Consider the following 57,671-nt stretch of genomic DNA (forward strand, 5'->3'; position numbering starts at 1 on the left):
CACGCCCTCTTTTCTGTCATAGCCAATAATATGGGTCGTTTTTCCGTGTCCCATAACAGCGCAGGATAGATGATCAATCCACGCAGCCAAATAATCTTGAGAGCGTATTTTGCCGCTACGGAAACGCACTAGACCTGATTGATAGTTTTGAGTTAACCACCCCATCAAGCGAACAGGCTTACCTTCGCCTAACACGTCAAACTCGATATTCACTTCGAGATCTTGCTGCGGTGATCCGCTCACAAATCTAATCTCTTTGGCTAAGTCTTCCGCTTGAACACGATTGGTTTCAAATTCGATGTCACCAAAGGCGCCGACCGGTAATCGACCTTGGGCTTTTTGCTCAGAGACAAACAGTCGCACCGCTTCGTCTGCACCTTCTGGGTGGTCCAGCAACACTTGCAGCAGCGCATCTTTAAGCTGGAAGCTCTCTAGTCCATTGAGTACGAATGGCTCATCGTCTTCCATTACAGGAAGTGGCGGTTCAAACACCACTTTGAGACGGCGATTAAAGAAGTACTGCACTGGCAAACGCCAAAAACGCTGTAACTCAACCAGGTCCAATTCCAACGGGTACGTTGCCCCCAACAAATAGTCATCCAATGCACGATTGAATTCACCACTGCGCTCACCAGAACGATTTGCCGCAGGAAGCCATTCTTTGGCGTAGCTCAATACATGACCTGCATCACCTTGCGTAAAGGCTGCTGGGCTAAATGGTGTCATGGTGTGTTCAAAGCTGATTGCTTGAGTCAGTTTGATACCAGAATCATCACTTGGTAACGCTTGATCTGCACTTAGGCAGTAGTTCTGGTGGCAGTACTCAATCAACTCAGAAACCAATACCGACGGTACTCGCTCAGTATTATCTTGAATCGAGCGGCCGACATAACTGATGTATAAACACTCTTGCGCCGACAACATCGCTTCTAAGAATAGGTAACGGTCATCATCACGACGAGAACGATCTCCCGGACGAGTGCGTCCGTTCATCAAATCAAAACCTTCCGGCGGCATTGAGCGTGGGTAAACACCGTCATTCATGCCTAATAGACAAACAGTTTTGAACGGGATAGAACGCATCGGCATCAGGGTACAAAAGTTCACTTGCCCCGCTAAGAAACGCTGACTGATACGCGCACCCGACAGTTTATTGTTTAAGTACTGATAGATAATGCTTAGCGATAGTTCTTGTTCGTACAAGGCATCATCAAGCTGTTCATTCAGTTGCGAAAGTGCATCACGAATCGACTTAAGCACCACCTCGCCTTCTAGCTCAACGGCGAAGAAATCATCAATCATTTGCAGCAAGGTTTCACGCCACATATCGATGGATTGCGTCTCAGCAAGGCGTTGACGGTAATGGGCAATACGATCAATAAAGTGCGCTAACTTACCAGCAAGTTCGGCGTTAATGCCCTGAACTTCGTTATAAGCTGCAATTGGAGAGTGTCCAGTTTCAAACAAACCTGCGGAATCCGACATCGCATAACCCAGTAACATACGCTGGATACCAAATAGCCAAGTATTTTGCTCGGTGGCAGGCAAATCAAACTCTGTTGCCGTAGAAGAATCGACGCCCCAGCGGATACCCGCTTCTTCAACCCACTGCTTAGCTTGTTCAAATTGAAATTCATCAATACCGAAGCGTGCCATCATCGCTGGGATTTCTAATAGCTCTAGAAGTTCAGAAGCTAGACAACGCGTGTTCGGTAACGCGACCAACTGCATGAACGCGGTCAGAATTGGGCTCTCTTGGTCTGCCGTTCTATCCGAGATCGAGTAAGGGATATAACGCTCACCCGGAGCATTACCAAATACCGCCTGAATAGCAGGGCTGTAAGCATTGATGTCTGCCACCATCACAATGATATCGCGTGGTTTTAAGCTTGGATCAGCATCAAACATCGCTAACAACTGGTCATGGAGAACCTCCACCTCGCGCATTGGGCTGTGACAAGCGTGTACCGTCAACGAACGATCGCCCAGCTCAACCACTTGTTTGTGGTTGCTGGAGTCTAAGATGTGATCGTCTTGGTGCTCTTCTAACTCAAGAATATCGGCTTGCAGTTGATGCAGCAGGCTGTCTCTCTCGACATCAATAAAGAACTCATGCTCTTCGCTGTCTGATTGAGACAGCAAGAACAGGTTATCTCTGCCCAGTTTACCCATAGACGCCAGTAAGCTATTACCGACCGCTTGGCTGGTATGCAGTTCGTCTTCAATATTGGCTTCAATGCCATCTTTTAATGGTGAGACTTCGCCTTCTAGCTGAGGTAAACCATCAACCAAAGCAAACTGCTTACGACGCTGCGCTTCCACTCTCGCCAAGTATTTACGGTCACGAATATCGCCCCAGTAATGTTGGCAAGGGTTGGTAAACATCAGGTGGACATCAATCTGCTCGCCAAGCGCTTTCAATGCGTCCATATAACGAGGAGGCAGTGACGAAATACCAAACACAAACAGACGTTTCGGCAGGTGTTGTAACTGGCCTTGTTGATTAGCTAACGCTTCAATGAAGTCGTGATACAAGTTACCACGGTGATATTTCGATTGGCCTTGAGAGAGCGTTTGCTCGTAGAGTGCCTTCCACAAAATCGGCTGCCAAGGGTGCTCTTGTTGCCCTTCACTATCAATCAATTCTGCAACGGGTTCTCCCGCTTCCCACATCGCCATCCACTCAGGTCGATACACCAAGTAGCCATCGAAGATATCGGCAACTTTCTCGGCTAATTGATACAACTTAGAGCCGTCTTCGTCGTTTTCAAGATAGCGCTGTAGGGGTAAGAAATCAGGGTGGTCAAGCTTAGCGGGTAACAAACTCATCAGCTTCCATGTCATCGCTTCCTTGTTAAAAGCACTGCGTTTAGGTACATCAGGAAGCACTTGGGTAAACATATCCCAAATGAAGGTTGCTGGAAGAGGAAAGTCTATATTTGCTGCTACACCAAACTCTTTGGCGAGTTCCATCTTAAGCCATTGAGACATACCTGGGCTCTGAACCAAGATCTGCTCTTTTTCGAAAGGGTTGGCTAAAGGATCACTTTTGATTAAATGAACGAGAAGGATTTTTAAAGTATCGACTTTATTGGAATGGTAAACAGTAAACAAAGTGCACTCACGCTAATCTTGCCACAATATAAAGCCAGATTAGCATAAGTGCCGAGTTTGGATTAGGAATATAAGCTTATGAAATACTGAAAACTTAAGCTCCGTTTATCTTTTGAACTATTGCTTCTTACAATCTACTGCCTACCGCGCTTAGAACACGGTGAGGTTTGTAATTCATGTAATAACGAACCGCCACATAACCCACTACAAACGTTGCCACAATCAATTCTAGATACGCTAGGCCAAACACTTGATTGATGTAATGCGCTTCAATACCTTGTGCTTGCATCCACGCAGCCAGTTTGAACAAGGCTGTTGCACCAATCACGATTGGGAAGGTAAACGCTGCATAACCAGGGCTAAATGGAAGACGAAGTAGTTTGAAAAACGCCATATAGATAATGAACGTCATCAACACTGCAATACCAAATAGTAAACCAATGATCACAGGTGAAGGGTTAGCAGTAACGGTTAAGTAACCCGCCAAAGATAGGCTTGCCGGTGCTGCCATAATCGCAATCGTTGGTTTTGCAGCATCTGGCACTTCGTGAGAGAAGATCAAACGGTAAACCATGATTGGTAGCATTACTGCGTAAACCAATAAGCCGAATACCAAAGTCGCGTTAGCTACTGGCTCTAAAACTGGATTACCTGAGAAAGAGACGTCAGCGACGATAATACCGATCGGTGGCACAAACCAGCTTGGCACCATGTGGTGAATCTCAAAGTTTTTAGCTCTGTGGTACAAAAAGCTCGTTAGAAACACAACATGCAAAGCCACAGAAGCCAACCACATAGCTTCTTGTAAGAATTGAGAGATTGGCGCCAAAGACGCTGACACCACCATGCACCCCATTGCAAATGTTGGTACCACACTGCCGACAACAGGGTGAGCAAGATCTTCACGCAATAGGTGACCATGAATCAAAAATTTCACAGCTAAAACAAGAAGTAATACCGCCGCAATGCCAGCACTGATCCACTGCACCAAACCCGGTGTGTGTAAGATACCTTGTGCGACTAGAACACCATCCCAACACCAGCCTAAGCTTGCAATTGCTAGTGCTAACCCTGCCATGGGTGTTGGAGCTCCTGTTAATCTATATTTAATACGTTGAATCATGTCAGCCTCTCTTAAACCTAATTCACTAAACTTGTGAACTCATCAGCTTGTTGAAGCCATAATACGCTTGCGCTTCGTTAAACAATATCCAATTATATATAACAAGTGTTCATCAATACTGAACAGAATCCATTTTCACCAGCAGAGTAAAACTAGGAATCTGATGGCTAATATTTCAATAAAACAGCTCAAAGTGTTCGTCACTATTACTCAGCACTCGACATTGACTGCTGCCTCTGAGGCTCTGTTTCTGTCTAAAGCTGCGGTCAGCATGGCACTAGGCGAAATGGAGAAACAACTCGGCCACTCTCTATTTGACCGGGTCAACAACCGATTAATTCTCAACCAAGAGGGACATAAGTTACTTCCATTGGCGGATGAAATATTACATCGTGCTGCTGGTATTGATGTTTTGTTCCGTGATGATCAGCCTTTAAGTGGCAATCTAAAGGTCGGCGCGAGTGACACGATTGGTAATCAGGTCGCACCGTTTATTTTGTCAGGCTTTCGCGAACGAACTCAACATCAGGATCAAAGCTTGTTCATTTCAAACAGTGCACTGATCTGCCAAAAGTTGGTGGATTATGAACTTGATATCGCGCTAATTGAAGGAAAAACATTACACCCTGAACTCATTTCGAGTCAGTTTAGCAGCGATGAAATGTGCATTATTGTTAGTAATCAACATCCTCTCGTTGCCAAAGAAAAAGTGATTTTAAGCGATTTAGAAGACAGCCATTGGATTTTACGTGAATCAGGCTCAGGGACTCGCGAGTTTTTCCTTCGTGCCGTCGCACCGCGCATCGAACATTGGTATGAATCTTTTGAACTCAACACCACAGAAGCAATCATCAACTCTGTTTCTGCCGGTCTTGGCTTTGCCTGTTTGTCTCGTTTAGCTGCTCAGCGAGCGATCGATTCAGGCCGAGTAAAAGCGCTTAATGTGCCACTTGATATGAAACGCCGATTCTGGATGCTGGTCCATAAAGACAAATATCAAAGCCCACTGCTGAAATCTTTCATGAGTTATTGTGAAGACTGGGCGGCACATCAAGATTGAGGCCGCATAGTACGGGCTCCAACTGGACTTTTAACATCAGAAACTGTATAAAAAGCCAGTAAAATTTATCAAACTTAGAGGATTAACCATGGCTGTTATCGTCAAGTACGTGGTGGAACGCAACGGAGAAGAGAAAATGACTTTTACCTCTAAAGCCGAAGCTGACGCATACGACAAAATGCTGGATATGGCTGATGAGCTTTTTGAACTGTTAGGCAAAAGCGATTTAGTTGAAGATGAAGGCAAGCAAGAAGAACTTGCAATGTACCTAGCGAAGAACAAAGAAGAAGTTCTTTACGCATTAGGTGCTAAGCGTAAGCCAGCTCCGAAAAAAGCTAAGAAGCTTGAAGCTGTTGAAGACGCAGAAGAAGATGCAGCTTAACTAGCTGATACCTTTCTAAAAAACGTCAATGACGCCTCTAATCAGAGTTCGTTATTGGCGTTTTTTTATACTTATCGAAATATAATGAAGCTTGTTTATAGTCGAAATCGCTCTCAACATTCGCTTGCATGAAAGTGTGAGGAAGATCTAATCTATAGCCATCAGGTGATGGGGTTCCACCTAAGCTTTTGCTTCAACCGCCCGTTCTTTCCGAACAGTGCTAATGACTCCTACAGAATCGAAAACAGGTAATACTGTTGGACGTATCGCTATTCCTCCATTTTGAAATGGACTTAGTCTATTAAGACCAAGTTCCATGACACCTTTGGATTATCGATACTCAAGATCTGTAGTGAATTAGCCGCACCTCTTCCAACACGTCCTGTTTTCTCAACGCCCTAGGCCTTAAATGGCTCTATAAGTGAGAAAACATTATGCACTACTCTTCAGAAATTCAATCAATGTGCCCTATTCAAAGGGGTGATCTTCACAATTCAGCTCCAATTCCAGTTGAAGGCGCAATGGTTAGCCCAAAGGATGTCATCGCTATTTCTGGCTTAAGCCACGGTGTTGGCACTTGTGCACCACAACAAGGTGCTGCAAAACTGACTCTTAACGTAAAAAACGGCATCATCGAAGAAGCATTAATCGAAACGATTGGTTGTTCAGGTATGACTCAATCTGCCGCGATGGCTGCGGAAATCCTCACCGGAAAAACCATTCTAGAAGCGCTGAATACTGACTTGGTATGTGACGCGATTAACGTCGCGATGCGCGAAATCTTCCTGCAGTTTGTTTACGGTCGAACTCAGTCGGCTTTCTCTGAAGGTGGCCTAGAGATCGGCGCAGCACTAGAAGACTTAGGTCAAACACAGCGCAGCCAAGTTGGCACCAGCTACTCAACCGCAGCAAAAGGCGTTCGTTACCTAGAGCTTGCAGAAGGTTACGTAACCAAGCTTGCACTTGATGATCACAGCGAAGTGATTGGCTACGAATATCTCAACCTCGGCAAAATGATGAAGGCGATTAACCAAGGCGTGCCAGCGAATGAAGCGGCCGACCTTGCGACAGGGACCTATGGCCGCTTCGATGAAGCCGTGACCACTATTAACCCACGCCAACAGTAATTTTGCCTATTTAGAGGAAAGATATGATGAACACTCAATTTAATGAATCAGTAACTCGCGTATTGGCAGAAATGAACTTCGACTCGTTGGAGCAAGCAAACCAATACTGTTTATCACATAATGTCGACCCAAAAGCATTAGTGATGGACACCCAACCTATCGCTTTTGAAAGCGCTGCCGATGCTTATATCCTAGGCTCAGCACTGGCGCTATTTCGTAAAGCCACCAGCGCAGAACAAGCCGCTAATATTATTGGTGAAGGTCTTCAAGTATTCACCAAACCTGGCAGTGTTGCTGAGCAACGCCAAGTCGGTATCGGCCATGGCGCACTGGCTGCTCGCCTTCTCAATGAAGAGAGCCACTGCTTTGCTTTCCTTGCGGGTCACGAATCTTTTGCTGCTGCAGAAGGTGCGATCAAGATTGCACTGAACGTGAACAAATCACGCAAAACACCATTGAAAGTTATCTTGAACGGTCTAGGTAAAGATGCCGCTTACCTAATCTCTCGCATCAATGGCTTTACTTATGTTCGCACTCAATTTGATTACCAAACGGGTGAGCTAGTTGAAACAGAACGTCGCCGCTTCTCACAAGGCCCTCGTGGCGAGATCTTGTGTTACGGCGCTGATGATGTACGTGAAGGTGTAGCGATCATGCACAGAGAAGAAGTGGATGTGAGTATCACGGGTAACTCAACCAACCCAACACGCTTCCAACACCCTGTTGCTGGTATCTACAAAGCAGAACGCACTCGCCAAGGTTTGCCATACTTCTCAGTTGCTTCAGGTGGCGGTACAGGTCGAACATTGCACCCAGATAACGTAGCAGCAGGCCCAGCGTCTTACGGCATGACCGATACCATGGGCAGAATGCACGCTGATGCTCAGTTCGCAGGTAGCTCTTCAGTTCCTGCTCACGTGGCGATGATGGGCTTCATCGGCATGGGCAACAACCCAATGGTCGGAGCGACGGTTGCATTGGCTGTGGCAGTGAGTGAATCTCAACACGCATAACGACAAAGTGAGTCCCACAATCTGCCTGTTATGTAGAGTCTGTTAGTTGAGAATCAAGCAATAACGGACGACTAAAACTCTACACCTATCACTAAAACCAAACAGCCAGCCTTATGCTGGCTGTTTTTTATTCACACTTGCTCTACTATCTATTTCTAATAATTATTTGTATCTAAGATTAAATACATTCTGCTGTCGTATTTAACTACATATTTTCAAAGGAATAATATGAAAGAGCTCATCATTCATACCATTACCGTGTTCATGGGCTTTTTTGCCATCATGAACCCTATCGCCAACACACCGATCTTTCTTTGATTAACAGGTGATAATGATAGGGAAACGGTCAAGTCTATCGCTTTCCGCTCAGTGTTCATCGCCTTCATCATCGTCAGCACCTTTGCTGTCTCGGGTAAACTCATCTTCGACCTCTTTGGTATCACGCTTTACGCGCTTCGTATCACCGGCGGGATCCTCGTGTTCTTGATTGGCTTTCATATGCTGCAAGGTGACTCAACACACTCTAAAGCAAAAGAGAAGGTCAACTCAGACGCTCAACAAGATGCGGCGCTCAGTTTCGCCGTCTCGCCACTGGCAATGCCAATATTAGCCGGACCGGGCACCATTGCCACCGCGATGAACTTTGCCAGCACCGAAGGCATCTACGAAACCATCGTCGCCTTTGGCCTACTATGCGCCTTAACCTACGTATTGTTTGTATTTGGCGAGCGCTTCGTTAAAGCCGTTGGACCAAGCGCACTGAACGTGATTACTCGAATGATGGGGTTGATACTCGCGGTAATCGGTATGCAGATGTTGATTGAAGGGATTGAGCAAGCTTATAAGGCACTGTTTATCTAAAGAGGGGATTCACAGGAGAATGTTGATTAACGCACCAATCAATTTGTGTTGATCTGCAGTGTTTTCTCATTGCAGAAAACTATCTCTCAAAAGACAAGCAATATCATTTTACAGACTTTATCCCGATACGCCCTTTCATAACGAGGGCGCTCTCTTTATGATGAACGCAATTAAATTAACTTTGCTAACGGCAGCGCTTGTTATTCGAGCCGTTGTTTTGGAATAGCAAAATCAAGACTCAACACATGGAGATTCAACATGGCTTATTTTTCACTAGCCTTCGGTACGGCAACCAAAAATCGCGACAATAAAATCATTGAAGCGTTCTTCCCTAACCCGCTTCTAAACCCAAGCGACGCTCTTGTAGCAGCTGTAGCTGAAGTGTCAGGTTACGCTGAAGGCAACCAAGCTATCGAAATCTCTGCTGCACAAAGCGCAGAACTGGCGAAAGCATTCGCAGCAAACGATGATGCAGCTAACGCATCTTTCGCAGAAAAAGCGGCAGCGTCTGAACAGCCACTTGTTCTTGTTGTTCTTGCTACTGACGAGAAGCCAGCATCAGTTGCTGAAGGCTTCCTAAAGCTACAACTTATCTCTAACCGCCTAGTACAACCACACGGTACGGTACTGGACGGCATCTTCGGTCTACTGCACAACATCGCATGGACAAACGAAGGCCCTATCGACCTACCTGAGCTGGCTGAGCGTCAAATCGAAGCTCGCCTTGCAGGTCGTGCTCTGTCTGTAGATTGCGTAGACAAGTTCCCTAAAATGGTGGACTACGCAGTACCAACAGGTATCCGTATTGCTGACACTTCTCGTGTTCGTCTTGGCGCACACGTAGGCGAAGGCACAACAGTAATGCACGAAGGTTTCATCAACTTCAATGCTGGTACAACTGGCGTGAGCATGGTTGAAGGTCGTATCTCTGCGGGTGTTGTTGTAGGTAACGGTTCAGACATCGGCGGCGGCGCTTCTATCATGGGTACTCTGTCTGGTGGCGGTACGATGGTTATCTCTATCGGCGAAAACTGCCTACTAGGCGCAAACGCGGGTCTTGGCTTCCCTATGGGTGACCGTTGTACAGTTGAGTCTGGTCTTTACGTGACTGCGGGTACTAAGGTTCGCATGCTAGATAAAGAAGGCAATGAAGTAGAAATCATTAAAGCTCGCGATCTAGCTGGCGTGTCTGATCTTCTGTTCCGTCGCAACTCAATCACAGGCCAAATCGAGTGCCTAGCGAACAAGTCTGCGGTTGAGCTAAACAGCGAGCTGCACAGCAACAACTAATCTAAGCGCTAGATGCTAGATGCTAGATGCTAGATGCTAGATGCTAGATGCTAGATGCTAGAAAATAATAAGCCGCTGGGGTTCAATCCAGCGGCTTTTTTGTATGTTCTGGGAATCATTATTGCCCCATTACCAGTCAGAGTTAACAGAATGTTAACATGTATTTGCCCTACTAAAAGTAATCCCTTGTCTGTTGGATATTTGCAAGGCAAACTGCTGGGCAAAAGTTCGAAAACACTCTGAATGTCTAAAAATCGCCATATTTTTCGAAACTAGGGATTTTATATCATTGGCTTTTCGGTTTCGGTTTCGGTGGCTGAAAGTTTGGGATAATTTGAAAACCATTTGGACATAGCTATGCCTGTACTCTTACCAGAGTACTAGCGGCAGAAGTTTCATAATTTCTGTTGCGCTGCGCTTACAAACCGATAAGAACATAAATCGATATCTACTTAGCCATCTTTACATACCTTTACATCACATGACGTTATCTTACTTACATTAGTATATTCTTAAGTAGTGAAACAAAGAGAAGGAAAACGTCATGAAAATCAAAAGCACGATAATCGCGTTACTCGGTATCGTTATTGCCTTCGGAGCAATGGCTGGTGGAATGAATAAAGGCATGAATAAAGGCATGAATAAAGGCATGAATAACAATATGTCACGCCCAGTATTTTCACAGTTTGATCTCGATGGTGATGGCAAGATAACCGAAGCCGAGTTCAATCAAGCACGCTCAGAACGTATTGCCCAGCGAGCAGAAGAGGGACGTACGTTGAAAAATATCAATCAAAGCCACAGTTTTGCTTCGTTAGATAGCAACGCGGATCGCGCTATCTCTCAACAAGAGTTTAATGCTCATCAAGGCATGGTGAACCCCAAAAATACCATGGGCAAAGGCAAAAACAATCAGTAGCTCAATTCAATCAGGCCTCCATTTGTGAGGCCTGACTTATTTTGAGATCAAGGAAGCAAATCCGCTTATGTTGGTGTGCTACCTTTTGCTTAAGGAAAAGCTAATATATAGTAAGGGAATCGCTATGACTAGGTATAGCTGGTTACAAAGGGCTCTGTTTGTTCCTCCTGTTTTGTTGGGCATCGCGTTATTGGTGATCGCACCAGGGATGAAGGCTGAACCGCCTAATGCGAGTAATACGGCTGCTAAAAAGGTGGTTCGGGTGTTGAAAGTCGAGCCGCGAAATATCCAACCTTCTGCCATCGGATATGGACATACCGAGTCTGTTCAAGACTGGCAGGCACAGTCTGAACTTGACGGCGCGGTTGTGTGGGTTTCTGAGCAATACAAAACGGGCGCTATTATCCGCAAAGACAGCGAACTCCTTAGAATTGACCCCACCGCTTATCAACTTACTATTGCCCGTTTGCAAGCTGAGCTTGAAGTGCTAATGCTAACGAATCAGACCATTATCGATTCGCTCAAGATTGCAGAGAAAGAGTTTGAGGTACAACAGTCAGAATATGCCCGCTCAATCAAATTGAGTGAAACCGGGCATATCTCCAAAACAGAGAAAGACCGCGCGACCAAAGACTTGCTCAGCAGCCAGCAACAGCTCCAGACACAGAAAAACCAACTGGCAATTAATCAAGCGCAGCAAAAGGTTTTGCAAACGGAACTAGCACTTGCAAACCGAGATCTCGAACAAACCGTAATTAAAGCCCCATTTGATATTCGCATTGTCGAAACCTTGGTTGGACTCGCCGAGTATGTCAACAAGGGGGAATTGCTGCTCAAAGCGGATGACATCGATGCCGTTGAGGTTCGCGCGCAGTTTCCGCTTGGTAAAATGCGTCCGCTAAGAAATTCCAATCGCTTTGACTCGCTTGACGAAGATGTTCATAGCAACTTGAGCACGACAGTCGAGCTCCAAGCAGGCGATAAAGTAATTACTTGGCCTGCCGAGATCAGCCGCTCCGGCGGTGAAATCGATGCTCAGACTCAAAGCCAAAGCCTGGTTGCACAAGTAAATCAGCCCTATCAGCAAGCCATTCCCGGGGAGAAGCCACCACTTATTCGTGGGACTTTCGTTAAAGTCACGATTAAAGCACCAATGATGGAGCAACAAGTCTTGCTACCGATAAACGCCATCCATGATGGTAAAGTTTACACTGTCTCTGAAGGTAAACTGAAAAGCAAACCTGTCAGGATAGATTTCGTCCAAGGGCAGGTTGCGGTGATCAAATCTGGCGTGGAATTCGGTGATGTGGTTGTGCTAAGTAAACTTTCACCCGCCGTTGAGGGGATGGCTTTACAACCGCAACCGGATGAGAAAATCGGCCTTTGGTTGGATACGCAGAGCGGATTTAAAGCCCTAAACGCGATTCAGAAAGAGGGCAAATTATGATCGCTTTTTTTGCTCGGCACACCACTGGCGCCAATGTCCTGATGATGGCGGTACTGCTATTAGGGGCTTTTGCCTTGCCCAAACTGCAGAAAGACACTTTTCCGTTGACGCCGACCAAAAATATTGAGGTTCGGATCGTTTATCCGGGCGCGTCACCTTTTGAGATGATGGAAGAAGTGTGTTACCCGTTGGAAGATTCTCTCGATAAGCTGAGTGGAATTAAAGAGTTAAGCTGTGATGCCCGAGAGAGTTTGGTCATCGCCAATGTGGAAATCGGCGATGATGAAGACATTGACACTTTAACCAGCGATATTCAACAGCAGGTTAACGCCATCAGTGATTTTCCGGATCGAGTTGAGCAGATCACTGTGTCGAAACTGGACCGAGTGGCAACGGTGGCCAGTGTCGCGATTACCGGCAATATGTCAGATAGGGACTTATATCTCTATGCCCAACAAATTAAGCACAAGTTAAAAGAGAGCCCATTGATCGCTCAGGTGACCGTGAGCGGTTTTGCGGATCAAGAAATAGAAATTCGCGTATCGCAGTGGAAGTTGCAGCAGTACGGCCTGAGTGTGTCCGACTTGTCCAATCTAGTACAACAGCAAAGTATCAGCACTCCTGCTGGCGTATTTAGTAATGACTTGGAAGAGATCAGCGTCCGCTTCGACCACTTAGGCAGCAACGTCAGAGACTTCGAAAATATCGTGATTAAATCCAGTGAGACGGGGACTCAGGTTCGCCTCGGTGATGTTGCCGTTATTCAGCAGAAGTTTACTAGCGATGAAAATCAAATCCTGTTCAATGGTCAGCGTGCCGCTTTGCTTCAGGTGTCCAAAACGCAATTTCAAGATACCTTAACGGTCAAAGATGCGATCGTCAGCATCGTTGAAAAAGAACAGGCGAGAGCCCCTGAAGGCGTCGCTTTAACCATCACCCAAGATTCCAGCACCAATATTATTGAGCGTCTGAGAATCCTCACCAGCAATGGCGCACAGGGATTAGCACTGGCATTTTTGATGTTGTGGGCGTTTTTTAATATTCGCTTTAGCTTTTGGGTCACCATGGGGCTGCCGGTTTCATTCCTTGGCGCCATTTTTGTGATACAACTTCTCGGTTATACCCTGAATATGATGACGCTGGTCGGGCTGATTGTCGCGATTGGTCTGCTAATGGACGACTCGTTGATCATTGCAGAAAACATCGCTGCCAAGAGGCAACAAGGGCTACCCGCGTTTGACGCTGCAGTTGAAGGTACCAAACAAGTCTTCCCAGGTGTGATTGCATCGTTTGCTACCACCATCATGGTGATAGGGCCGCTGATGTTTCTCACAGGCAAGATGGGCGAAGTACTACGCTATATTCCCATCGTGTTATTGATTACCTTGCTTGTTAGTCTGATAGAAGCTTTCTTGATCTTGCCGTCTCATTTGGCACATAGCCATACTGAATCTCGCTCTAATCCTATACGGGACAAGTTCATTGCCGGTTTTGAAAACATCAGAGACAGATTCTTTGTGCCAGTGAGTGTCAAGGCGATGAATGCACCTTATCTTTCAGTAGGGATATTGGTGATGGTGGTGATGATTTCAACCGCTTCCATTTCGTCAGGTTGGCTGAAATTCAAAGCCATGCCTGCCTTGGAAAGTGATGTGCTGCAGGCGCGTATCTTGCTCCCTCAAGGCAGTTTACTGAGCCAGACAGAGGCGGTGGTGGAGAAGGTTTCAAACGCGCTTGATGAACTCAACCAAGAATACGCAGAGAAATACCCAAGCTCAAAACCTTTGGTCGCGAGCACCACGATCATGTTCAACTCAAATGCTGATGCTAATGAGTCGGGGCCGCATATGGCAACCGTCAGTGCCGATCTATTGCCAGCGCAATTTAGGCAGCAGAGCATTAAAGATCTGATCCAAGATTGGAAACAAAAAGTAGGCCCTACGGCGGATGTGGTTTCACTCAAGTTTACCGATAAAGAACGGGGCATTGCTGGCAATGGCATTGATATTCGGGTTCAGGGTGAGTCGTTACAAGAGCTCAATCAAGTCAGCCGCTCGCTGGTGAAATGGTTGAAGGGATTTGACGGTGTCTATAACCTCTCCACCGATCTGCGTGAGGGCAGAACCGAATTTCACGTTAACCTTAAAGATGAAGCTGGCGTGATGGGAGTTAATGCTTCCAACATTGCTCAAACGCTGCGCAGCGCGGTAAAAGGCAGTACTGATCTGACGGTTTTCCAACAAGGCGAGCTGGTGGATATTAGTGTGAGACTGGATGAGTTTACGCACCAAGCTAGCCTGTATGAGTTGAATAACTTGATGGTGACGGCAGGCAATGGAACCCTAGTTCCATTATCAAGTGTTGCGACGTTTGACAGAAAACAAGCCTTCTCGCGAATTCACCGCATTAATGGGATGAACACTGTGGTTGTGCAAGGCAATATCGATACGCGGGTTGCCAATGCGCGTGAAATCATGCTGCAGTTCAATAGCGAATTTGTCTCGCAAACTCAACACAAATTCCCAGACATCACCTTCACCTCGCAAGGTCAGGATAAAGAAAGCTCAGATACGGGCTCCTCGCTGGCGACCTTCTTTGCTCTTGGCGTGGTGGGGATTTATCTTATTTTAGTGTTCCTGTTACAAAGCTACACTCAACCGATTGCTGTGCTGCTGGCAATCCCTATGGGCTGGATTGGTGTGGTATGGGGCCACTTGGGCATGGGGTTCGATTTGACTATTCCAAGCTTGGTTGGCTTTGCTACCTTAGCGGGTATCGTCGTTAACGATAACATTCTGTTGGTCAATTTTATTAAGAAGAATATCGCCCAAGGCGAGCGCTTGATAGACGCTTGTCGAGAGGCGGTACGTGACCGATTTAGAGCGATATTTATCACCTCGTTAACCACATTTGCAGGATTGCTTCCACTGTTAACCGAAACCAGTACGCAAGCGCAATTTCTGATCCCGTTAATTGCCAGTATTGCGTTTGGCTTAGTCTCGGCTACGTTACTAGCGTCAATTGTTGTGCCTTGCGTGCTGCTTATTTTGGACGATTTAAAGCTGACCAAATGGGCAGAAGGTGCTCAATCTTCCCTTTGAGGCCCTTGGGAGTGCATGCTGAACCATGTCATTTAGCCCGGCATGAAAATGGTAGTTTGCGTAGAATTTATTTGGCGATTAAACCCTATCACTGACTGCTGTTTTTTTGCGTACAAAAAACAATAGGGTCAGGTCTTGTCTTTTGCTCTTTGGTGGCAGTTTTTCTATCAGGTTTAGTTATTTGTCATACCTGAAGTTATTAGTCATTTGCTAATGTTTGATTTTCCAAAACTCATTTCTGTCCAAAAGTTTGTTATACACACATCCACTATACGGTGATCCCTACACCACACTCACCACCAAAAAAAGCGCAGACCTTTCGATCTGCGCTTGTGGTTATTGTCCCGATAACACTGTTTAAATCGTTTTCAATTAACCCACGTTCTTACGTGCGTTTTGGAACATACGCATCCAAGCGCCATTCTCGCCCCAACCTTCCGGAGACCAAGAGTTTGCAACCGTACGGAATACACGCTCTGGGTGAGGCATCATAATTGTCACGCGGCCGTCAGTCGTTGTTAAACCTGTGATAGCGTTTGGCGAACCATTCGGGTTATTCGGGTATTGCTGCGTTTGGTTACCGTTGTTATCAACGTAACGTAGAGCAACCGTACCTGAGTTTTCAATCGCGTTTAGGTGGTCGTTATCACGTACTTCTACGCGGCCTTCACCGTGAGAAACAGCGATTGGCATACGAGAACCTTCCATGCCGTTGAAGAATACAGAATCTGACTTCTGAACTTCTACTAGGCTGAAACGTGCTTCAAAGCGCTCAGATTCGTTGCGAACGAAACGTGGCCAGTACTCCGCACCTGGGATAAGTTCACGTAGATTCGACAGCATCTGACAACCGTTACACACACCTAGAGAGAAGGTATCTTCACGCTTGAAGAAGTTTTCAAACTGGTCACGAGTAGAGTCATTAAACAAAACCGACTTCGCCCAACCTTCACCAGCACCTAGTACATCACCGTAAGAGAAGCCACCACATGCCACAAGGCCGTTGTATTCTTCTAGTACCGCTTGACCTGTTAGGATGTCGCTCATGTGAATATCAGTTGCTTCGAAGCCTGCACGGTCGAATGCTGCTGCCATTTCAACGTGAGAGTTAACACCCTGCTCACGTAGAATCGCCATCTTAGGCTTAGCACCTGTGTTGATGAACGGTGCTGCGATGTCTTCGTTTACGTCAAAGCTCAGTTTCACGTTCAGACCTGGGTCCGAGTTGTCTTTCTTCGCTTCGTGTTCTTGGTCAGCACATACTGGGTTATCACGCAGACCTTGCATCTTGTGCGTTGTCTCAGCCCAGATAGTACGTAGTTCAGTACGGTTACGTTCAATCACTACAGACTCGCCAGACTTAATCACTAGTTCATCTGATGCTTCCCCTTCACCAACAACGCTGCCAATCACATGAGAACATGCTTCTAGACCGTTAGCTGCAAGAGTAGAAAGTACTGCGTCTAGGTCGTCGTTACGGACTTGGATTACTGCACCTAGCTCTTCGTTGAACAGTGCTGCTAGCGTGTCTTCACCTAACGCTTCAATGTTTGCATTAACACCACAGTGACCTGCGAATGCCATTTCTGCTAGCGTTACGAATAGACCACCATCGCCTTTATCGTGGTAAGCGACAACTTGGTCGTTCGCTACAAGTGCTTGAACGCCTTCGTAGAAACCTTTTAGTTGCGCTGCGTTGTCTACGTCTGCTGGCTTGTCACCAAGCTGCTTGTAAACCTGTGCAAGTGCTGTTGCACCCATACGGTTTTTGCCGTTACCTAGGTCGATAAGAACTAGGCTTGTATTACCTAGTCCTTCAAGGTTATCAGGGGTGCGAAGCTGAGGAGTAATCGTCTTACGAACATCTTCAACACGTGCAAACGCAGTGATAACAAGAGATAGCGGAGACGTTACTTCTTTCTGCTCGCCATTCTCTTCCCACTTAGTCTTCATCGACATTGAGTCTTTACCCACTGGGATAGTTAGACCCAGAGCTGGACATAGTTCTTCACCAACCGCTTTAACCGCTTCGTAAAGACCTGCATCTTCACCTGGGTGACCTGCTGGAGACATCCAGTTAGCCGACAGTTTAATGTGTTTGATATCGCCGATGTTGGTCGCTGCGATGTTAGTAATTGCTTCACCAACCGCTAGACGAGCCGATGCGCCGAAGTCTAGAAGTGCCACTGGCGTACGCTCACCAAGAGACATAGCCTCACCGTGGTAAGAGTCGTAGCTTGCCGCTGTTACTGCGCAGTTAGCAACAGGAACCTGCCATGGACCAACCATTTGGTCACGAGCTACAAGGCCTGTTACCGAGCGGTCACCGATGGTGATAAGGAATGTTTTCTCAGCGACTGTTGGCAAGCGAAGAACACGGTCAACCGCTTCGTTCATCTCGATGCCAGAACGGTCAATCGCAGGGTTGTTAGCTTTTAGCGTTTTCGCGTCACGGTGCATCTTAGGTGTTTTACCTAATAGGATGTCCATTGGCATGTCGATTGGCGTGTTGTCGAAGTGTGAATCTTCTAATTTCAGATCACGTTCTTCAGTTGCTTTACCAACCACTGCGTACGGTGCACGTTCACGCTTACAAATCGCGTCGAACGTTGCCATGTCTTTATCAGCAACCGCCATTACATAACGCTCTTGAGATTCGTTACACCAGATCTCAAGTGGGCTCATGCCCGGCTCATCGTTTGGCACGTCACGTAGATTAAAGATACCGCCACGCTCGCCATCGTCGACTAGCTCAGGAAGAGCATTCGAGATACCGCCCGCGCCCACATCGTGGATAAATGCGATTGGGTTCGCATCACCAAGCTGCCAACAACGGTCGATAACTTCCTGACAACGACGCTCCATCTCTGGGTTTTCACGTTGTACAGAAGCGAAATCAAGATCTTCAGAAGAAGAACCAGAATCCATTGAAGATGCCGCACCGCCGCCAAGGCCGATGTTCATCGCAGGACCACCTAGAACGATTAGGCTTGCACCTACCGGGATCTCTTTCTTCTGAACGTGCTCATCACGGATGTTGCCAAGACCACCAGCTAGCATGATTGGTTTGTGGTAACCACGCACTTCTTCACCTGCGTGAGAGTTTACTTTCTCTTCGTAAGTACGGAAGTAGCCAAGTAGGTTTGGACGACCAAATTCGTTGTTGAATGCCGCGCCACCAAGAGGACCTTCAAGCATGATATCCAGAGCAGTAACGATACGGCTTGGCTTACCAAAGTCAGTTTCCCAAGGTTGAACGAAGTTCGGGATCTTAAGGTTAGATACAGAGAAAGCAACAAGACCCGCTTTTGGCTTACCACCAATACCGGTTGCGCCTTCATCACGGATTTCACCGCCTGAACCTGTCGATGCGCCTGGCCACGGTGAGATTGCCGTTGGGTGGTTGTGCGTTTCAACTTTCATCAAGATGTGTGTTTTTTCTTGGTGGTAGCTGTACTGGCGAGTTTCTGGATCTGGGAAGAAACGACCAACTTCAGAACCTGTCATTACCGCTGCGTTATCTTTATAAGCAGACAGAACATGTTCTGGTGTCGTTTCAAAGGTGTTCTTAATCATCTTGAACAATGATTTTTCTTGCTTAACGCCATCGATAGTCCAATCAGCGTTAAAGATCTTATGACGACAGTGCTCTGAGTTCGCTTGTGCAAACATCATTAGCTCGATGTCCGTCGGGTTACGACCTAGCTTCTCAGTGAAGCTTTCAAGAAGGTAATCAATCTCATCTTCTGCAAGTGCAAGACCTAGGGTAACGTTTGCTTTTTCAAGCGCTTTACGTCCACCAGTTAGTAGGTCAACTTCCGCATAAGGAGCAGGCTCAGCAACGGTAAATAGTGCCGCCGCTGATTCGAAGTCAGTGAAAACCACTTCCATCATACGGTCGTGCAGGATTGCTTTCAGCTCAACAAGTTGAAGTTCAGAAAGTTCAGCAGAGGTTTCAATGTAGAAAGCAGTACCGCGCTCTAGACGTGACACTTTAGCCAGTCCGCAGTTGTGTGCGATATCTGTTGATTTTGAAGACCAAGGCGAGATAGTGCCTGGGCGTGGCGTTGCAAGCAGCAGTAAACCTTCAGGTTCATGCTCTTCAATCGTTGGACCGTAAGTCAGTAGCTTTTCTAGCTTCTCAACTTCAGACTCATCTAGGTCTGCCGTTAGATCAGCAAAGTGGGCAAACTCAGCGTAAATACCTGTTACAGGTAAGCTTAATTCACGACAAAGCTCTAAAAGCTTGTTAACACGAAACTCAGATAGAGCTGGGGAGCCACGCAAAATTCTCATGTGCTTACGTCTCTTATGCAGTTAATTAAGGTAGTATTGGAATAAATTCAGTGGGTTAAAGGAAAAACCTAACTGTTTTCTTCGAAGCTATTCCCGAAGGTTTAAAAACCTATGCCGATCCCACCTCTTCAATGCGAGCGCATTATAAAGCATTTCTTTTTGTGACGTAACACCAAAAGCAACCGTTTGCGTGATTTTTTTTATCTTTCTGCGTAAATGGTACTTTTGCTGCATTTATCACCACTTTTACAACTGTTTAATTAAACCTGCTTTGCCAGCCTTGCGGGGTTTGGTATAAAGGAGCTTCTACTTTTTGAGATTTCATTTTGATGCCTAAATTTACGCTCATCTTTTCGTCTAAATTCCTTCTGATCGCTATCGCTCTGTTTGGGTTAGCGGGATGCCAGATTGAATCTGAACCTAAAAGTGTTCTTGAGCAGATACGAGACCGTGGCGTTCTTCGTGTCGGCACCTTGAATAACCAACTCTCTTATTACATCGGTCCTGATGGTCCTGCTGGCTTGGATTACGAATTAGCTCGTGAATTTGCGCAGGAGCTTGGTGTAAAGCTTGAGGTTAAACCCGCTTACCGTTTGTCTGGCTTGTTCCCTGCACTGCAGAAAGGCGAAATCGATCTTATCGCGACCGGCTTAACGCAAAACAACAAACTGACACGAGCTTATCGCGCCGCACCTGCTTATTACTATGTAAGCCAACAGGTCGTGTACAAAAAGGGCCAATGGCGCCCAAGAAACCTTGAGCAATTGATCAATTTTGAGAATGAGCGTCAGGCTGAGTTTGTAAAAGCACAAGCTGAATCAGAAGAGGCGTCATCAAGCGAAACACTGACCCCCTCTTTAGTTGTAGTAAAAGACTCACACTTCGAGCCAACACTAAAACAGCTACAGAACACACATGATGACTTTACCTACGATGCGGTCGGTAATGCGGACGTCAACGACCTACTAAAAGAAGTCTCGACAGGAGAGCGACTGTTTACCGTTGCAGATTCAATTGAGCTTTCATTGGCGCAACGTTTGTATCCAGAGGTCGCTCTCGCTTTTGAGCTAACAGAAGACCAACCTATCTCTTGGTACTTACAGAAATCTGAAGACGAAAGCCTGTATGCTTTACTGATTGAATTCTTCGGCAACCTAAAACAATCTGGTGAGCTCGCATCACTCGAAGAGAAGTACATCGGCCACATTGGTACCTTTGACTACGTTGATACTCGTGCCTTTATCCGCGCACTGGACAGCAAGTTGCCAAAATGGTCGCCGCTATTTCAAAGGTACTCTCAAGAATTTGATTGGCGCTTGATTGCCGCTTTGGCCTACCAAGAATCACACTGGAACCCTGTTGCGCGCTCACCAACGGGTGTTCGTGGCATGATGATGTTGACACTGCCCACCGCGAAGAGTGTTGGGGTAACCAACCGTCTCGACCCGAACCAGTCGGTACAAGGCGGTGTTGAGTACCTGCGTCGTATCGTGAACCGAGTACCAGATTCAATCACTCAACACGAAAAGATCTGGTTTGCACTTGCTTCATACAATGTCGGTTACGGGCACATGATGGACGCGCGTCGCCTCACGAAGGCACAAGGTGGCGATCCCGATGCTTGGGGCGATGTGAAAGACAGACTGCCTCTGTTAAGACAGAAGAAGTACTACAGCCAAACTCGCTACGGCTATGCGCGTGGTGATGAAGCTAGAAATTACGTTGAGAACATTCGCCGTTATTACCAAAGCATCATCGGCCATGTAAATAAGCGTAATAAAGAACAAGAAGAGAGTCTTGAGGGTTTGATTGTCATCCCACCTTTAGAGACTTCTAGTGCTGAATCAAGCATTAGCGCTGCTGAATCGACAGTAAGCAGTTCTGAGCCTTCACAGTAAAACCCAAAAGAGCAATGCCATCTAGCATTGCTCTTTTTTATTGTCTTTTTTCGACTCTTCTTTCGTCACTAAGGGATAAGGGAAGCAGGCAAGAAAATGATGATGAGATCTAGAGTGTCATATTGCAGTAACAATCGAACCTTATAACGGCACACCACAATCAAGATTATGCTCTGTTGCACTGCAATGCTGGCTTTAGACTAGAACTGCTCTTCTATTTAAGCCAAGCGCGCGACAGGCCAAATAAACGAATAACACTATAATTAAATCGTTAGTCCAAACTAAAAAGTCAGACGGCAAATAGGAAATCATTGAAATGATGAAGAAACTGAAATCGAAACGCCTTGATAAGACCGTTGCTGCAAACCGTCGTAAGCGTATGCTTTCAAATAATAAGAAGAAGATCATTTGGCGCAATCGCGCTTTCATGCAGATGATTGCTGAGTAAATGTAGTTACTCAGTCAGTTTGCTTGGCACTCTTGCGATAGAGAGTGCCGAAAGTACGCTGCTATTTCTTATTGCCAGCCTTCATCTCTGCTTCTAAACGCTGCTCTTCCAACAGACGTTCTTGCTTTCGCTTCTCTTTTATCTCTTTTCTACGACGCTTGAAAAACGCTTGTAATTGCTCACGGCACTCTTCCTCTAACAAACCATGTTCAACGTCGGCATAGTGGTATGAGGCTTGGCTTTCAAACAAATTCAACACTGTACCTGCAGCGCCTGCTTTTAAGTCTGGAGCACCAAACACAATGCGCTTTACTCGGCTGTGTAGCAAGGCACCTGCGCACATTGGGCAAGGCTCTAGCGTAACGTATAAAGTGGTATCGAGTAGCCGATAGTTTTCTAAGGTTTGACCGGCTTTACGCAAGGTTTCAATTTCTGCGTGTGCCGTAGCATCGTGGCTGCCAATCGAACGGTTCCATCCTTCAGAGATAATCTCCCCACCTTTTACTAATACTGCACCAACAGGAACCTCTCCCTCGCTCTCTGCTTGCTTAGCTACCTCAATGGCGCGTCGCATGAAGATTTCATCTTGAGGGGTGAATTGATGGTCTGACAAAGGGAACTCCAGAAACAAAGGATAAAAACGAAAATAGGTATGCGGTGAATCATACCTAATCTTAGAGATAATGAACAATAAAGAGGTAATAGACAACAACAGACAATGAACCATTGCCGCTTGCTGGTTGGTCGAACTGTTAGCTATTAGCGTCTTCTATGTCATCGGCTATTGGCGTCGCTTTGATACTCACAATGCGATTGTTCTCAACAGAGATAATTTCAAACTGCCACTGCTGGTATTGAACAACTTCGCCTGCATCCGGTAAGCGCCCTATTAACCATGTCACAAGGCCATTCAGCGTTTGGAAGCTCTCGCTTTCGCCCTCAAAATCCGATAGCTCTAAACGGTTTTTCAGTTCACTGATAGGAATCAATCCATCCACCAACAAACCGTCTTCCACTTGCTCGGTCCAAAGATCGTTCGGATTATTCGATAGCTCGCCAGCAATCGCCTCAAGAATATCGTAATGAGTCACAAGACCTTGAACATCGCCATACTCGTCGACAATGAATGCCATCTCGGTGCCCGACTCTTTAAAGTAGCCAAGTAGACGCAGAGCTTTCATCGATTCTGGAACATAGATCGGCGAGCGAGACAGCCCCATGATCACTTGAATGCTTAGATTGCCCGCCTGATTCAGCAAGGCTTTGGCTGACACTGTACCCACCACTTTATTGAGGTGATCTTGGCACAATGGAAACACACTGTGTTTTGATGAACGCAGTTTCTTTAATATCTGCTCAACGGGTTGGTCGACATCCAGAAAGTCGATGTCTCGACGCGGAGTCATCAATGAGCTCACAAGACGATCATCAAGCTGCAAGATATTACGAATCATCTCTTGTTCGCCGCGTTCAATCACACCCGATTCTGAGCCCTCTTTCACAAGTGCATGGATATCATCTTCGGTAACGCTATCTTCTTCACCGCCTCGGCCCATCAACTTAAGAATACCTTCCGTTGAAGCCGACAACGCAAACACAAACGGCGTCGCGATTTTAGATAACCAGAAGATTGGCAGCGCGACTAACGCAGCAATGTTTTCAGCTTGAGACTGAGCAAAACGCTTTGGTACCAACTCACCGACAACGATAGCGAAATAAGTAATACCTACCACCACAACCGCAGTAGACAAGATGTTCGCTTGTGTTGGGTCTAGTCCCCACAGTTCAAGTTGAACGGCTAGTGGAGCCGATAGCGTCGCCTCACCCACAATCCCGCTGAGTAGGCCGATTACCGTGATACCGATTTGGATTGTAGAGAGGAAGCGGGTTGGGTTTTCTTTGAGATCAAGAGCAACCTGAGCGGAGCGGTGTTTTTCGGCTAAGCGTTTCAGCCGACTATTTTTTGCTGCTACCAATGCAATCTCAGACATGGCAAACAGACCATTTAAAACAATTAACCCTACTAAAAGCAGAATTTTCATGTGGCTTGGATTTCCTAAATTTACCGGCCAACAATTAGCCGTAATCCGGAGTATAAGCTGAGTGCCTTTATTTTGAATATAAAAAGTTTTGGATATAGAAAGTTTTGGATATAAAAACCTTGGATATAAAAAACGGAAAAAATAGCGAAAAAAAGCCCGCACATTTCGGTGCGGGCTTAGCAATGAATAAAGCTTAGTTTTGCTTAGTTCAATCTTACATTGTGTAAGTGTAAGGTGCTTGGATACCTAGTGGGATACCAAGAGCCCAGTAAGCTAGCAAGAAGATAGACCAACCGATTAACATCGCAATCGAGAATGGCATCATTAGAGAAGCTAGAGTACCGATACCTGTCGACTTAACGTAGCGCTGACAGTAAACAACAACCAGTGGGAAGAACACCATTAGTGGAGAGATGATGTTAGACACTGAGTCACCTACACGGTAAGCCGCTTGAGATAGCTCAGGAGAGATACCCACAACCATTAGCATTGGAACTAGGATAGGACCAATCAGTGCCCACTTAGCTGAAGCAGAACCAACAAGAAGGTTAACTGCAGCCGTTAGTAGAATCATACCAACAACCGTTGCTTCACCTGGAAGGTCCATCGCTTTCAAGCCTTCAGCACCGTAAAGTGCCAGCATAGTACCGATGTTTGATTGAGCGAATGCAGATAGGAACTGAGCACAGAAGAACGACATTACAATGTATGCGCCCATCGTTGCCATCGTCTCAGACATTGCTTTGATAACATCATTACTATTCTTGAATGTACCCGCTACACGGCCGTAGACGATACCCGGAATAATAAACAGGATGAAGATCAGAGGAACGATAGACTTCATTACTGGTGCTGAGAACGCCGTTAATTCGCCTTCAGGTGAACGAAGTGCTGAGTTTTCAGGCATTAGAGCCGCGATAAGCAGACCAATACCGGCAACCATTGCCCAACCAGCGAATTTGAATGCTTTAGATTCAATGGCTGTGAACGTACCTAGATCAGGTGCTTGTTCTGCATCTTCATCTACAGGCGTATTAGCAAGACGAGGCTCGATAATTTTCTCTGTAACGTACCAACCAATTGCCACAATTAGAATTGAAGACAAACCAGTAAAGAAGATGTTCGCTAGAGGGTTGATCACATATGCAGGGTCAAGAACGTTTGCCGCTGTTTGAGTGAAACCAGCTAGTAGCGGATCAATACCTGAAGGGATAAAGTTCGCTGAGAAACCACCTGATACACCAGCAAACGCTGCTGCAATACCCGCTAGAGGGTGACGACCCGCAGCGTGGAAGATGATACCGCCAAGAGGGATTACTAGAACGTAACCTGCATCAGCTGCTGTGTGAGACACGATAGCAACCAAGATTAGCATCGGCGTTAGTAGCTTAGCTGGCGTGAAGTTAAGCATCTTCTTAAGGCCAGTCGTAATGAAGCCTGAAGAGTCTGCAACGCCAACACCTAGCATAGCAACAAGTACGATGCCTAGAGGTGCGAAGCCTGTGAATGTGGTAACCATATTCGCTAGGAAGCTAGCAAGCGCTTCACCAGTTAGTAGGTTGTTTACTTCAAGAGCAGCACCCGTTTGAGGGTTGATTAAGTCGAATGAAAGATTCGATAAAAGTGCAGATGCTACCCATACAATAACTAGAGCCCAGAAGAACAGGATTGCTGGATCTGGAATTTTGTTGCCGGCGCGTTCAATGAAGTTTAGAAAGCGGTCCATACCACTGATCTTCTCAGTCGATGGTGCTTTTTTTACGGCTTGGTTACTCATTGTAACTCCATATGTGATGTTGTTTTGTTTAGGCCTAATATAAGTTTTGACCACGGCCTATTGGTACAGCACATATTCTATTAAAGTCGCTGTTAAAAAGCACAAGGTTCCACATCATTTTCCATAAATGGAGACATATTTTGCAAAAATACTGTACAACAGCAACAATATAAAAACACAAAAAACACCATTCCATATACAGAGTTTTAACTGGCACGTAAACAATGTCCGAGGAGTGAAAACTATCAGTAAAGGGGATGCGTAGGCCTTGGCATGCAGTAAACGTTTGCTTAATAGATCAATCAAATTCACTGTATTTGGAGAGCATAGTTTCGAGGTAAATACTTTGTGCGTGGTTCATACGATCTTGCCATGCAATTGTGACAGTAATGCTTTTTAATGCGCTAGACAGAGCACCGTTTGCATTAGTCACTTCACAAGTCATGGCATAGGCAGACCCCGACAAACCGGATAAAGGATCTGAACTTGCTGTGTTGAGACAATGACTCGCCTGATTTAGTTCTGAAAAAGGAATTAAACCTACCGCCCCACTCGCATTAGACGCCCGAGTTCGATAATACTCCATCTGCCTTTCAGCAAAATGCAGCGCTTCGATACTCTGAATCGCATAGTCGGCTTTCTGCTCAGTGTAGGTCTGCAGCTTGACCATGCCTAACGCGGCCACGCCCACCAGTAGAAAAGAGATAAGTACTTCAAGTAAACTAAAACCACGCTGGTTAGAAATCACTCCATGAGCCCTTTTTCCACTGTATTTCGACAGGTTCATCATGCGGGTTGTATTCTCCTCGATAATCTAGATTCATCGAGCCTTTAATCGTAGAAAGCCCCCCGATTGAATCCAAAAATATGCCTCCTTTAGGGAAGAAGGAAGCGTTAGCTATATAGGTACTATTTTCTTTAACCAATAAAGAGTAATCCATCGTTGCTGGTAACTTATCCCAACTATCAGCAAGAAAGTCCGTGTTGTTTTCAGCACCTGAAGCGTCCTTGAAGACACTCATGTCATTCAAGTGATAAAAAGCACCATCAAGTACACTGGCGTTTCCATTTGCGAAAATCCCATTTTCGACCACTAAAGATCGTGGTGTGATCGTTCCTGCACTATCCACAATATTAATGGCTGGGTGCCAAACTACACAGTCCCCAATGACCCACACCTTAGTTTTACCAGCTGAAAAGGCATCATTGATTCGAGTACTGCACTCCTTGCCCACGTATTTATTTGTGTTTGAATCGAAATCTACATGCACGGTATTCCCGTGAGAATCCGTCTCTAATAGGTTTATTACCTCATATTCATTACTTTTAAGGGCGTTGATATTGTCCGTTGTTTTCTTTACCCCGAAGTAGTTTTCGAAACCATTTAGATTGGTGTCATGAACGTAATCACTCATAAAAGCACCGCTAGGATCACTACCCGATGCGGTAATCGTTGCGCTCTCACTCAAGTCAGTTACCGCATCTTTACAAGCGCTAAAATCTGCAGGTGCATTCTCAGGATTAGAAACGGTGGTTAAGCTCCCCCCTGTACCTTTGGTGTGTATAACAGAGTCGAAAAACCGAACTGCCACACACTCATATACACCGTTGTTACTGGTTTCACTGAGTTCAGGGTCGATATCCATGATGTCCTCGGAAATAATTTCGAGAGCCGATATTGCTTGTATGGCCCCCAAACCCGAATCATTAGAAAATCGAATTTCTTTATTAATCGATGTTCTGTTGGCGGTTGAGACAAGGATATTAGCGTTATCGGATGATTTATCTAATGAAGAAAGCTTGTTGCTACAGGAATCCAGGAGATCACCTGGGATCGCGGTACTGCTGTTTTCAATAATAACGCTTAGACCACACTCCAATCCCCCCTCGGCGGTCCAATGTTCTTTGCGAGCTTGAACCTCGTTTTGAGCACGCTTTATTTGGTAAAAAGTGGTTTTAAAGCTACCAAGAGAAACGATCAGCACACCAATCAATAGAATACTGACTAGAAGTAGTGTTACCGCTCCATTTTGCTTTAATCGCATCATTGCCAATTCCTTTGTACCACTGAAGTCACTACTCTCTGACTTTCATCTGCATTCACAAGAGAAGCTTCTAGAGCGATATCGACTCTTTGCGAGGTTGCCAGACTGTTAGATAACTCAGTTACAGAAACCAAAAAAAGTTCTACTTCTATTTGCTTTTCGAAAAACAAACTTTCACATGTCATTGCTCCCAAACCAGATGACGTAATCTGAGTGATATCTAATAAATAAGAAGATTCTTCTTGGCAATAGTTCAGCTTATTACCCTTAAATTGATAGACAATGTTTCGATAGGCCGAAGATGCGCTGTTTTGTCGATAAACAAAACCAACGTAAGATTCACTGGCACTGGATTGAAAGGTATAAATCGTATTGGCAGCGCCCGATAGCTTCACTGATTGTCCAGAGTCTGCATCATAACCGGCTCGCCAGAGCTCCTCTTTCATCATTTGAGTAGTAGCGAATAGGTTCTGAGATAAGAGCAGCTCCAAGCTCTTTTCTGAACTCAAACGTTGGTTGGTAACAAATACCGAGCCGATAGTACCGATAACAATCACACCGATCACAGAGGCCACTAACATTTCGACCAAGGTACTACCTTGAACACTCCTAGCCACAGATCTCATAACCATAATGACCTATGCTATTGCGCCCATCGCTGTTTGGGTCACTGCTGCAAATTCGGATCCGCCCTGTCGTTTTCGATGCGATGATTGAAAGTACATCCGACAGCGCATTCGTGGAGGCGAGTGAAACATTACCGTCTCGAAAACGTCCCCTGACGTTATCGATCGCAATTGAAGTACTATTGGAGAAATTAAAGTCTACTTTTATACCTCTATATGCCGAACCATCAAGATGCATAAGTACATTATCAGAAACGTAAAATGTTGAACTGCTCAACACCATATCCCAATCACCATCAGAACTTTCGGTTCCACCTAAGGCACCTGAAACCAAGAACAAAACATAAAGCTCTTGGTTACGAGTGACCGCTTCTGATCGGGCAGTAATAAGAAAACTATGAACCTCAGGGGCTAAGCGCTGCAGTTTAGAAGAAGCCAACAAAGAACTAAAACTAGGGGCAGCCGCAGCCAGTAGCACTGAAAGCACCACTACAGTAATCAGCAGCTCTAATAGCGTAAACCCGCGAGTCATTTCCCAAATTCCTATGTAATAACTTGAGCAACCGTACTCAACCTTGCGCACATGCTAACACTAAGGAAAAATAGCCAGATAAGTGAAAAGGAAGTCCTCGTGATGATTCGAAAAAATAAATGCAACAGCAACAACACGCGCGTAAAAGGGATGACATTGATCGAGTTATTGATTGTGGTTGCCATAATTGGGATTTTGGGGGCTATCGCCTATCCGAGCTATACCAACCACGTAGTGACTGGACATCGAACTAGCGCACTCGCTGACATAGCTCGAATTCAATTAGAACTAGAAGCAGCCTATGACAGCGGTTATGACTGGAGTGGTATTGTTTCGGGAAGCGATTGTTTGATCTGCGATACCGAAGCGAGTCGTTTTGTTTTCAGTGTCACCAGTTCGGCTTCTGCTGCCTATACGATTACAGCAACACCTCAGTCGGGAGTAGGTCAAGATAAAGACAACTGCTTCGATGGACAAAACCATAAAGTGCTCACTCTCGACAGTGCTAATGTCGAATACCCAGAAGCCTGCTGGATGTAGTGTGATGAGGGTTTCAGGTGAAGAGAAAGAGAAAGAGAAAGAGAAAGAACCAGGTTTGAGATACAAAAAAAACCTGCTACATGAGCAGGTTTTTTAATTTTATCAACAACTTAAAGTATCAACAATCTAATTACTTAGTTAGGTCATCGAAGAAGTTTTTAACGCCGCTAAAGAAACCTTCAGACTTTGGCTTATGCTTGCTTGCCGCTTCACCACAACATGTTTCTTCGAATTCACGCAGTAGTTCTTTTTGGCGAGAGCTTAGCTTAACTGGAGTCTCAACCACTAGCTTAACGATTAGGTCACCCACACCGCCGCCACGAACGCCTTTCACGCCTTTGCCACGCATACGGAACATACGGCCCGTTTGTGTTTCTTCTGGCACTTTAAGGTTTACACGACCATCCAGTGTTGGAACTTCAACTTCACCGCCTAAAGCAGCCATTGAGAAGCTTACTGGAACCTCACAGTAAAGGTTGTTGCCGTCACGCTCAAAGATGTTGTGCTCTTTTACGTGTACTTGTACGTACAGATCGCCAGCTGGAGCGCCTTGCTCTCCCGCTTCGCCTTCGCCTGATAGACGAATACGATCGCCAGTATCAACACCAGCAGGGATCTTAACGTTAAGTGTTTTCGTCTTCTGTTTGCGACCTTGACCATGACATGAGTTACATGGGTCTTTGATGATCTTGCCTTTACCGTTACAAGTAGGACAAGTCTGTTGAACCGCAAAGAAACCTTGGCGCATTTGTACTTGGCCGTGGCCATGACAAGTGCCACACGTTTGTGCAGAAGAACCCGCTTTCGCGCCGCTGCCGTCACACGTATCACACTCTACAAGTGTTGGTACTTCGATTTCTTTAGAAACACCACGAACCGCTTCTTCTAGAGAAAGTTCCATGTTGTAACGTAGATCTGAACCACGTTGTGCACGCTGTTGACCGCCACCACGACGACCGCCGCCGAAGATGTCGCCAAATACGTCACCGAAGATATCGCCGAAGTCACCTTGGCCACCGCCGCCGAAACCACCGCCGCCGCCCATGCCACCTTGTTCAAAGGCTGCATGACCGTATTGGTCGTAAGCTGCTTTCTTTTGAGAATCGGTTAGGATCTCGTACGCTACTTTTACTTCTTTAAACTTATCTGCTGCGGTCTCATCACCCTGGTTACGGTCCGGGTGGAATTTCATCGCTAAGCGTTTGTACGCTTTTTTAATATCGCGCTCTGATGCATCGCGGCTTACGCCTAATACTTCGTAAAAATCACGTTTTGACATGTTCTAGGTCACCAAAATAATTGCTACTACCGAATGATCACTTCAGTAGTCTGTGTATCAATCTAGATAAAAGTTCTGCCGGCTGAAATGCCGAATAAAGCTATTATCTAGATCGACAAGTCTAAATACAAATTTACGGGCGTGAGAGTTACCTCTGACGCCCGCAATAATAAGTCTTTGAGACAAATTTCTAAGCAGATAGCTTGAGTCCTAAGTGGAAGCGCGGAGCCTACGTTAGTAGGTGGACACTTCCGATAACGAAATCAGGCTACTCTGCGACGAAATTATTTTTTGTCTTCTTTAACTTCTTCAAACTCAGCGTCTACAACATCGTCGTCTTGCTTAGGTTGTTCACCAGCGTCAGCACCAGCTTGTTCAGCTTGAGCTTTCTGTTGAGCAATTTCCATTAGCTTTTGAGCTGCTTGCATAAGTTCTTGAACTTTAGCGTCGATAGCTTCTTTATCGTTACCAGACTTAACTTCTTCTAGTGCAGTGATAGCCGCTTCGATTTTAGCTTTCTCGTCTGCAGGTAAAGCTTCACCAGCTTCTTCTACTTGCTTCTTAGTGCCGTGAATCATTTGGTCAGCTTGGTTACGTGCAGTTACTAGCTCTTCGAACTTTTTGTCCGCTTCTTTGTTAGCTTCTGCTTCTTGTACCATTGCTTCGATCTCTTCCTCAGACAGGCCGCCTGATGCTTGGATAGTGATCTTCTGCTCTTTACCTGTTGCTTTATCTTTAGCAGATACGTTCAGGATACCATCAGCATCTAGGTCGAATGTTACTTCGATTTGTGGCATGCCACGTGGTGCTGGTTGGATACCTTCTAGGTTGAACTGACCAAGAGACTTGTTGTAAGTCGCTTGCTTACGCTCACCTTGAAGAACGTGGATAGTTACTGCGTTTTGGTTGTCTTCAGCTGTAGAGAACACTTGATCCGCTTTAGTAGGGATAGTTGTGTTTTTCTCGATAAGCTTAGTCATCACGCCGCCCATCGTTTCGATACCGAAAGATAGAGGAGTAACGTCTAGTAGTAGAACGTCTTTAACGTCACCCGCTAGTACACCACCTTGAACAGCAGCACCCATTGCAACAGCTTCGTCAGGGTTCACGTCTTTACGTGGCTCTTTACCGAAGAATTCAGTTACTTTAGCTTGAACCATAGGCATACGAGTTTGACCACCAACTAGGATAACGTCAGTGATTTCGCCTACAGATAGGTCAGCATCCGCTAGAGCAACTTTTAGTGGCTCAAGAGAACGTTGAACTAGGTCTTCAACTAGAGACTCAAGCTTCGCACGAGTCACTTTGATGTTCATGTGCTTAGGACCAGTCGCATCAGCAGTAACGTAAGGTAGGTTTACGTCAGTTTGAGTAGTAGAAGAAAGCTCGATTTTCGCTTTTTCTGCTGCTTCTTTAACACGCTGCATTGCTAGTGGATCAGCTTTAAGGTCGATACCTTGCTCTTTCTTGAACTCATCTACTAGGTAGTTGATCATGCGGTTATCGAAATCTTCACCACCAAGGTGAGTGTCACCGTTAGTTGAAAGAACTTCGAAAGTCTTCTCGCCTTCTACTTCATCGATTTCGATGATAGAGATATCGAATGTACCACCACCAAGGTCGTATACAGCGATAGTGCGATCACCACCTTGCTTGTCTAGGCCGTAAGCTAGAGCAGCAGCAGTTGGTTCGTTGATGATACGTTTAACATCTAGACCAGCGATACGGCCAGCATCTTTCGTTGCTTGACGTTGAGCATCGTTGAAGTAAGCAGGAACAGTTACTACTGCGCCAGTTACTTCTTCGCCTAGGAAGTCTTCAGCTGTTTTCTTCATTTTCTTAAGAACTTCAGCAGATACTTGAGGAGCAGCCATTTTTTGGCCTTGCGCTTCAACCCATGCATCACCGTTGTCAGCCTTAACAATGTTGAAAGGCATGATTTCGATATCGCGTTGAACTTCTTCATCTTCAAAACGACGACCGATTAGACGCTTGATAGCGAACAGTGTGTTTTGAGGGTTAGTAACAGCTTGACGTTTTGCAGGTTGACCAACTAGCGTTTCGCCTTCTGTGTATGCGATTACTGATGCTGTTGTGCGTTCGCCTTCAGCATTTTCAATTACGCGTGGTTTGTCGCCGTCAAGAACAGCAACACAAGAGTTAGTAGTACCTAAATCAATACCAATGATTTTACCCATCAGGCCATCTCCGAAATATTTTCTATTAAGTTTTTGCTATACCCACATATGTGGGGGTGGTAATCAGGGAATCAACCCTAATACACAAAATTAAAGTGCAAATGTAATTTGCTTTCGTATGCACCATAGATAAGGGCTGCAAACTGGTTTTCAAGGGAATAAGTAAAAAAAATCTATTTTTTCCCGTATCTTTTTACATAAAGGTAAAAAGTGACCGATCCCTTGCCAATTAAGGCTCCAATGTTGAGAAACTCTCGCATTTGTCGCCACATTGAAACCTCAACCCTATTCCAGATGCCATAAAAAAAGACCTTCATGTGGAAGGTCTTTTTCAAATAGATATTAATCAGTTAAATATTGTTCAAATGGTGACTGATTCAGCCATATTATTGGTTGAGCACTAACTGGTAGAAGCTCGCTTGAGTGTAATCACCCGCTTCCATACCACGCCATTCACAGGCTGAGCTCGACTTCTTAGTGTTGCATTGATTGTATGCGCCCGCCTTGAAGTACATCCAGTCCTGTCCATAACCAAGGTCGATATCATGCCCCTGATACTTACCCTTGGCCAAATCAACATCATACGTCTTCACAATAGGATCGGCTGAGTTTGGATTCTTAGTAAAGGTTAAGTGCATGATGTTATCTTTGATATTCACATCGTATGAGAACACTTCACCTAGCTTGATGCCATCAGCAGGGTCCGAGCTGCCTTTTTTCAGATTGTATTGACCAAATACATCATGGCGAATGTCTTTACGAAGTTTCTTTCCGTTTTCATCCTTCGCGTTTTTCATCTCTGTCGGCGGGTTTAACTCATAGTTCCACGTTAACGAACCATGCTCATGCTCTGGCAATTTGCGGTAAACAATTTTCAGAGGTTCATTATCCGACCCATGGATTTGACCAATAACCACAGAGAATGCACCGGTTTTCTTATAATTACCGCTGGTGCTCACCTGATCAACAGAAAGTGTTGCCGTCATCTGGCCACCGATAGAGCCAAACTCTTCCGCGTTCTTATGGCTTGAAATCGCGAAGTTGTTGCTCGGCGCAGAGTAGCTATCCGCTAGCATCGCTCTTAGCTCACTACGCGTGTTTTTACTGTTTGGCGTCGTTGGAGCTGTATTCGGAGCCACAAACACCATCGCACCAGATTCAGCATCCGTGTAGAACCATTTAGGGTGAACGTAAGGCGTGTCTACATTCGACAGTTCCTTTTTACCAATCTCCAGCGTTTTACCTTTTCTAGACCCTTCAGTCGTCAGCTCCGGTAAGTTAATTTTCCATTTAGATAAATCGAAGTTTTGTGCTGGTGCTTTTGCAGGGTCAAGATTGAACTGTTGACCAATATCGTGATTAGAAGCAAGAGCGGGAGCGGCTAAAAGGCTGGCAGTCAGTAGGCTAAGGTAAGACAGCTTCATTATTGGGTTTCCTTTATGTCGTCATAATGTAGGTTGTCAGAACAATAAAATAATATTGTATTATTATATGTGATCTATATTAAAGATTGAAAACTGATGACCAATTCGGCACGAGTAAAAAGAAAAAATGAGACTTAACACCAATCAAAGATCTTTTTAGCTAAGTTATCAGATAGCCCAAAGCACTTATCATCAGAAACAAAAAAGCCCCGCTCTCATTGAGCGGGGCTTCTAATTATCGAATCTTAATTAAGAATTATGCTTCTGCTTTCTTTAGCTCAGCTTCTTCGTTAGCTTCAACGCCGATTTCGTTTTCAGATTTCGCTACGATAGTGTTAACCGCAGTATCACCAACAACGTTAGAAGAAGTACAGAACATGTCACAGATACGGTCAACAGCAGCAACAATCGCTAGACCTTCTGGTGGCAAACCTAGTTGGTGCAATAGAACACCGACCATAACCACACCACCACCAGGAACACCACCAGCACCGATAGAAAGTAGCAAGATAGTTAGACCTAGAGTAAAGATATCAGCAGTATTGATTGGCTGACCAAACGCGTTTGCTACGAACATAGTTGCGAGTGCAATGTAGATAGATACACCAGACATGTTCATTGTTGCACCCAGTGGTACACCGAAACCTGCTACTGACTTAGATACGTTTAGTTTGTCAGTAAGAGTACGCATTGTTACTGGGATTGTTGCGTTCGAACTTGCTGTAGATAGTGAGAATAGAACTTGCTCACGAGTTGCACGTAGGAACTGCTTTGGAGAAATACCAGTGAATGAACCAACCATCATTGGATAGAAGAAGAAAATCCAGAACACAAGCATTGCAACCACAAGCGCCACATAGCCAGCAACTGACATTAGCGTGTCTGCATCCAGTGTTGCGCCCAGTTGAATCATCAGAGCAAATACACCGTAAGGCGCCAAGCTCATTACTAGGCCGATAAGCTTCATCATGATTTCGTTAGCCATCTTGAATGTCTTGATAGCTGGGCCACCACGAGAATCAAGCGCTTGAATAGCAAGACCTGTCAAAATTGCCATGAAGATGATTTGTAGCATGTCGCCGCTTGCGAACGCTTCTACAGGGTTGCTAGGAACGATGTTAACAACAAGAGAGAAGATGTCTGGTGTTTCAGTTGTTGTAAGCGCAATTGTCTCAGAAACCGTACCCGCAAGGTTCGCACCTGCACCTGGTTGGAAAATAAGACCAATCGTTAGCGCTGCTGAAATCGCGATGATGGTGTTAATAATGTAAAGACCAAAGGTTTTACCACCAAGACGGCCAAATGAACGAATATCTTTTAGCTCAACAATACCGCAAACAATAGATACGTATACAAGAGGAACTACAAGCAATTTGATAAGTGATACAAACATACCACCAGCACCTTCGGCAGCGCCAAGTAGATACGTATCAAAAATAGCAATACCGCTGAATAGGTACTGAATAGCAGTACCAATAAGTAGACCGGCGAACAAGCCTACAAAAATTTTACTTGAGAGCGATTTATCCATCGTTCTTCTCCAGTTTGTTGTGTTTAAAATTTGTACTTTTATAGTTATATATGCGACCAAAATCGCTATATGGCAGTGGATTTTACATATAAAGATAACAATTAAAAGTATTTATTTACAAAAACATCACAAATGTGACATCAAAACATTTACTCAATCACAACAAGTTTCATAACACAAAACTCTAAATCGCTGATCTGAATGAAATAAAAAGAACGACATTCTTAATGCGGTTTTGATGCTTATTTACGTGGACTCTCAAGTTATAGGCACAAAAAAAGAGAGGCCTATGCCTCTCTTTTTATTTTACGTAAACCAGTGATTTATTTTGTCGCTGCTACTAATTCAGTCAATGCACCAGTCAATCACTTGGCAACGTAATTCGTCATTACTTAGCAACCATAACCATCGCTGGGCGAACCACACGACCGTTTAGTTCGTAGCCTTTTTGCATCACAAACATAACCGTGTTCGATTCGTGATCTGGGCTTTCTTGAATAGACATCGCTTGGTGGAATTCAGGGTTGAACACTTCACCTTCAGGGTTGATCTCTTTAAGACCAAACTTAGCAACTGTGTCTACGAACGTTTTGTGCGTTAGCTCAACACCTTCATACAGTGGCTTAACCACTTCGTTTTCAGCGTCTGCTGCTTGCATTGCACGCTCTAGGTTGTCGATTACAGGAAGCAGACCTTCAGCAAACTTGTTCAAAGCGAATTTACGCGCTTTATCAATTTCTTGTTCGCTACGGCGACGCATGTTTTCAACTTCAGCTTTCGCGCGAAGAACAGAATCTTGCTGCTCTTTCACTTTAGATTCACTAGAAAGCAGTGCAGCTTCCAGTTGAGCGATTTTTGCTTCCTGCTCATCAGCAGCGTCTTCATTCAGTTCAGCTTCTTCAACTTTCTCAGCTTCAGCGATGATCTGATCTAGCTCTGCTTCGGTTACTTTGTTTTCTTCGTTGCTCATGATATCTCCAGAATTCGTTTTCAATGCAAGTGACAGGCGTGTTTGCACCCCAAATTGATATAAAACACTCGCATAGACGTTCAACTTGCCTTTATTATGGGGATGAAGAATTTTGATTCAAGCCTAATTCGTTTGGAAACGTTATGAAAAAGCCATTTGAAGTCATCGCCATTATCGGTAAACCTCGAGATCAGCAAGCAATTCAGACTCATAGAGAGCTCTATCAGTGGTTAAGTGCTGAGGGTTATCAAGTGTTTGTTGATGACAGACTCGCCACTATTTTAGACGACATCCCAAAAGAACATTTTTCTAGCCTGATTGAATTAGGTAAACGCGCCGATCTCGCCATTGTGGTCGGTGGTGACGGAAACATGCTCGGTGCCGCTAGAATCTTGTCACGTTTCGACATTTCAGTGATTGGTGTTAACCGAGGTAATCTTGGTTTCCTAACCGATCTCAACCCTGAAAACTTCCAGAGCGCGTTGACTGATGTTCTCAAAGGCGAGTTCATGGAAGAAGAGCGCTTCTTACTTGAAACGGAAATTCATCGTCACGGCCAGATAAAAAGCCACAATGCGGCACTTAATGAGGCAGTACTGCACCCCGGACAAGTGGCGCACATGATCGAGTTCGAAGTGTATATCGATGATAGCTTCGCCTTCTCACAGCGCTCTGATGGCTTAATCGTCTCAACACCGACAGGTTCTACCGCCTACTCGCTTTCCGGCGGCGGCCCTATCCTGTCATCAAGCCTAAATGCTATCTCACTCGTGCCAATGTTCCCGCATACCCTTTCAAGCCGCCCATTAGTGGTGGATGGCAAGCGTCGTATTAAGCTTATCGTATCGCCTGATAACCGTGGAACTCAGGAGGTGAGCTGCGATGGTCAAATCTCACTGCCTGTTTCTCCTGGTGATGAGATCCACATTTACCAAAGCCCGAATGTACTTAAGTTGATCCATCCTAAAGACTACAACTACTACCATGTTCTACGTAACAAACTAGGTTGGTCGAGTAAGCTGTTCTAAAAGAATAAACGCTCCAGTGGTAACCGAAAATTTGAAAGGCTGACGACATTCGTCAGCCTTTTTATTGCCAGTAAAAGCCCGTCGGCTCTAGCTTCTCTGCAGTTCCTTATACCTCCACTCCCAAGAGGGAGGAACGACTGAGTTGGGAATCTATAGCGGTTTCAGTGATCTACGAACAACCTCAATTCTGATAACGGTCGCAAAAAATTTTCACCTGTCGACTTTACTGTATAAAGAAACAGTATATACTGAACTTATACACAGTATTGTTCAGTTATACAGGTAAATAAAAATGCTGGCTCATTTAAGTGTTAATAATTTCGCTATTGTTAAGTCTTTACAGCTAGAACTATCTAAAGGCATGACAACAATCACCGGGGAAACTGGTGCGGGTAAATCTATCGCTATCGATGCTTTAGGCTTATGTCTTGGGGGAAGATCCGATGCAGGAATGGTTCGACAAGGTGAAGAAAAAACCGAAGTCAGTGCCGCTTTTTTACTTGAGAACAATCTGCATGCAACCCGCTGGTTAGAAGACAACGAATTGCTTGATGGCAGTGAGTGCATCCTGCGCAGAACCATCTCAAAAGAAGGTCGTTCTCGTGCATTCATCAACGGTAGCCCTGTCCCTCTTTCGCAATTGAAATCACTTGGACAACTGTTGATCAACATCCATGGTCAACACGCGCATCACCAGTTGATGAAAAGCGATTATCAAATGGCCATGCTTGATCAATACGCAGGCCACTTGAACCTATTGAAATCGACACGTAATGCTTACCAAGCATGGCGACAAGCGGATAACCACTTAAAAGAGTTACGTGAGAATAGCCAGCAAAACCAAGCTCAAAAACAACTTCTTGAATACCAAATCAAAGAGTTAAATGAGCTGTCTATTGGGGAGGAAGAATATGAAGACCTCGAACAAGAGCATAAGCGCCTCTCCAATAGCGGAGAACTGGCCACAACCTGTCAGCAAGCTATCGAGCTTATTTATGAAGGCGAAGAAGTTAATGCGCTTGGTATTCTGCAATCGGCCAATAACTCCTTAATTCAGCTAGCTGAGCTAGATGAAAGATTAGCCGAGTTACCAAACTTGCTTTCCGAAGCCATTATTCAGATTGAAGAAACCAACAACGAGTTAAGAACATACCTAGACAGCATTGATGTTGATCCCGGTCGTATGGCTTACGTTGAGGAGCGTTTCTCTAAAGTGATGTCGATGTCTCGTAAACACCACGTGTTACCTGAAGAGCTGTATAAGCACCATCAAGACTTACTACAACAAGTTGAAGCGCTTGATTGCTCTGATGAAAAATTAGAAGAACTGGCAAACGAGGTGGAAAACCAATACCAATCGTTCGTTGCTAAATCAGAGAAGCTTCATAAATCTCGAACTCGTTACGCAAAAGAGCTCAACAAGCTGATCACGCAAAGCATGCACGAACTGAGCATGGAAAAAGCGCAGTTTGCCATTGAAGTGAACAACACCAACACACACCCTTCTCCATTGGGTATGGATAACGTGACCTTCATTGTTTCGACCAACCCAGGCCAACCGATGCAGCCGATTGCGAAAGTGGCCTCTGGTGGTGAGTTATCACGAATCTCATTAGCGATTCAGGTGATCACAGCGCAAAAAGTGGATACACCAAGCCTGATTTTCGATGAAGTCGATGTGGGTATCAGTGGACCAACCGCTGCGGTTGTCGGAAAAATGCTACGTAAGCTGGGCGAATCGACACAAGTTATGTGCGTGACTCACTTACCTCAAGTTGCCGGTTGCGGTCACCAACAACTTTTTGTAGCGAAGAACACGAAATCAGGTAAAACCGAGACTCAAATGCACACGCTTGATGAGCAACAACGCGTTTCAGAGCTTGCTCGACTGCTTGGTGGCAGCCAGATTACCGAATCGACGCTTGCCAATGCAAAAGAGTTATTAATCGCAGCATAGGTTACATATTCAGCAACTTTCTGATAATTTACCGAAAATTCTTGGCAATTTTGCAACTTAATTCAAAATTGCCAGTCATAACAAGCTCAAAGCGCAAGGAGCTTTTTACTTCTTGCTGGAGCTTGTTTATTATCAGGCAGTATTTTAGCGAAGAAAGATCTCAAACTATGCGAATTAAAAAGTGGTTAGTTGCAGTTCCACTTGCACTAACAATGTTGACCGGTTGCTCTCTATTAGAGAAGTTGGTTTATCGAATTGACATCAATCAGGGTAACTATGTTGAACAGGAAGCTGTCGATCAGCTCAAGTTTGGCATGACAAAAACACAAGTTCGTTACGTTATGGGCTCACCTATGCTTATCGAAAATGGCTACCCAGATACGTGGTACTACATTTACCACCACACAAAAGGCCATGAAGACTCGATTCAAAAAAATCTTGTTGTTAACTTTGATGCAACGGGCACCTTAGTGACGATCAATGGTGATTTTGAAGCCAGTGATGAATTCTTCGAAAGCCTTCGCTAGCTTTCCAGTCAACAAAGCTCTCGGCCGATAAAGCTATCAGTCGACAAAACTATCCGTCGACAAAGCAAGAATCGCAAAAGCCTGCTCACATGAGCAGGCTTTTTAATATCTGCTAACAAATTAGCTGCGTTGTCTAACCAACAGGCACAAAAAAGCTCGCCAATATAGCGAGCTCTCTTCTTAGTCAAACTTGTTTAGCATTACGATTTAGCTGCGGCCGCTTTTGCTTGTTCAGCACGCTTACGGCGAATTTCTTTTGGATCGGCTAACAGTGCTCGATAAATTTCGATACGATCTTTATCTCGAACGGTTGCATCTAACTTAACGTTGCGGCTGTATACGCCAACTTTATTTTTCGCCAAGTCGATTTCTGGATACAACTCTAAAACACCAGACTGCGCAATAATCTCTTCAACGGTCGCGTTCTTATTTACCACTAAGGTAAATACACGCTGCTCATGTGGAAGCGCAAACACAACTTCTACGTGGATCATATCTGATTCAATAGTCATGGCTTAGTAAACCTGTTTCGCTCGTTGAGTAAAAGCACTGACCATATTGCTTGTCAGTTCATTGAAAATCTTGCCAAATGCCATTTCAATCATTCGACTAGAAAATTCAAACTCTAGTTTAAGTTCAACCTTACATGCTTGGTCGTCTAGAGGAGTGAAATACCAGCCCCCCTCCAGCTTCTTAAACGGGCCATCTACCAGCTCCATTAAAATTTCAGCACCATCCGCCATTCGATTCGACGTAGTGAATGTTTTACTGATACCAGCTTTAGAGACATCAACCGAAGCCACCATCGCGGAATCTGAAGATTCGATCACACGAGAACCAGAACATCCTGGCAAAAACTCAGGATAACGAGCAACATCATTGACCAAGCTGAACATCTGGTCGGCACTAAAAGACACTAATGCTGAACGAGTAACCTTTGGCATATAGACTCCTGTTAAAGACAGCGTTACATTAACACAAACTGCAATTTTAATTGTATTGGGCCAGAGCGCAAATAAAAAGGATTCCCCATCTAGGGCGCATTCCGTATAATGAGGCCATTATGGCAAAGAATAAATCAAAATCAAAAGCCGGTAGTAATACCATTGCGCTTAATAAGAAAGCTCGCCACGAATATTTCATCGATGATGAGATAGAAGCGGGGCTTGAGCTACAAGGCTGGGAAGTAAAATCCCTACGTGAAGGCAAAACCAATATCGCAGAAAGCTACGTATACATCCGAGATGGCGAAGCATTCATCAGTGGTATGACGATTACTCCGCTAACTCAAGCGAGTACTCATATCGTGGCGAACCCAACACGTATCCGTAAACTATTAATGTCGAGAAAAGAACTCGACAACCTTATCGGTCGTATTAACCGTGAAGGCATGACGCTTGTCGCAACCGCACTTTACTGGTCTCGCTCTTGGGCGAAGATTAAAGTTGGCGTAGCGAAAGGTAAAAAGCTGCACGATAAACGTACTGATATGAAAGAAAAAGATTGGGCGAGAGATAAAGCACGAATTATGAAGAGTAATTTGCGTTAATTTTAAGCACTTAAACGCACAGTGCTAGACAGGGTAAGCTTTTCTGGTACTATGCAAATAACACTTGGGGCTGATTTAGGATTCGACAGGAATTTTGAAGTCTGAGGTGCATGCCGTGGGGCGGTTGGCCACGTTAAAAGCCGCAAAAAAATAGTCGCAAACGACGAAAACTACGCACTAGCAGCTTAATAACCTGCTCAGAGCTCTCTTACCCTAGCTTCCGCTCGTAAGACGGGGACCAATAAGAGATCAAACCCAAACTAGCTAGCGTGGCTTCTCCCACCTGAGAGGAAAAGCGCGAATTATAATTCAGGTTAGCCTTTAACTAGCGTGTCGGTTCGCAGGTTGCTGGTGAAATTAAAGATCGACTAAGCATGTAGTACCAATGATGAATGATTTTTGGACGCGGGTTCAACTCCCGCCAGCTCCACCAAACGTTTGGAAAGGGCCAACTCGAAAGAGTTGGCCCTTTTTTTATGTCTCATTTGAGGATGTCTTTTTACATTAGTGAACGTACGCACTATATGATTAGATTTTGTGCATTTCCTCTAAGCCACTCTTTATGCTCTTTATAGTCGGGCATGACTCGTTCAACTTCTTTCCAGAACTGTGGCGAATGGTCATGGTGGATTAGATGACAAAGCTCATGCACCACTACGTAATCAACAACCCTGTTGGGAGCCATGACAATCACCCAGTTAAATTCTAAATCACCGTAAGGGGTACAACTGCCCCATCTACTCTTAAACTCTTTAGTACGAACAACTCCCGTTTCAACGCCCACCAACGATTCGTAACGCCTTACCTTCTCTCGAATCTTCTTATCAGCATGGCTGCTTATACCAATTCGTTAAAGCTCGGAGAATATAGTGCGTTTGTGTGGATGGGTCGGAAACGGTGACCGTAATACGTCCATTAAGTAGTTTTGTAGGCTTTAAGTCGCCTTTAAGCACTTTTAAGCACTTTTAAGCGATAATTCCGCCCTAAGTATGGCAATGACTCACCTGACACATACTCTCGCATTGTCGTAGGGCTGGTGGGGCAATGAAAGAGTGCAAACACAACAAATCATCGATGCAATCCATGATTTGCATAACATTTCATATTAATATCTATTTTTTATGCAATTAAACACCCGTGATGTATGTAAAATATCTATTACGTAAACAAATCATGAGCAGAGCACTATCAACAACGATACCCCGAAGCCCAAATTGGCTACGCCCTCTTTAAAACACTATTTACAGCAGGTTGATTGGACATTAAGTCGCTTGCTAGGATTTATTTTAAAAGCGTTAATTTACATTTTCCTCGTCAGTATGAGTATTGCAGTCATCAGTTTTGAATTACTCAATATTTTTGAATATCAAGATGGGTTCTCTGATGTATCAACCATCGAGATTATCTTTTTTATCTCATTTCTTGTGTTGTTAAAACGCTATTGGGTATATACAAAACAAACCTCACTTCGCTGGTGGCATATCATTAGCACCCCGTTTTTATGGCACGGAAAATTCATTACGGCTGCGTTACTTTGTGCCAGTACGATTGTTTTTATTGACCTATTCGAAGGTACCGAGCACTTTAAAAACCTGTTATTGCTAGAGCAAAGTTACGACCAAATCTTTTCTTTCAGCATTATATTACTGTGCTTGTATATTGCAGTTCCAAGCCAGGATCTGATTCTAAACCCAGGCTCAGACACCCCATTAGAAACCCCAAATAACGACAACGATACTAAACAAGCACAAACGGACGCTGAGGTAACAAATGCTCAATAAAAAACACGCCATGCTTGCTATTGCACTAGCGATCTTACCAATGGTTTCCAATGCTAAAAAACTCTCTCTGGTCGATAGCTGTGTTGAACTTATCAATATTTATGACTCCAAAAGTTCGAAACGATTGTTAGCGGCACAAACCACATCGCTATCAGAAAGTTTACGTGCAGGATACTGCTTGGGAGTGATTGACCAATATGAAAAGTCCGAATATGGCTGCCGTTCAGATTGGTATGAGCGAGCACAGTTTATTGCACGCGAGTCATTAAAAGATAAGCCGTTGCCAGAGCGAAAACTATTGGAGCTATCGTGTGAAATCTAACGATAGCTACATCTCAACGCCTGATGCAATTAAGAAGCTATTTAACATAAAGTTAGCCGAACATAAATCATTCAAAGATTTGGTGTACCCACTAGTAAGAAGCAAAGGTTTCTTTGAGGTTAAAAAAGAGCCTATGGCGCTGGGCTCAACAAAGAACAACTTGCTCATTGCAAGTAATAGCCTAACCAAACTCCATAATGCCGTTTTGCTACAAGGGTTCTTTGCTGATAGTAAACGAGTCAAAGAGATCTTTTCTCATTCTAAAAAACGCATAGAAGCGGCGGACTTTTTAGAAACAGTCGTCATGGGTAGACAATCTATTCTCGCAGTTGGCATTCAAACGACTACGCTGTCAGAGCTGATCGTAAAATTAAAATCAGAACACATCGACCTGAGTAAGGAAAAGTTACCAAAACCTTTTCAAGAGTTACCGCAACTTTCTCTTAATGGCGTAACCAGTGTAATGCAGGCTCTATTGGCTCAAAGCGCCTTGCTGACACAAGGTGAATCAATGATCATGCACTTTTTCAATCAGGATATAGAAAAAGCCTACCTTGCAGCATGCTCTCTAGGAAATACAACTCCTGCGCTGGCTCAATACCAAACCCTTATCAAGCAGAAATACCTCGAAGCCGTCGAGTTCGATGACCTATTAAATAATTTATTAAATTAGTTGTTGCGAGTGCAGTGCACTCAATCATTCTTGCTATCAGTTCATCAGGGAGAGCAAGAATGACTTCAACTAAACAGCTTATTGATACATTCCAATCTCAACTCCCTCCATGCTATGCAGAGCGAGCTTTCAGTATTGAAGCCCAACTCCGAGCTGGAGCTTTATACCCAAATTTAGGGGGTAAGAAGATCCGCTCTTGTCCGACCTATATTAGGTTTAAGTTGGGTAGAGGGTTCCGGTTTGTTTGGCGTGTTGCTCCTGATGGGCTTTATCCCAAAGCAATCACAACTAGGCAAGGATTTGAGCGAATCATTAAACAAATCCGCAAGGCTAGTTATTAAACAAGGAAATTGACAATGGCTAAGAAAATCACACCAGCAGACAATGCAGCAAACATCCCTAATGCCAACAAGGGAACAAGCGGCACTAACCGTCAGCATGATCAGAACAAAGGCAACCGCGGTAAACAACTAAACCCTAATCAACAAGGGAAGAAATAATATGCCAAATTCAAGTGATATGTCTCAAGACGAGCTCGATGTATGGTCAGATATCAACAACCCAAACAACGATACTGATATGGATGATTGGTCTGATGCACATAACCCAAATAATGATGATTATTTAGGTGATGACTAAGTAATAAGCGGCTCTCTAAGGAGCCGTTTTTTTTAACTTGTTCACAAGGCATTGATGGTTAGCCGTTTAGGCTCTCAATAAAAAGCCACACATCCCATTAATGAAATGTGTGGCTGTTTAGATCTGTTCTGCTACGAACTTAGATAAGTTTAGGGGTTACTCCATATCACCTAACAAGTAATCTTCATCGCTGCTCACTACTGCGCCGTGCTTCAAGAAGTTCTTACCTAGGATCATGCTGTATTCGAAGCGAGAACGGTCTTGAAGGTTTACCCTCACCTCTTTCTCTAGGTCTCCGAGCTTAACCTTCATTTCTACCACAGGGCGAATGTTCACCTTCTCGCCTTTCTTGGCTTTGATACGCATTACATCAATCACTGGCTTGGTGAAATCTTGCTTATCGCCTTGGTTGTTTTGATAGGTAAAGCTCACCATGTCTTGGCCATCTTTCTTAAATCGTTTGATGTTGACTGCGTTCATTGAGCTTACATCCGCACCAGTGTCGAGCTTGGCCGGGAACTTCATGCCGTTCACTTCTACTACTTCAATATGCCCAACTTTAAACAGTGGTTCGGCTTTCAGAAGGTAATCAGAACGCGTATTAACGTAAACGCCCTCTTTTGCCATCTTCTTGCCTAAAATAAAGTACGCTTCTTTCTCATTTGTATTGAGCACGTCGATGGCGAACTCTTGCGTACGCACTTTTCCAGACACCGCAAACTCACCACTTACAACAGGGCGAGTATCATCCCCGACTTTAAGCTTCTTAATAATTGGCTTGGTCACCTTCTGCTTCTCACCATTTACATCCGTAAGATAAAATTCAACGGAAGCATCTTTGCCTTTACCTGTCATTTCAAAACTGTCGACCTTCAGCAAAGGCGTATTGACAGTGAAAGAAGCCACAGCCTTAAGCGGGAAATCATCTAGGGTGATGTCCTCTTCCGGAGAGATAATCATAGGCTCACCAGACTCAGCCACATCACTAAAGTTCTCTGAACCTTCGGATAAAATATTCTCAGCACTGGTATCAATCATGAAGAGTTCGCTGGCTGTGTTGGTTCCAAATCTCAACTGCGATTCACTACTCGAGCGCTCACGTAGGTACACCAGAACGTCTTTAGTTGTGTTTTCATCGAGTTGAACAGGTACATAGACTAAAGGTCTCTTCTTACCGCTCACGCTTAACATACGAACCAACGGCAACGTCATCTCTTTTTGCTTACCGTCGTTGTCGAACATATCAAACGTCACTTCTTTGTTCTTTTTGTCTATGTCGATGTCTTTTGCATGCAAAATGCTGTAGCGGTTCTTTAAAGAGAAGGTCGCATTCATCGCCATTCCCGAGATAGATACCACCTCTTTACGGCCCACCACCGTTGCGTTCTCTTGCTCTTGTAAGTAGTCATAGCCCGCAAACACCAGTGCGTTATCTGCAAGGAAGGTTTTGCCGATCAATACTGGTGCAGAGAAGTGGCTTCTGTCAGTCAGGTTAACGTCTGTTTTTAGCTCTTGGTCTGCAATGGTAAGCGACATTTTTACGGTAGGACGAAGTAAAGGCGTGCTGCTAGTGCGGCTGCGTATCATGCTGACACGCTCTAAAGGCGCTTCGATTAATACCATGTCTCCCGTGCGTGGGTTTTGAACCTTAAAAGAGACCACAGCTTCATATTTCGCAAAGGTGCTGCCATCCCAATCATCGTAATCAACATCAGAATTGTTCAATAGGTCTTCGGTTAACGCCGCCATCAACTCTTTGTCTTTGAGGTTTTGGTAATCGGGATTAGAGCTCTTCACATGAATGTCTTCAGCATGCATAGAAGTGGTTTCTGCACCGGTATCAATTTTACCAATGAAAGGAACGTCTTTTAGCCCTTGAACGCTAGATAGGTACACGTTCTCAGTGCGACCTAATACCGACTTACCATCGAGTTCGTAAGTGGGATTTTGAGTGGTAGGTGAAGTGTCAGTAGCCAAAGTGTATTGTGAAAAAAGTAGAGTGCTTAAAAGAGTTAGAGCCAAAGGTATCTTTTTCATTAGTTGGTCCGTTGTGATCAGTTCACTAATAATACTGGCGTTTCCGCGAAGAGTTCCCCCACCAGCAATGGTTCTCACATAACGTTAACGCTATGAGTTTTTCAATGACAAACCGATGACTTTGCGCTGCATTCGCTTATCGATTATTGACTAATGGATACCCAATAACCTTTTTCAATACTCGGTGTTCTATTGAAGAAATGAATACAAAAAAGGCCAACGACGAGCGCTGACCTTAGCGATTCAAAACACACCTGAAGCGAGTTTAACTTGCTAAAACACAAACGGTTCTAGATAAACATAGCACTAAAAAGTCCCGACTGTTTTCTTTGCACAGATAGCTCGAGCTTTTTCTGCGTCCTCACCTTTATTTTTGAGATAGCACTGTCGATAAGATTCGACGTAGCGCTCAAATAACACCTCGGCTTCAGGTTGTGGTTTAGAGAGCAGTTGGTTAACAAACTTTCTTGAGCCGACCTCAAAATGCTGAGTATCAATTGGGGAATTCCAATCCCCTCCCCAGATCATAAATCCGTGATGGGCAAACAGCTCCACAACATCTTCTGCCATGCCGCTGCGTTCTATTTCATTACGCGCACGAAAGCGAGTACGGTTCACATAACTTGTCGCAGATTGTGAAGGCTTTACCGTGATTCTGCCGTTGCTATCAAACTCTAAGAAAGGGTTTTGAACTGGGTTGATGTCTATCGCCACACCATAAGCATGTTTCGACCAACCTCCTCCGCCTGTAATAGGACGAGCGTTAAACGCACTGCTGTTGTTCGCGTCCATTGAGGCGTTATCGTCACCTCTGAATTCACGCATTAGGCGAGCAGAATGAAGAGGAAAATTGCGTTGTTTAAGCTCTGAAAAGATTTCTTCAACAGCAGGCGCAATAACATCAAGCACGATCATATTGCCCTGTTGCGTTTCCCCTTTGAAATTAATGAAGTCGAAATCCACTTTGGATAGTCGCTCACAACCAACAGGCGCACCACTACTCAAGACATTGTTCTTTTTCATCATGTCGCATTGCCATTGAGATATAGGGGCAACTTGGGCATAACTCGCAACACTGAGCACAGTGGCCAGCCAGCCGACAATAAAACGTTTCATATCAAAGACTCAAAAATATTAAGAGTGAAAAGTAGCAGAGTTGGAAAATAGCATAAGTTAGAAAATAGCATATTAAGCCAAGTTGAGCGCACGATTTGTTAGCGCGCTTTATTCCAATAGACAATCTCTCTAACTCGTCCGTTCTGATCCTTGTCAGCTTCTCCACCAACATCAGAAAGTTCAGGTAAGGTCGATAATTGCGGAGCGTAATAGGCAACCAACATAAGTACAAAAGCATCGTAAATATCATCTATCGCGACGTCTTTACGCTTGGTGGTTGAAATGGCTAACGACAAGCCGTCACACCATTGAGGGGCAAGTTGCTGAATAATAGAAAGCCGTTCCTCTTTGCCTTCTTGTGTTCGTTTGGAAAACGTCAGCGGTTCGCCTTTCAAAGCTGCAAACACCACCTCAGGGTGTGATTCCCTGATAGAAAGATTGGGATGAGTTTCAATGAGCTCATCAAGCTCGCGGATCTTGGGCACAATTCCCCAAGTCTGTTTAGAAAACTTCTTATCAAGCTGCTCCACATTGGCATTACATCCCGCAATGTAATCGGTTTGGTAAACCGCCTCACGACACGGAACCGGAAACACCGAAGAACCACGTTTGCTGGTTAGAAAACGCCTTGCTGCTTTGTCACACAAGCGATCTGGAGTTTGTGCATCACTAAAACCAATAGGCATATCGATAAGCGCCGTTGAACCGATAAGATCACTCGCTAGCTCATCGAGGGTGTTTACCACTTTAAACGCAGGTATCTCATTGTCAGAGACAATCCAAGCGATCCAACCCGACTTGCAGCCATCAATTCCGATGTATTTCATTATGTTCTCGATGATTAGTTTGTTGAGGGTTATTTGGGATAACTAGCCCACTTAATGATCAGTGCCACTCACTAATCAGCAGTCTGCTTTTTACACCACGTACCTGCAAGCCCATTGCATCGAACACCTCTTCAAAGTCTCGACACTGCGCAGGGATGTTAGGTAACGAAAGCGCGGCTTCTGAAAAGAATTGTTGTTCAAAATGAGCCGAATCGTTCCAAGCGAGTTGCCACCACTCTAGAATCCTCGACTTAGACGAGCGCAGCTTTTCAGCCGTAGGAACTTTATCACTTTTACTTAAGTTCTCTTTGCTTGTAGTAGGAAAGAGGTTCCACTTATCGTTGTTTGGCCAGTAAGCGAAAGGCAAACAGTGATCAACGTGATACTCATTTTTTAATGATTTTCCACTCCACACGCTGACAATGTCGGCACGATCAGATCTAAGTTGCTCGACACGTTTACGCACATCGCGAGTATCATGGTTTTGATCGATCCATACCAAGCAGTCGTGATAAGTCTGTAGTGAAATGCTTCGCTGTCGGTTCAACTCGAAACGCTGCATCTCCATGACCCATTGATTCACCACCAGTGGTTCAATCCAAGAGTGGTAGATTCTAAAGCACTCCCACAGGCTTTCATCGAGAGTGAAATAACCAAAACTTTCTAAGAACTCACTATCAATGACCAGTGATTCTCGGCTCTTCCGTCGTTTGTGAGGTGGGTATATATCGAATAGTCGGTTGTCTTTCGAGCCTTGATAAATGAAAGTCACAGGTCCTGATTTAATGGTGCTGATCGTTTGTGAAAATAGCTTTTGTAGAGCCTTAGCTTCATCGCCGAGAAACATAGCGCCTATCGCTAGATCATCAGCACTTAAGTGTTTGAGTTTATTCCACCCATCCTCTTTTACAAACCCAAGTCCCTTCGTTGTGTTGCTATTTTGCTGAATCCCTGCGCCTTCTATGTCGATATCAATCAGTCGCTTAAACTGCCTAACCCAATACAGAGCAACCAAGCCCACTGGTAGAGAAATTTTTCCATCAGTTCGATCAATCACAGCGCCTGAATGCGCATCAGCAATTCGCAGTAATGTTCTCAACAAAGCCAACTTGTATGTGGCCGACTTGTTGTCATTCACAATAATGTGGCGCACCTTGTTCAAATCACCGGAGCCATCATCTGGCAAGGTCATCACCACGGTTTGCCACCAAACCTCACAGCGCTTCAAGGTGTCTTGGCTGTTATCAACATGACGCACCAACAAAGCACTGTTCTTCGACAAACGCTCAAGCTCTTCAACCGAGACCTCATAACCCTCTCGGTCGTCATGAAACTCTCCGTGACGTAGGGTAATCACCAATTTGCCATTTGGAGCGAGTAAGTTAGATAACTTTCTGAATGCTCGCTCTCGATATGACGGTGCAAGGTGCATCCACACAGCACTGACCAATATCAAGTCAAAACGCATTCCGAGGTTTTCAGTGCGGCTAAGCGAGGGAAGTGAATCATCAATCCAGGTAACACTTGGGCCTGTATATTTCGAGCCTTGTTCGCGTAATGAAGCACTTGGTTCTATCGCAATAACATCAGCTCCGGCTTTGTGCATCCATAGCACATCACGACCGCTCCCAGCACCGACATCTAATACTTTATCGCCCTCTAAAGGCCAATAAGCTTGCCAGCTTTTATGCACCGTCTCGAACGTCACTGAGTTGTACTGCTGGCAAAGTGTGTGAGCATTTTTATCGTAAAAAGGAATCGATGAGGACATATGCGCTATTGGAGTAAGGAGTCTATCTCAATAGTAATAGGGAGCTTAGGCGATTGCTAGCAGCTCATGCAAGTTCAGCCACACCGAGCAATATTTATCGTTAGTGACTGTTTTATATCAATATCCACCTAATGAGTGCATCAGGCGAATCAGTCTCGTCAGCAAAACAAAAACAAACAAGGTGCAAGCTGACGTGCGAACAGAGATAATTGTTTGAAGATGATTAACTCGCCTCAAGCACCAAACCGATAGAAAACTAATGAACACATACTCACACATAGACACCCCGTTCAACCTGCGCCACACCTGTTGGTTTTGTGGTGAGCCTTCCAGTAACCTTGTTGAATTTCCTAAGACAGCGCAGGCAGTTGCCAAGATTGGCCATTCACCGATAGCACTGCCGGCTTGTAATGAGTGTGCGAGAATTAACTATTCAAAGAATCTAACCTCAATTTGGTCAGTGCGCGATCAGATAAAACACACTCTGATAGACAAGTACGCTAAGCACCTTGGCATCGGTGAGAACTGGACGGAGCAAGAGCTTATTGATTCTGATTTCTCGGGTTCGACGCTCGGTGGGTTTGGGCGCAGCGCTTGGAAGATGTATCAAATCGCCAAGCAACGCGTCGATTATAAAGGCTGGCCTTTGTCGGTTGATGACATCCCACTTGAGGTATACGACGAAACCAGTGGCTTTGAGTTTGACGGTACTCGTTATGCCTCAATCAATTCATGTATCGACTATTTCACCAAGGCAGCAGGCGTAGACAAAGAGCTGTTGTCGCAGCTTGTCGACATCGTTTCATCAGAAAGGTTTAGCTACGCACTGCGAATCGCCAAGCTGAACAAGAATGTCTCTAATACCAAGCGCTCGGAGATCGTCGAAGAGGTACTACAACAAGAGTCTGAACAAGAAGAGATACTGCTTGAGCAAGCTAATTCAATGTTTAACCCAAACGTCGAAGAGGTGAATATTTCAGGCTCAATAGCGCCTGTATTTGCCATTCAGTGGGCGCTGGCTAACAAGGTTAAAGATTTAGCCCACCTTTGTGCTCTCGAAGATGAGTATTTTGACTATTTCGAGCACCTCGGCGGCCCTGCAGCTTTCATGTCCTATAACGGCCTACAACTCTATTTAGAGTCGCGTCAATATCCTGAATGGGTAAAAGAGTTGGATCCAAATAAACAGTATTGGTGAACATGCCTCGCTACTGGTGAACACGTGTAAGCTCGATAATCGTGTCAAATACCCATTGTTAGTCCTTGTTTTATATAAAGATCTAAAAACAGAACCCTATAACAGTTAATTGTTGCAATTCGGTTAAATAGAGTGAAAACTTCAAGCATCTAAAACTATTTAATCACTGCCATCTGCGGTGAGTAAGGAGTGAATTGTGCTTGCTGTTCTTCGTATTATTTTGGCTACGGTGTTTATTATTTTCACCACTCTATGTGCTTTTGTTTACTGCTTGTTTAGCCCCAAGAACCCCAAGCATGTGTACGTTTTCTGTCGTTGGTTCAACCAACTCCAAAAGATCATCGGTGTAAAACTGGTGCAACGCGGCCTAGACAATGCCCCGACACCAGAAAACAGCGTCTACATCTCTAACCACCAAAGCATATTGGATTTTGTGACCGATCCAGGAATGCTAAGACCACGCACCGTTTCATTGGGCAAACGCGATTTGTTGTACGTGCCTTTCTTTGGCCTGCTGTATTGGATCACCGGTAACATCATGATTAACCGCGAAGACAAATCCAAAGCACGCGATACCATCAAGCAAGTGGCGGAAGCGATTCATCAGAGAGATCTGTCTGTTTGGGTTTACCCGGAAGGAACCCGTAGTAAAGGGCGTGGACTACTGCCATTCAAAACAGGCGCTTTCCGAATGGCAATTGAAGCTGGTGTGCCTATCACCCCGATGTGTACTAGCACCACGCACAATAAGATCGACTTTAATCGTGCCAATAATGGCATTGTGATCACCGAGATGTTGGAACCTATCGATGTATCCGGATACAAGCTTAGCGATGCGAGAGAGTTGGCCAATCGCTGTCACGCACTCATGGCAGAGAAAATAGCAGAGCTTGATGCCGAAGTGGCTCGTTTAGAGGCGCAGCAAAAAACAGAGTTGGATTCAGATCGTTCTTCTACGAACTAACTCGCAACGAAACCACTGAGTCATCGCTCAGTTACTTAAAAAGACACTCAACGATCGCAACTCTCATTGTTCTTGTTTTACTTGCTGGCGCTTATCCGCAAAATAAAAACAGGCGTTATCTGCCTTATAGAGCAATGGGAGTAAACGATGGAAGTGATTCACCATGGTGGCAAACATACTGTCACAGGATCTTGTCACGAATTAAGAGATTCAGGCCAAGCGGTACTCATCGATTGTGGCTTATTTCAAGGTTTAGATCTTCAAGGTAAAAAGCTTCAAGGAGAAGATGCACGCCCTCTTGATATTGAATTTGAAACGTCCCACCTCAACGCTCTGCTGCTGACCCATACTCACATTGATCATATTGGTCGATTACCTTGGTTACTCGCCAGTGGATTTAACCAGCCAATTTATTGCACGCAAGCCACCGCCGAACTCGCTCCTTTAATGATTGAGGATGGCTTAAAACTGCAAGGGCTCAGCAATAAACAATCGAAGCTGATACTCAAAAAGATTCATTCGCTAATTGCTCCCAAGCCTTACGGGGAATGGTTTCCAATCACGTCTAAACAGCAAAACAACGGAAAGGATCATCATAGGCCAAATACTCTACATGCTCGCTTTCAACCTGCGGGGCACATCTTAGGTTCTGCCTATATCGAGATTAAATTACCCAACCAAGAGGTGGTAGTCTTCTCTGGCGATTTGGGCCCAAGTAACACACCACTACTGCCCGATCCTAAGCCACCACGACAAGCCGACTATCTGTTTATCGAATCCACTTATGGCACCAGTACTCATGATGATATCGCTACGCGAGCTGAGCGCCTCAAAGCAATAATTGATCGTTCACTGCTCGACGGTGGCGTTATTCTAATTCCGGCCTTCAGTATCGGCAGAACTCAGGAACTGCTGTTTGATATCGAGCACCTGATCTTTGAGCATCAACTCAGTAGCGATATTCCTATTATTCTCGATTCTCCGATGGCTCAGAAAGTGACACGTTCATACCGACGCTTTAAAGAGTTGTGGGGACAAGAAGCAAAGCAGCGTCTTGAACTGGAACGCCACCCACTCGCTTTTGAGCAGTGCATTACGGTCGATGGACATAGAATGCACAAGAAAATCGTGAATCGCCTCAAGTCGACAGGTGAACCCGCGATTGTGGTCGCAGCTTCTGGGATGTGTCAGGGTGGTAGGATAATGAACTACTTATCTGCCTTGCTTCCCGATAAACGAACCGATGTAATTTTAGCGAGCTATCAAGCGCACGGGACGCTCGGACGAGAGCTGCAACAAGGCGAAAAACAGGTTTCCATCGATAACCAACACGTTGAGGTGAAGGCTCAGATCCATAGTATGTCTGGCTACTCTGCTCATGCTGATAAAGATGATCTCAATCGATTTATAGAAGAAATAACCGTGCCACCCAAAGAGGTACATTTGATTCACGGAGATCCAAACACTCAGTCTGAGTTCGCTCAAGCTTTGGTTGGGAAAGGATTTAAAGTCGTTTAAAACAGGCGATTGATTCACGATTTCTGATTGCGGTAATCCTTACGGAAAGTTCTAAAAATTACTACTGATATTTTAAATAATACCTCCCCTTAAACCTGCCTAATTTCACTATATCGGTGATATATTCTTGCGTCTTTGCCGTCGTAATGTGTTAACAGTCATGAGTACTGAACAACGTTTCCTCTCATTTTTCTTCTATTTTCCCTTCTGACACATATTGTGAGTTTCGAAAATTTGTATTAATCACTATTTATTCACTTTACAAACCGACACTAAAAACAACTAATTGCATATCAATTTTAATGGAACGATTATCAAATTAGCACTAAGCGTTAACAAACACCCCCTGTAACATGCTTTATGTCACAGTAATCCTAATAGGCAGTTAAATAATTTAACACTCGGGTTACAAGTGAAGTATTGTGTTGTTCGAAAAACAATCATAAGCAAAACTAACAGGGAAAATACTCATGCAGTCATTCGTTGATTTTTTGAATGGAATAATCTGGAGTCCAGTACTTATCTACCTATGTTTAGGTGCAGGTTTGTTCTACTCCATCATGACTCGATTTGTTCAAATCCGTCACTTCTTTGAAATGTGGCGCTTGCTACTATCGGGTAAAAGCTCATCAAAAGGCATCTCGTCTTTCCAAGCTCTGGCCGTTTCTCTATCTGGCCGTGTCGGTACAGGTAACATTGCTGGTGTTGCTGCCGCTATCGGTTTCGGCGGCCCAGGTGCCGTATTCTGGATGTGGGTTGTAGCCTTCTTTGGCGCCGCGACTGCTTATGCAGAATCTACGCTAGCGCAAATCTACAAAGAAGAAGACGAAGGCCAGTTCCGTGGTGGTCCGGCTTACTACATTGAAAAAGCAATGGGTCAGAAGTGGTACGCATGGATCTTCGCTATCGCGACTATTTTTGCATGTGGTATTTTGCTTCCAGGTGTTCAGTCAAACAGTATTGGTAATGCTGTAGAAGCTGCATTTGGCTCAGGTGACATGATTGAAACAGCTGTCGGTACATTCAGTTTCGCTAAAATTTTCACCGGTACTGTTGTTGCTATCATCCTTGCTTTCATCATCTTTGGTGGTGTTAAACGTATTGCGAACTTCACACAAATCGTTGTTCCTTTCATGGCATTGGCTTACATCATCATCGCGTTCGTTATCATTCTGCTAAACATCAGCCAAGTGCCAACGGTTTTCGCAATGATTGTTGGTGATGCATTCACACCTATGGCAGGCTTCGGTGCTGCAATTGGTTGGGGTGTTAAACGTGGTGTTTACTCAAACGAAGCGGGTCAAGGTACTGGTCCTCACGCGGCAGCGGCTGCAAGTGTTGATCACCCAGCTCAGCAAGGTTTGGTACAAGCATTCTCTATCTACATCGATACTCTTCTAGTATGTTCTGCTACAGCGTTCATGATCATCATCACTGGTGCTTACAACGTTCACGGCGGCGCTGAGGGTGTGTTCCTTGTTCAGAACCTATCAGCAAACATCGGTGCGAATGGTCCTGTATTTACACAGCTTGCTATTGAAAGTGCACTACCAGGCATTGGTAAGCCATTCATCGCATTTGCTCTGTTCTTCTTCGCATTTACAACGATTCTTGCTTACTACTACATCGCAGAAACGAATATTGCTTACCTACGTCGTACCATCAAGATCCCTGGCATGATGTTCGTACTTAAGCTTGTTCTTATCACTGCCGTTTTCTATGGCACAGTTAAAACAGCGAACCTTGCATGGGCAATGGGTGATGTTGGTGTTGGCTTGATGGCATGGTTAAACATCGTTGGTATTCTGATCATCTTCTTCATGTCTAAGCCTGCGCTTAAAGCTCTAGCTGACTACGAAGAACAGCAGAAACAAGGCGTAACTGAGTACACATTCAACCCTGTAAAACTAGGCATTAAAGGTGCAACTTACTGGGAAGAGAAGTACAAGCGTAAAACAGGCAAGTCTCCTGAAGCAGAAGCTGCAGACACTAAACCTGTAGAGCAACCTTCAGCTTAAGCTTTCCTTAGCAAATAGATCGCTTTAACAAATAGTGCTATTAATAACGCATAAAAAAGGGGTTAGCTATTTCGGCTAACCCCTTTTGTTTTATTCATAACCAATAAATGGCTTATAACAAACTAACTGTTCCCGAGTTAGAGTATTAAGCAGCGATTTCTTGTGTTGCCATTTGAGGGGCTTTCTTCTCACCGATAGGCAGTACTGTGCGGCCGTATTCGTTGTTGATTACTTGTGCCATTGCAAAGTAGATAGCTGAAGCGCCACAGAAGATACCTTCAAAACCAGCGATAGTGCCGATTAGTTCGCTGCCAGTGAAATCACGAGCTGCAAGTAGGAAGAACAAGATAGTTAGTGAACCGAATACTACTTGCTTCGCCACTGGGTAGCATAGAGAGCCAATGAACATGAAGCCTGTGAAGATGCCCCATAGTAGTAGGTACCAACCCATGAATGCTGCAGGGCTTGCAGGTAGACCCATGTAAGGCATCACGATTAAACCAACCAAAGACAACCAGAATAGGCCGTAAGAAGTAAACGCAGTTGTACCGAACGTGTCACCACGTTTGAAACACATTGTGCCCACGATAACTTGGCTCAAACCACCGTAAAAAATACCCATAGCAAGAATCATTGAATCGATTGGAAAGAAACCTGCGTTGTGGATATTAAGAAGAATAGTGGTCATACCGAAACCCATTAA

General features: G+C 44.8%; 46 protein-coding genes, 1 other RNA gene, 2 pseudogenes and 1 riboswitch (2 of these 50 cut by a window edge). Of the genes and pseudogenes, 26 read left to right on the forward strand and 23 right to left on the reverse strand.

Annotation, left to right across the window (positions count from 1 at the left end; genetic code table 11):
* Both recC and AB6D06_RS08620 read right to left on the reverse strand, forming a co-directional pair.
* Positions 1–3,114 carry the 5' portion of an exodeoxyribonuclease V subunit gamma gene (recC, locus tag AB6D06_RS08615; protein WP_372110116.1) on the reverse strand. It extends 363 nt beyond the left edge of the window, so 3,114 of the gene's 3,477 nt are visible here — the first part of the coding sequence; it begins with the start codon at positions 3,112–3,114; its stop codon lies beyond the left edge, outside the window.
* Positions 3,115–3,241: 127 nt separating this feature from the next.
* Complete coding sequence (locus AB6D06_RS08620) at positions 3,242–4,192, reverse strand: TDT family transporter (protein ID WP_017071043.1); 951 nt, start codon at positions 4,190–4,192, stop codon at positions 3,242–3,244.
* Positions 4,193–4,400: 208 nt separating this feature from the next.
* Here AB6D06_RS08620 and AB6D06_RS08625 point away from each other — a divergent pair, with 208 nt between their 5' ends.
* From AB6D06_RS08625 to AB6D06_RS08665, 9 genes and pseudogenes are all read left to right on the forward strand, one after another.
* Entirely contained in the window at positions 4,401–5,297 is an 897-nt protein-coding gene (locus AB6D06_RS08625; protein WP_017059889.1) for a LysR family transcriptional regulator, read from the forward strand.
* An 88-nt stretch (positions 5,298–5,385) separates the two neighbouring features.
* Positions 5,386–5,679 carry a YebG family protein gene (locus AB6D06_RS08630; protein WP_008223840.1) on the forward strand — a complete coding sequence of 98 codons (294 nt, stop codon included), beginning with the start codon at positions 5,386–5,388 and terminating at the stop codon, positions 5,677–5,679.
* Positions 5,680–5,834: 155 nt separating this feature from the next.
* A riboswitch (Fluoride riboswitch) is annotated at positions 5,835–5,919 on the forward strand.
* A 194-nt stretch (positions 5,920–6,113) separates the two neighbouring features.
* Positions 6,114–6,806: an iron-sulfur cluster assembly scaffold protein gene (locus AB6D06_RS08635; RefSeq protein WP_017071044.1), complete on the forward strand. Its 693-nt coding sequence runs from the start codon at positions 6,114–6,116 to the stop codon at positions 6,804–6,806.
* Positions 6,807–6,829: 23 nt separating this feature from the next.
* A complete protein-coding gene (locus AB6D06_RS08640; RefSeq protein WP_372110117.1) occupies positions 6,830–7,819 on the forward strand; it encodes a GGGtGRT protein in 990 nt (329 codons plus the stop codon).
* Positions 7,820–8,047: 228 nt separating this feature from the next.
* A pseudogene (locus AB6D06_RS08645) lies at positions 8,048–8,680 on the forward strand (MarC family protein).
* A 258-nt stretch (positions 8,681–8,938) separates the two neighbouring features.
* A complete protein-coding gene (gene dapD, locus AB6D06_RS08650; RefSeq protein WP_372101219.1) occupies positions 8,939–9,970 on the forward strand; it encodes a 2,3,4,5-tetrahydropyridine-2,6-dicarboxylate N-succinyltransferase in 1,032 nt (343 codons plus the stop codon).
* Between the two features lie 544 nt (positions 9,971–10,514).
* Positions 10,515–10,889, forward strand: a complete 375-nt coding sequence (locus AB6D06_RS08655; RefSeq protein WP_372110118.1) for an EF-hand domain-containing protein — start codon at positions 10,515–10,517, stop codon at positions 10,887–10,889.
* Positions 10,890–11,013: 124 nt separating this feature from the next.
* Entirely contained in the window at positions 11,014–12,336 is a 1,323-nt protein-coding gene (locus AB6D06_RS08660) for an efflux RND transporter periplasmic adaptor subunit (RefSeq protein WP_372101397.1), read from the forward strand.
* Positions 12,333–15,437: an efflux RND transporter permease subunit gene (locus AB6D06_RS08665; RefSeq protein ID WP_372101399.1), complete on the forward strand. Its 3,105-nt coding sequence runs from the start codon at positions 12,333–12,335 to the stop codon at positions 15,435–15,437. Before AB6D06_RS08660 ends, AB6D06_RS08665 begins: the two co-directional genes overlap by 4 nt.
* Positions 15,438–15,809: 372 nt before the next feature.
* Here AB6D06_RS08665 and purL read toward each other — a convergent pair whose 3' ends face one another.
* Complete coding sequence (gene purL, locus AB6D06_RS08670) at positions 15,810–19,733, reverse strand: phosphoribosylformylglycinamidine synthase (protein WP_137001235.1); 3,924 nt, start codon at positions 19,731–19,733, stop codon at positions 15,810–15,812.
* Between the two features lie 329 nt (positions 19,734–20,062).
* Here purL and mltF point away from each other — a divergent pair, with 329 nt between their 5' ends.
* Together mltF and AB6D06_RS08680 are read left to right on the forward strand one after the other, a co-directional pair.
* A complete protein-coding gene (gene mltF / locus AB6D06_RS08675) occupies positions 20,063–21,631 on the forward strand; it encodes a membrane-bound lytic murein transglycosylase MltF (protein ID WP_372110119.1) in 1,569 nt (522 codons plus the stop codon).
* 316 nt (positions 21,632–21,947) lie between these two features.
* Complete coding sequence (locus AB6D06_RS08680) at positions 21,948–22,079, forward strand: hypothetical protein (protein WP_017059878.1); 132 nt, start codon at positions 21,948–21,950, stop codon at positions 22,077–22,079.
* A gap of 61 nt (positions 22,080–22,140) precedes the next feature.
* Here the strand turns inward: AB6D06_RS08680 and tadA are convergent.
* From tadA to AB6D06_RS08715, 7 genes and pseudogenes are all read right to left on the reverse strand, one after another.
* Positions 22,141–22,745 (reverse strand): annotated as a pseudogene (tadA, locus tag AB6D06_RS08685) (tRNA adenosine(34) deaminase TadA).
* A gap of 86 nt (positions 22,746–22,831) precedes the next feature.
* On the reverse strand, positions 22,832–24,121 hold the full coding sequence (locus tag AB6D06_RS08690; RefSeq protein WP_372110120.1) for a hemolysin family protein: 1,290 nt from the start codon (positions 24,119–24,121) through the stop codon (positions 22,832–22,834).
* Between the two features lie 214 nt (positions 24,122–24,335).
* On the reverse strand, positions 24,336–25,898 hold the full coding sequence (locus AB6D06_RS08695) for an AbgT family transporter (RefSeq protein ID WP_017059875.1): 1,563 nt from the start codon (positions 25,896–25,898) through the stop codon (positions 24,336–24,338).
* A 298-nt stretch (positions 25,899–26,196) separates the two neighbouring features.
* A complete protein-coding gene (locus AB6D06_RS08700) occupies positions 26,197–26,646 on the reverse strand; it encodes a prepilin-type N-terminal cleavage/methylation domain-containing protein (RefSeq protein WP_017059874.1) in 450 nt (149 codons plus the stop codon).
* Positions 26,636–27,946, reverse strand: coding sequence for a hypothetical protein (locus AB6D06_RS08705; RefSeq protein ID WP_017059873.1), 1,311 nt, complete (start codon positions 27,944–27,946; stop codon positions 26,636–26,638). The genes AB6D06_RS08700 and AB6D06_RS08705 overlap by 11 nt, the downstream gene beginning before the upstream one ends.
* The gene (locus AB6D06_RS08710; protein ID WP_029236419.1) at positions 27,943–28,569 is read right to left on the reverse strand and encodes a PilW family protein; all 627 of its coding nucleotides are present in this window, start codon (positions 28,567–28,569) and stop codon (positions 27,943–27,945) included. The genes AB6D06_RS08705 and AB6D06_RS08710 overlap by 4 nt, the downstream gene beginning before the upstream one ends.
* The gene (locus AB6D06_RS08715) at positions 28,553–29,101 is read right to left on the reverse strand and encodes a GspH/FimT family pseudopilin (protein WP_017059871.1); all 549 of its coding nucleotides are present in this window, start codon (positions 29,099–29,101) and stop codon (positions 28,553–28,555) included. The genes AB6D06_RS08710 and AB6D06_RS08715 overlap by 17 nt, the downstream gene beginning before the upstream one ends.
* 102 nt (positions 29,102–29,203) lie before the next feature.
* Between AB6D06_RS08715 and AB6D06_RS08720 the strand changes: the two genes are divergently transcribed.
* Positions 29,204–29,641, forward strand: a complete 438-nt coding sequence (locus tag AB6D06_RS08720; protein WP_017059870.1) for a type IV pilin protein — start codon at positions 29,204–29,206, stop codon at positions 29,639–29,641.
* 130 nt (positions 29,642–29,771) lie between these two features.
* Here AB6D06_RS08720 and dnaJ read toward each other — a convergent pair whose 3' ends face one another.
* From dnaJ to grpE, 5 genes are all read right to left on the reverse strand, one after another.
* Complete coding sequence (gene dnaJ, locus AB6D06_RS08725; protein ID WP_048608049.1) at positions 29,772–30,920, reverse strand: molecular chaperone DnaJ; 1,149 nt, start codon at positions 30,918–30,920, stop codon at positions 29,772–29,774.
* Between the two features lie 284 nt (positions 30,921–31,204).
* Complete coding sequence (dnaK, locus tag AB6D06_RS08730; RefSeq protein WP_017067645.1) at positions 31,205–33,118, reverse strand: molecular chaperone DnaK; 1,914 nt, start codon at positions 33,116–33,118, stop codon at positions 31,205–31,207.
* 386 nt (positions 33,119–33,504) lie between these two features.
* The gene (locus tag AB6D06_RS08735; RefSeq protein ID WP_017059866.1) at positions 33,505–34,542 is read right to left on the reverse strand and encodes a polysaccharide lyase family 7 protein; all 1,038 of its coding nucleotides are present in this window, start codon (positions 34,540–34,542) and stop codon (positions 33,505–33,507) included.
* A gap of 256 nt (positions 34,543–34,798) precedes the next feature.
* Positions 34,799–36,073, reverse strand: a complete 1,275-nt coding sequence (locus AB6D06_RS08740) for a dicarboxylate/amino acid:cation symporter (protein WP_017072011.1) — start codon at positions 36,071–36,073, stop codon at positions 34,799–34,801.
* Positions 36,074–36,461: 388 nt separating this feature from the next.
* The gene (grpE, locus tag AB6D06_RS08745) at positions 36,462–37,043 is read right to left on the reverse strand and encodes a nucleotide exchange factor GrpE (RefSeq protein ID WP_372110121.1); all 582 of its coding nucleotides are present in this window, start codon (positions 37,041–37,043) and stop codon (positions 36,462–36,464) included.
* Between the two features lie 143 nt (positions 37,044–37,186).
* On the opposite strand from grpE, the gene nadK reads away from it, so the two are divergent.
* The 3 genes from nadK to bamE all read left to right on the forward strand — a co-directional run bounded on the left by nadK (position 37,187) and on the right by bamE (position 40,555).
* A complete protein-coding gene (gene nadK / locus AB6D06_RS08750) occupies positions 37,187–38,071 on the forward strand; it encodes an NAD(+) kinase (protein WP_017066747.1) in 885 nt (294 codons plus the stop codon).
* Between the two features lie 292 nt (positions 38,072–38,363).
* Positions 38,364–40,028 carry a DNA repair protein RecN gene (gene recN, locus AB6D06_RS08755; protein ID WP_017059862.1) on the forward strand — a complete coding sequence of 555 codons (1,665 nt, stop codon included), beginning with the start codon at positions 38,364–38,366 and terminating at the stop codon, positions 40,026–40,028.
* A gap of 167 nt (positions 40,029–40,195) precedes the next feature.
* Positions 40,196–40,555, forward strand: a complete 360-nt coding sequence (bamE, locus tag AB6D06_RS08760; protein WP_010438918.1) for an outer membrane protein assembly factor BamE — start codon at positions 40,196–40,198, stop codon at positions 40,553–40,555.
* A 200-nt stretch (positions 40,556–40,755) separates the two neighbouring features.
* Here the strand turns inward: bamE and AB6D06_RS08765 are convergent, their stop codons facing one another.
* Positions 40,756–41,067: an RnfH family protein gene (locus tag AB6D06_RS08765; RefSeq protein ID WP_010438916.1), complete on the reverse strand. Its 312-nt coding sequence runs from the start codon at positions 41,065–41,067 to the stop codon at positions 40,756–40,758.
* Positions 41,068–41,070: 3 nt separating this feature from the next.
* Entirely contained in the window at positions 41,071–41,499 is a 429-nt protein-coding gene (locus tag AB6D06_RS08770; protein WP_010438915.1) for an SRPBCC family protein, read from the reverse strand.
* 119 nt (positions 41,500–41,618) lie between these two features.
* Between AB6D06_RS08770 and smpB the strand changes: the two genes are divergently transcribed.
* Both smpB and ssrA read left to right on the forward strand, forming a co-directional pair.
* The gene (gene smpB, locus AB6D06_RS08775) at positions 41,619–42,104 is read left to right on the forward strand and encodes an SsrA-binding protein SmpB (protein ID WP_004735156.1); all 486 of its coding nucleotides are present in this window, start codon (positions 41,619–41,621) and stop codon (positions 42,102–42,104) included.
* A gap of 66 nt (positions 42,105–42,170) precedes the next feature.
* Positions 42,171–42,537, forward strand: a transfer-messenger RNA (tmRNA) gene (gene ssrA / locus AB6D06_RS08780).
* Between the two features lie 87 nt (positions 42,538–42,624).
* On the opposite strand, the gene AB6D06_RS08785 is transcribed toward ssrA, so the two are convergent.
* Positions 42,625–42,888, reverse strand: a complete 264-nt coding sequence (locus AB6D06_RS08785) for a M48 family metallopeptidase (RefSeq protein WP_229649987.1) — start codon at positions 42,886–42,888, stop codon at positions 42,625–42,627.
* Positions 42,889–43,375: 487 nt separating this feature from the next.
* On the opposite strand from AB6D06_RS08785, the gene AB6D06_RS08790 reads away from it, so the two are divergent.
* The 5 genes from AB6D06_RS08790 to AB6D06_RS08810 all read left to right on the forward strand — a co-directional run bounded on the left by AB6D06_RS08790 (position 43,376) and on the right by AB6D06_RS08810 (position 45,519).
* On the forward strand, positions 43,376–43,885 hold the full coding sequence (locus AB6D06_RS08790) for a hypothetical protein (protein ID WP_133154295.1): 510 nt from the start codon (positions 43,376–43,378) through the stop codon (positions 43,883–43,885).
* Positions 43,875–44,207 (forward strand): hypothetical protein, encoded by a 333-nt coding sequence (locus tag AB6D06_RS08795; protein ID WP_054542203.1) that lies wholly within the window; start codon positions 43,875–43,877, stop codon positions 44,205–44,207. Before AB6D06_RS08790 ends, AB6D06_RS08795 begins: the two co-directional genes overlap by 11 nt.
* Positions 44,208–44,289: 82 nt before the next feature.
* Positions 44,290–44,880, forward strand: a complete 591-nt coding sequence (locus AB6D06_RS08800; RefSeq protein ID WP_240799484.1) for a hypothetical protein — start codon at positions 44,290–44,292, stop codon at positions 44,878–44,880.
* Positions 44,881–45,236: 356 nt separating this feature from the next.
* Positions 45,237–45,380 (forward strand): hypothetical protein, encoded by a 144-nt coding sequence (locus tag AB6D06_RS08805; RefSeq protein WP_170964600.1) that lies wholly within the window; start codon positions 45,237–45,239, stop codon positions 45,378–45,380.
* Position 45,381: 1 nt separating this feature from the next.
* Positions 45,382–45,519, forward strand: a complete 138-nt coding sequence (locus AB6D06_RS08810) for a hypothetical protein (RefSeq protein WP_170967427.1) — start codon at positions 45,382–45,384, stop codon at positions 45,517–45,519.
* Positions 45,520–45,675: 156 nt separating this feature from the next.
* Here the strand turns inward: AB6D06_RS08810 and AB6D06_RS08815 are convergent, their stop codons facing one another.
* The 4 genes from AB6D06_RS08815 to AB6D06_RS08830 form a co-directional block, all read right to left on the reverse strand.
* A complete protein-coding gene (locus tag AB6D06_RS08815) occupies positions 45,676–47,556 on the reverse strand; it encodes a RimK/LysX family protein (protein ID WP_193841255.1) in 1,881 nt (626 codons plus the stop codon).
* Between the two features lie 306 nt (positions 47,557–47,862).
* Positions 47,863–48,672, reverse strand: coding sequence for a M15 family metallopeptidase (locus AB6D06_RS08820; RefSeq protein ID WP_229647785.1), 810 nt, complete (start codon positions 48,670–48,672; stop codon positions 47,863–47,865).
* 98 nt (positions 48,673–48,770) lie between these two features.
* A complete protein-coding gene (locus AB6D06_RS08825) occupies positions 48,771–49,499 on the reverse strand; it encodes a DUF429 domain-containing protein (protein WP_229647784.1) in 729 nt (242 codons plus the stop codon).
* Between the two features lie 58 nt (positions 49,500–49,557).
* Complete coding sequence (locus AB6D06_RS08830) at positions 49,558–51,270, reverse strand: class I SAM-dependent methyltransferase (protein ID WP_372110122.1); 1,713 nt, start codon at positions 51,268–51,270, stop codon at positions 49,558–49,560.
* Positions 51,271–51,529: 259 nt separating this feature from the next.
* Between AB6D06_RS08830 and AB6D06_RS08835 the strand changes: the two genes are divergently transcribed.
* From AB6D06_RS08835 to AB6D06_RS08850, 4 genes are all read left to right on the forward strand, one after another.
* Positions 51,530–52,468, forward strand: coding sequence for a hypothetical protein (locus AB6D06_RS08835; protein ID WP_372110123.1), 939 nt, complete (start codon positions 51,530–51,532; stop codon positions 52,466–52,468).
* A gap of 196 nt (positions 52,469–52,664) precedes the next feature.
* Positions 52,665–53,432, forward strand: coding sequence for a 1-acylglycerol-3-phosphate O-acyltransferase (locus AB6D06_RS08840; RefSeq protein WP_065584647.1), 768 nt, complete (start codon positions 52,665–52,667; stop codon positions 53,430–53,432).
* 147 nt (positions 53,433–53,579) lie between these two features.
* Entirely contained in the window at positions 53,580–54,950 is a 1,371-nt protein-coding gene (locus AB6D06_RS08845; RefSeq protein ID WP_372110124.1) for an MBL fold metallo-hydrolase, read from the forward strand.
* Between the two features lie 470 nt (positions 54,951–55,420).
* The gene (locus tag AB6D06_RS08850; protein ID WP_372110125.1) at positions 55,421–56,968 is read left to right on the forward strand and encodes an alanine/glycine:cation symporter family protein; all 1,548 of its coding nucleotides are present in this window, start codon (positions 55,421–55,423) and stop codon (positions 56,966–56,968) included.
* A gap of 145 nt (positions 56,969–57,113) precedes the next feature.
* On the opposite strand, the gene AB6D06_RS08855 is transcribed toward AB6D06_RS08850, so the two are convergent.
* Positions 57,114–57,671: the 3' portion of an acetate uptake transporter gene (locus AB6D06_RS08855; RefSeq protein WP_010440610.1), read on the reverse strand. 36 nt of this gene lie beyond the right edge of the window; 558 of the gene's 594 nt are visible here — the last part of the coding sequence; its start codon lies beyond the right edge, outside the window; its stop codon occupies positions 57,114–57,116.

The organism is Vibrio sp. 10N.239.311.G01, from assembly GCF_041465805.1.
In the GTDB taxonomy this organism is placed as follows: Bacteria; Pseudomonadota; Gammaproteobacteria; order Enterobacterales; family Vibrionaceae; genus Vibrio; species Vibrio crassostreae_C.

Coding starts and splice junctions, on each gene's coding strand:
- AB6D06_RS08620 (WP_017071043.1), bottom strand. CDS start 4,192: ATGGCAGGGTTAGCACTAGCAATTGCAAGCTTAGGCTGGTGTTGGGAT.
- AB6D06_RS08625 (WP_017059889.1), top strand. CDS start 4,401: ATGGCTAATATTTCAATAAAACAGCTCAAAGTGTTCGTCACTATTACT.
- AB6D06_RS08630 (WP_008223840.1), top strand. CDS start 5,386: ATGGCTGTTATCGTCAAGTACGTGGTGGAACGCAACGGAGAAGAGAAA.
- AB6D06_RS08635 (WP_017071044.1), top strand. CDS start 6,114: ATGCACTACTCTTCAGAAATTCAATCAATGTGCCCTATTCAAAGGGGT.
- AB6D06_RS08640 (WP_372110117.1), top strand. CDS start 6,830: ATGATGAACACTCAATTTAATGAATCAGTAACTCGCGTATTGGCAGAA.
- dapD (WP_372101219.1), top strand. CDS start 8,939: ATGGCTTATTTTTCACTAGCCTTCGGTACGGCAACCAAAAATCGCGAC.
- AB6D06_RS08655 (WP_372110118.1), top strand. CDS start 10,515: ATGAAAATCAAAAGCACGATAATCGCGTTACTCGGTATCGTTATTGCC.
- AB6D06_RS08660 (WP_372101397.1), top strand. CDS start 11,014: ATGACTAGGTATAGCTGGTTACAAAGGGCTCTGTTTGTTCCTCCTGTT.
- AB6D06_RS08665 (WP_372101399.1), top strand. CDS start 12,333: ATGATCGCTTTTTTTGCTCGGCACACCACTGGCGCCAATGTCCTGATG.
- purL (WP_137001235.1), bottom strand. CDS start 19,733: ATGAGAATTTTGCGTGGCTCCCCAGCTCTATCTGAGTTTCGTGTTAAC.
- mltF (WP_372110119.1), top strand. CDS start 20,063: ATGCCTAAATTTACGCTCATCTTTTCGTCTAAATTCCTTCTGATCGCT.
- AB6D06_RS08680 (WP_017059878.1), top strand. CDS start 21,948: ATGATGAAGAAACTGAAATCGAAACGCCTTGATAAGACCGTTGCTGCA.
- AB6D06_RS08690 (WP_372110120.1), bottom strand. CDS start 24,121: ATGAAAATTCTGCTTTTAGTAGGGTTAATTGTTTTAAATGGTCTGTTT.
- AB6D06_RS08695 (WP_017059875.1), bottom strand. CDS start 25,898: ATGAGTAACCAAGCCGTAAAAAAAGCACCATCGACTGAGAAGATCAGT.
- AB6D06_RS08705 (WP_017059873.1), bottom strand. CDS start 27,946: ATGATGCGATTAAAGCAAAATGGAGCGGTAACACTACTTCTAGTCAGT.
- AB6D06_RS08710 (WP_029236419.1), bottom strand. CDS start 28,569: ATGAGATCTGTGGCTAGGAGTGTTCAAGGTAGTACCTTGGTCGAAATG.
- AB6D06_RS08715 (WP_017059871.1), bottom strand. CDS start 29,101: ATGACTCGCGGGTTTACGCTATTAGAGCTGCTGATTACTGTAGTGGTG.
- AB6D06_RS08720 (WP_017059870.1), top strand. CDS start 29,204: ATGATTCGAAAAAATAAATGCAACAGCAACAACACGCGCGTAAAAGGG.
- dnaJ (WP_048608049.1), bottom strand. CDS start 30,920: ATGTCAAAACGTGATTTTTACGAAGTATTAGGCGTAAGCCGCGATGCA.
- dnaK (WP_017067645.1), bottom strand. CDS start 33,118: ATGGGTAAAATCATTGGTATTGATTTAGGTACTACTAACTCTTGTGTT.
- AB6D06_RS08735 (WP_017059866.1), bottom strand. CDS start 34,542: ATGAAGCTGTCTTACCTTAGCCTACTGACTGCCAGCCTTTTAGCCGCT.
- AB6D06_RS08740 (WP_017072011.1), bottom strand. CDS start 36,073: ATGGATAAATCGCTCTCAAGTAAAATTTTTGTAGGCTTGTTCGCCGGT.
- grpE (WP_372110121.1), bottom strand. CDS start 37,043: ATGAGCAACGAAGAAAACAAAGTAACCGAAGCAGAGCTAGATCAGATC.
- nadK (WP_017066747.1), top strand. CDS start 37,187: ATGAAAAAGCCATTTGAAGTCATCGCCATTATCGGTAAACCTCGAGAT.
- recN (WP_017059862.1), top strand. CDS start 38,364: ATGCTGGCTCATTTAAGTGTTAATAATTTCGCTATTGTTAAGTCTTTA.
- bamE (WP_010438918.1), top strand. CDS start 40,196: ATGCGAATTAAAAAGTGGTTAGTTGCAGTTCCACTTGCACTAACAATG.
- AB6D06_RS08765 (WP_010438916.1), bottom strand. CDS start 41,067: ATGACTATTGAATCAGATATGATCCACGTAGAAGTTGTGTTTGCGCTT.
- AB6D06_RS08770 (WP_010438915.1), bottom strand. CDS start 41,499: ATGCCAAAGGTTACTCGTTCAGCATTAGTGTCTTTTAGTGCCGACCAG.
- smpB (WP_004735156.1), top strand. CDS start 41,619: ATGGCAAAGAATAAATCAAAATCAAAAGCCGGTAGTAATACCATTGCG.
- AB6D06_RS08795 (WP_054542203.1), top strand. CDS start 43,875: ATGCTCAATAAAAAACACGCCATGCTTGCTATTGCACTAGCGATCTTA.
- AB6D06_RS08805 (WP_170964600.1), top strand. CDS start 45,237: ATGGCTAAGAAAATCACACCAGCAGACAATGCAGCAAACATCCCTAAT.
- AB6D06_RS08810 (WP_170967427.1), top strand. CDS start 45,382: ATGCCAAATTCAAGTGATATGTCTCAAGACGAGCTCGATGTATGGTCA.
- AB6D06_RS08815 (WP_193841255.1), bottom strand. CDS start 47,556: ATGAAAAAGATACCTTTGGCTCTAACTCTTTTAAGCACTCTACTTTTT.
- AB6D06_RS08820 (WP_229647785.1), bottom strand. CDS start 48,672: ATGAAACGTTTTATTGTCGGCTGGCTGGCCACTGTGCTCAGTGTTGCG.
- AB6D06_RS08825 (WP_229647784.1), bottom strand. CDS start 49,499: ATGAAATACATCGGAATTGATGGCTGCAAGTCGGGTTGGATCGCTTGG.
- AB6D06_RS08830 (WP_372110122.1), bottom strand. CDS start 51,270: ATGTCCTCATCGATTCCTTTTTACGATAAAAATGCTCACACACTTTGC.
- AB6D06_RS08835 (WP_372110123.1), top strand. CDS start 51,530: ATGAACACATACTCACACATAGACACCCCGTTCAACCTGCGCCACACC.
- AB6D06_RS08845 (WP_372110124.1), top strand. CDS start 53,580: ATGGAAGTGATTCACCATGGTGGCAAACATACTGTCACAGGATCTTGT.
- AB6D06_RS08850 (WP_372110125.1), top strand. CDS start 55,421: ATGCAGTCATTCGTTGATTTTTTGAATGGAATAATCTGGAGTCCAGTA.